The sequence below is a fragment of the Streptomyces musisoli genome (assembly GCF_016741855.1).
Lineage (GTDB): Bacteria > Actinomycetota > Actinomycetes > Streptomycetales > Streptomycetaceae > Streptomyces > Streptomyces musisoli.
In genome coordinates, this window is sequence record NZ_JAERRH010000032.1 from 1 (window position 1) to 41,295 (window position 41,295).

General features: G+C 72.6%; 29 protein-coding genes and 1 tRNA gene. 20 read left to right on the top strand and 10 right to left on the bottom strand.

Annotated elements, in window-relative coordinates; all coding sequences use genetic code 11:
- Nucleotides 1-151: 151 nt before the first annotated feature.
- From JK361_RS37720 to JK361_RS37735, 4 genes are all read right to left on the bottom strand, one after another.
- Nucleotides 152-505: a hypothetical protein gene (locus JK361_RS37720; protein WP_201827094.1), complete on the bottom strand. Its 354-nt coding sequence runs from the start codon at nucleotides 503-505 to the stop codon at nucleotides 152-154.
- Nucleotides 506-679: 174 nt separating this feature from the next.
- Nucleotides 680-2,242, bottom strand: coding sequence for an alpha/beta hydrolase (locus JK361_RS37725; protein ID WP_201827096.1), 1,563 nt, complete (start codon nucleotides 2,240-2,242; stop codon nucleotides 680-682).
- Between the two features lie 133 nt (nucleotides 2,243-2,375).
- On the bottom strand, nucleotides 2,376-3,923 hold the full coding sequence (locus JK361_RS37730) for an alpha/beta hydrolase (protein WP_201827098.1): 1,548 nt from the start codon (nucleotides 3,921-3,923) through the stop codon (nucleotides 2,376-2,378).
- A 76-nt stretch (nucleotides 3,924-3,999) separates the two neighbouring features.
- A complete protein-coding gene (locus JK361_RS37735; protein WP_307787428.1) occupies nucleotides 4,000-6,879 on the bottom strand; it encodes a lysylphosphatidylglycerol synthase domain-containing protein in 2,880 nt (959 codons plus the stop codon).
- Between the two features lie 201 nt (nucleotides 6,880-7,080).
- Here JK361_RS37735 and JK361_RS37740 point away from each other — a divergent pair, with 201 nt between their 5' ends.
- The 5 genes from JK361_RS37740 (at nucleotide 7,081) to nudC (ending at nucleotide 18,067) form a co-directional block, all read left to right on the top strand.
- A complete protein-coding gene (locus JK361_RS37740) occupies nucleotides 7,081-7,467 on the top strand; it encodes an MGMT family protein (RefSeq protein ID WP_201827100.1) in 387 nt (128 codons plus the stop codon).
- 257 nt (nucleotides 7,468-7,724) lie between these two features.
- Nucleotides 7,725-11,285 (top strand): ATP-dependent helicase, encoded by a 3,561-nt coding sequence (locus JK361_RS37745; RefSeq protein WP_201827102.1) that lies wholly within the window; start codon nucleotides 7,725-7,727, stop codon nucleotides 11,283-11,285.
- Nucleotides 11,286-11,764: 479 nt separating this feature from the next.
- Entirely contained in the window at nucleotides 11,765-15,502 is a 3,738-nt protein-coding gene (locus JK361_RS37750) for a UvrD-helicase domain-containing protein (RefSeq protein ID WP_201827104.1), read from the top strand.
- Between the two features lie 62 nt (nucleotides 15,503-15,564).
- Nucleotides 15,565-16,968: a dipeptidase gene (locus JK361_RS37755; protein ID WP_201827106.1), complete on the top strand. Its 1,404-nt coding sequence runs from the start codon at nucleotides 15,565-15,567 to the stop codon at nucleotides 16,966-16,968.
- Between the two features lie 154 nt (nucleotides 16,969-17,122).
- Nucleotides 17,123-18,067: an NAD(+) diphosphatase gene (nudC, locus tag JK361_RS37760; protein WP_201827108.1), complete on the top strand. Its 945-nt coding sequence runs from the start codon at nucleotides 17,123-17,125 to the stop codon at nucleotides 18,065-18,067.
- A gap of 94 nt (nucleotides 18,068-18,161) precedes the next feature.
- Here the strand turns inward: nudC and JK361_RS37765 are convergent, their stop codons facing one another.
- Nucleotides 18,162-18,404: a mycoredoxin gene (locus JK361_RS37765; RefSeq protein WP_201827110.1), complete on the bottom strand. Its 243-nt coding sequence runs from the start codon at nucleotides 18,402-18,404 to the stop codon at nucleotides 18,162-18,164.
- Nucleotides 18,405-18,598: 194 nt separating this feature from the next.
- Here JK361_RS37765 and JK361_RS37770 point away from each other — a divergent pair, with 194 nt between their 5' ends.
- The 5 genes from JK361_RS37770 to JK361_RS37790 all read left to right on the top strand — a co-directional run bounded on the left by JK361_RS37770 (nucleotide 18,599) and on the right by JK361_RS37790 (nucleotide 22,487).
- A complete protein-coding gene (locus JK361_RS37770) occupies nucleotides 18,599-20,794 on the top strand; it encodes an ATP-dependent DNA helicase UvrD2 (protein ID WP_201827112.1) in 2,196 nt (731 codons plus the stop codon).
- 164 nt (nucleotides 20,795-20,958) lie between these two features.
- Nucleotides 20,959-21,279 (top strand): hypothetical protein, encoded by a 321-nt coding sequence (locus JK361_RS37775; protein ID WP_201827114.1) that lies wholly within the window; start codon nucleotides 20,959-20,961, stop codon nucleotides 21,277-21,279.
- A gap of 172 nt (nucleotides 21,280-21,451) precedes the next feature.
- Entirely contained in the window at nucleotides 21,452-21,820 is a 369-nt protein-coding gene (locus tag JK361_RS37780; RefSeq protein WP_023546912.1) for a WhiB family transcriptional regulator, read from the top strand.
- Nucleotides 21,817-22,140, top strand: a complete 324-nt coding sequence (locus tag JK361_RS37785; protein ID WP_201827116.1) for a putative WhiB-interacting protein — start codon at nucleotides 21,817-21,819, stop codon at nucleotides 22,138-22,140. Before JK361_RS37780 ends, JK361_RS37785 begins: the two co-directional genes overlap by 4 nt.
- A gap of 137 nt (nucleotides 22,141-22,277) precedes the next feature.
- The gene (locus JK361_RS37790) at nucleotides 22,278-22,487 is read left to right on the top strand and encodes a hypothetical protein (RefSeq protein WP_201827147.1); all 210 of its coding nucleotides are present in this window, start codon (nucleotides 22,278-22,280) and stop codon (nucleotides 22,485-22,487) included.
- A 112-nt stretch (nucleotides 22,488-22,599) separates the two neighbouring features.
- Here the strand turns inward: JK361_RS37790 and JK361_RS37795 are convergent, their stop codons facing one another.
- Entirely contained in the window at nucleotides 22,600-23,979 is a 1,380-nt protein-coding gene (locus JK361_RS37795; protein WP_201827118.1) for an ABC1 kinase family protein, read from the bottom strand.
- Nucleotides 23,972-25,186, bottom strand: coding sequence for a TOMM precursor leader peptide-binding protein (locus tag JK361_RS37800; protein ID WP_201827120.1), 1,215 nt, complete (start codon nucleotides 25,184-25,186; stop codon nucleotides 23,972-23,974). Before JK361_RS37800 ends, JK361_RS37795 begins: the two co-directional genes overlap by 8 nt.
- A 306-nt stretch (nucleotides 25,187-25,492) precedes the next feature.
- On the opposite strand from JK361_RS37800, the gene JK361_RS37805 reads away from it, so the two are divergent.
- From JK361_RS37805 to JK361_RS37820, 4 genes are all read left to right on the top strand, one after another.
- A complete protein-coding gene (locus JK361_RS37805) occupies nucleotides 25,493-26,098 on the top strand; it encodes a M48 metallopeptidase family protein (RefSeq protein WP_201827122.1) in 606 nt (201 codons plus the stop codon).
- Between the two features lie 394 nt (nucleotides 26,099-26,492).
- The gene (locus tag JK361_RS37810; protein WP_201827124.1) at nucleotides 26,493-28,157 is read left to right on the top strand and encodes a TerD family protein; all 1,665 of its coding nucleotides are present in this window, start codon (nucleotides 26,493-26,495) and stop codon (nucleotides 28,155-28,157) included.
- A gap of 11 nt (nucleotides 28,158-28,168) precedes the next feature.
- Nucleotides 28,169-28,849 (top strand): AIM24 family protein, encoded by a 681-nt coding sequence (locus JK361_RS37815; protein ID WP_201827126.1) that lies wholly within the window; start codon nucleotides 28,169-28,171, stop codon nucleotides 28,847-28,849.
- Nucleotides 28,850-28,866: 17 nt separating this feature from the next.
- Nucleotides 28,867-29,622: an AIM24 family protein gene (locus JK361_RS37820; RefSeq protein ID WP_201827128.1), complete on the top strand. Its 756-nt coding sequence runs from the start codon at nucleotides 28,867-28,869 to the stop codon at nucleotides 29,620-29,622.
- Nucleotides 29,623-29,677: 55 nt separating this feature from the next.
- Here JK361_RS37820 and JK361_RS37825 read toward each other — a convergent pair whose 3' ends face one another.
- Together JK361_RS37825 and JK361_RS37830 are read right to left on the bottom strand one after the other, a co-directional pair.
- Nucleotides 29,678-30,199, bottom strand: a complete 522-nt coding sequence (locus tag JK361_RS37825) for an NUDIX hydrolase (protein WP_201827130.1) — start codon at nucleotides 30,197-30,199, stop codon at nucleotides 29,678-29,680.
- Nucleotides 30,196-31,638 carry a zinc-dependent metalloprotease gene (locus JK361_RS37830; protein ID WP_201827132.1) on the bottom strand — a complete coding sequence of 481 codons (1,443 nt, stop codon included), beginning with the start codon at nucleotides 31,636-31,638 and terminating at the stop codon, nucleotides 30,196-30,198. Before JK361_RS37830 ends, JK361_RS37825 begins: the two co-directional genes overlap by 4 nt.
- Before the next feature lie 192 nt (nucleotides 31,639-31,830).
- Between JK361_RS37830 and JK361_RS37835 the strand changes: the two genes are divergently transcribed.
- The 3 genes from JK361_RS37835 (at nucleotide 31,831) to JK361_RS37845 (ending at nucleotide 35,328) form a co-directional block, all read left to right on the top strand.
- Nucleotides 31,831-32,994 (top strand): SDR family oxidoreductase, encoded by a 1,164-nt coding sequence (locus JK361_RS37835; protein WP_201827134.1) that lies wholly within the window; start codon nucleotides 31,831-31,833, stop codon nucleotides 32,992-32,994.
- Between the two features lie 413 nt (nucleotides 32,995-33,407).
- Nucleotides 33,408-33,869 (top strand): molybdenum cofactor biosynthesis protein MoaE, encoded by a 462-nt coding sequence (locus tag JK361_RS37840; protein ID WP_201827136.1) that lies wholly within the window; start codon nucleotides 33,408-33,410, stop codon nucleotides 33,867-33,869.
- 361 nt (nucleotides 33,870-34,230) lie between these two features.
- On the top strand, nucleotides 34,231-35,328 hold the full coding sequence (locus tag JK361_RS37845) for a YlbL family protein (protein WP_201827138.1): 1,098 nt from the start codon (nucleotides 34,231-34,233) through the stop codon (nucleotides 35,326-35,328).
- Between the two features lie 73 nt (nucleotides 35,329-35,401).
- On the opposite strand, the gene JK361_RS37850 is transcribed toward JK361_RS37845, so the two are convergent.
- Nucleotides 35,402-35,944 (bottom strand): PPA1309 family protein, encoded by a 543-nt coding sequence (locus JK361_RS37850; protein ID WP_236054495.1) that lies wholly within the window; start codon nucleotides 35,942-35,944, stop codon nucleotides 35,402-35,404.
- Between the two features lie 164 nt (nucleotides 35,945-36,108).
- On the opposite strand from JK361_RS37850, the gene JK361_RS37855 reads away from it, so the two are divergent.
- The 3 genes from JK361_RS37855 (at nucleotide 36,109) to JK361_RS37865 (ending at nucleotide 41,120) form a co-directional block, all read left to right on the top strand.
- Entirely contained in the window at nucleotides 36,109-38,988 is a 2,880-nt protein-coding gene (locus JK361_RS37855; RefSeq protein ID WP_236054508.1) for a UPF0182 family membrane protein, read from the top strand.
- 41 nt (nucleotides 38,989-39,029) lie between these two features.
- Nucleotides 39,030-39,103: transfer RNA gene (locus JK361_RS37860), tRNA-Met, on the top strand.
- 205 nt (nucleotides 39,104-39,308) lie between these two features.
- The gene (locus JK361_RS37865) at nucleotides 39,309-41,120 is read left to right on the top strand and encodes a tetratricopeptide repeat protein (protein ID WP_201827143.1); all 1,812 of its coding nucleotides are present in this window, start codon (nucleotides 39,309-39,311) and stop codon (nucleotides 41,118-41,120) included.
- The last annotated feature ends 175 nt before the right edge of the window (nucleotides 41,121-41,295 follow it).

The following is a 41,295-nucleotide window of genomic DNA, read 5'->3' on the forward strand; positions in this document are numbered from 1 at the left end:
GCCGGTCTACTGACCACCGGTCCCGCTCACCAGCGGGCCTGACGAAGCCCACGGCTCTGACCAGCTCAGATGCCGTGGGCTTCGGTCGTTGCCGCTCGGTGCCGGGCCTCCTCGTAACAGTAGGGGCGGCCCGGAGCGCGCGCAGCCGCCGTCAGGCCGTTCGGCCGTAGGGTCCGGCACCGGCCGGTGCGCTCGCTTCGGCGGCCTCCCGCACGCCGCAGGCGAGCACCGCGCACGTGAACGCGATCGCCGGGGCCTTCCAGTCCCAGGAGGCGACGAGGATCACCGGTACGACGAGCATCGAATGGACGGCGGAGACGGCGAACGCCCCCCGCGCCCAGCCCCCGCCGGTCACCGGCCGGCGTACGGCCGCCCAGTGGCACCACCACAGTCCGGCGGCCACCGCCGCGAGGCCGGCCATCACGGCAGCGCCCAGCCGGGCCAGATCGGCAGCGGTGACGCCGTCAGGGTCGAGTGCGGTCGAGCCGGTCGTGTGCACGCTCAAGGCGACCGCAGTCCATCCGAGGGCCGCCGCACTCAGCAAGGAAGCCAGAACCGCTGCGCGCCGCCGGCCCCAACTCATCCCGGGCCGCATGGAGTTCGATTTCATGACTCATTCTAGGCACCGCCCGGAACAGGGACGCGGCGATCGCGCCTGTGACCGAACTCCACTGACTCCTCAACGGCTGCATACCTTGCCGTCCTTCGGCACCGTTCCGTTCAGCAGGTAGGCGTCCACCGTCGAGTCGACACACTCGGTGCCACTGGCGTACGCCCCATGTCCCTCGCCCTTCCAGGTGAGTTCGATCCCCACGCCCCGGCCCAGCTCGTCGGCCATCCGGCGCGCGCCCTCGTACGGCGTGGCCGGGTCGCCGGTGTTGCCGACCAGCAGGATCGGGGCCGCACCCGGTGCGCTGACCTCCGGGGTGTCGTACTGGCCCGGCACCGGCCAGTCATGGCACCAGCCCGCCGTGTCCCAGCCCAGGTACTCCCCGAACACCGGCGATATCCGCTCGAACTCCGCCAGCCGCCGCTTCGTCTCGGCGAGCGTCGGCCGCTGCCGCTCGTCCAGGCACGATATGACCCGCTGGGAGTGCGTCATCGTGCCGTAGCGACCCGAGGCGTCGCGGTCGTTGTACTCGTCGGCGAGTGCCAGCAGTTCCGAACCGTCGCCTTCCTCCGCGGACTTGAGGGCACCGGTCAGCCTCGGCCAGCCCGGCTCGCTGTACAGCGGCAGGGTGATCCCGGTGACCGCCAGCGTCTGGGTCAGCTTGCGTCCCGACGAGGTCGGCAGCGGGCGGGCGTCGAGGCGCTTCAGCAGGGCGGCTATCTTCCGTGTGCCCTGGGCGGGATCCTGGCCGGTGGACTCGAGGTAGTCGTTCAGGGCCCGCTGGAAGCCGCGGGTCTGGTTCTCCGCGTGGCCCACCGTGTCCGCGGTCGGGTCGACCACCGCGTCGAGCACCATCCGGCCCACCCGCTTGGGGAACAAGTGGGCGTACACCCCGCCGAGTTCGGTGCCGTAGGACATGCCGAAGTAGTGCAGCCGGGTGTCGCCGAGGACCTGGCGCATCAGGTCCATGTCGCGGGCCGTGTCGGTGGTGGACACATGGGCCAGCAGCGGGCCGGCGGCCTGCCGGCAGCCCTTGCCGAAGTCGGTGGCGTCCTGGAAGTACGCCCTCTCCTCGGCCGGGGTGTCCGGTGTGGCGTCCACCGCCTCGGCGGCCTCGATCTCCCGGTCGCCGCGGCAGCGCACGCCCTCGCTCCCGGCGACCCCGCGTGGGTCCCAGCTGACCAGGTCGTAGCGCTCGTGGAGCGCGGAGACGGTCTCCTCGAAGTACGGCATCGTCGACACGCCCGAGCCGCCGGGACCGCCGAAGTTGAACAGCAGCGAACCGATGCGGTCGCCGCCGGTCGCCCGCGCGCGGATGAGGGAGAGCCCGATCGTTCTGCCGCCCGGCGCGGACCAGTCCAGCGGCACCTTGAGCGTCGCGCACCGCCAGGCGTCGCCCGGGGCGGCGGAACTCCCGGTGGCCTTGCAGCGGTCCCAGTCGAGGCGCTGGGAGGTGAGGGAGGACGGAAGGGCCGTCGGCGCCTGCGCGGCTGTGGACCGCGGCGTCGGCGGGGGAGCGGAGCCGGTCCCCTTGCCCTCGTCCCCGTGCCCGTCCTCGCCCGACGAACCGCCGCAGCCGGCGAGCAGCAGCCCTGTCGCCAGCGCGGCCGTCCACCGCATGAACCGCGTCATGCCCACCCCCCTGACAGGCCCGCCGCGTCGTGCCGCGCCGGGCGTTCACGCCATGGTAGGCGCCTCCGGCCCGGTGCATGACGGCCTGTGGATAACCCTCTGACCTGCCAATTCGGCGACCGTCGGGGCAGGGTCAGGAGCAGACGCTCCCGGACTTCGGCAGCTTTCCGTCCAGCAGGTAGCCGTCCACGGCGCTCTGCACGCACTTGTTCTTGCTGTCGTAGGAACCGTGTCCCTGGCCCTTGTACGTCAGCTCCACGCCGACTCCCTTGCCGAGCGCCTCCACCATCCTCCTCGCGCCCTCGTACGGGGTGGCCGGGTCGCCGGTGTTGCCGACGACGAGGATGGGCGCCGAGCCCGGCGCGCTGACGTCGGGGTGGTAGGCGGCGCCCGGCACCGCCCAGTCCGTGCAGCTGAGCATGCCCCAGGCCATGTACGGCCCGAACAGCGCGGAGGCGGCACGGAACTCGGGCAGGTTCCGCTCGACGTCGCCCGTGGTGTACCGCGGTTTCGCGTCGGAACAGCTGATGGCGGTGTTCGCCGCGAGGAGGTTGCTGTACTCGCCGTTCTCGCTGCGGCCGTTCAACGAGTCGGACAACAGCATGAGGATCTTGCCGTCGCCGTCGTACGCCTGCTCCAGCCCCTCCGTGAGGTACTCCCAGAAGTCCTTCGAGTACAGGGACTGCGCGATGCCGTTGGTGGCGGCGGTCTGGGTCAGCCGGCGCGGGAAGATACCGGGGATCGGCTTCTTCTCCAGGTCGTCGAGGAGTTTCGCGATGCGGTCCTTGACGTCCTGCGGGGTGTCACCGACCGGGCACTCCGTCTCCTTCGAGGTGCAGTCCTTCGCGAAGTTGTCGAGGGCGAGCTGGAAGCCCTTGGCCTGGCCGAGGGCGCCCTGCTCCGGGGTCTGCGTGGGATCAACGACGGCGTCGAAGACGGCCCGGCCCACGTGCTTGGGGAACAGGTGGGCGTAGACCCCGCCGAGTTCGGTGCCGTAGGAGATGCCGAAGTAGTGCAGCTTGGCGTCGCCGAGGACCTGGCGCATCAGGTCCATGTCGCGGGCCGCGTCCGTGGTGCGCACATGCGGAAGGACCTTCTTGGAGTTCCTCTCGCAGGCCGCGTTGAACTTCTTGGTGCGCCGGAGGAGGTCGGCGCGTTCGGCCTTGTCGTCCGGGGTGGCGTCCTGCTGGAAGAACACGTCCAGCTGGGCGTTGCTCACGCATTCCACCGGTGCGCTGCGGCCGACCCCGCGCGGGTCGAAGCTGACCAGGTCGTAGCGGGTGCGCAGGGTGGTGTAGTCCGAGCCGAACGCGGGCAGCGTGGTGACGCCGCTGCCGCCCGGGCCGCCGAAGTTGAACACGAGCGAGCCGATCCGTTTGCTCGCGGGGCCACTGGTCCGGGCGCGGATCAGGGCGATGCCGATCGTGTCGCCCTTCGGCTTGCTCCAGTCCAGCGGCGCCTTCATGGTGGCGCACTGCCACTCCCCGCCGTGCGGCAGCGGCGACGGGGCGCTGCCGCCGCCCTCCGCCTCGGACGGCGCCGGGCAGTCCTTCCAGTCCAGTTTCTGCGCCGTGAGGTCCTCGTCCCCGGAGCTGCTGCCGCCGCACCCGGCCAGCACGGCGGAGAGCAGCGCAGCGGTGGTGATCAACGCGGCGGCACGCAGCCTGGAGGGGTTCACCATGCTTCCATCGTGGGGGCGTACACGCCGGCTCGCGCGGGGCGCGGGCCGTCCGGGGTACCTCACCCGACGAGGGCGATCACAGGGCTCCCTTGCGGGTGAGGTGGTTGAAGGCCAGCCAGCCCGGCAGCACGGGCAGCCACAGGGTCAGCAGCCGGAACAGCAGCACGGCCGGCGCGGCGACCTCCTTGGGCAGTCCCACGGCGATCAGCCCGACGGTGAGGGTGGCCTCGACCGCGCCCACACCGCCCGGGGTGGGCGCCGCGGAACCGAGGGCGTTGCCGGCGAGGAAGACCACGGCGACGCTGGCGATGCTCAGCGACACCGAGCCGTCGCCGAAGGCCCGGATGGAGGCGTCCAGGCACATGACGAAGCAGGCGGTCAGCAGGAGCATGCCGCCGATGCCGGTGACGAGCTTCTGGGGCCGCTGGAGCACGTCGAGCATGCGCGGCACGACACCCGCGAACAGCGACCTCACGCGCGTGACGACGAATTTCCGCAGGAACGGCACCGAGGTGACCACGAGGACCAGGACGGCCACGGTCAGCAGGCCCGCGATGACCGTGCGGGACGGCGACAGCGACGGCGTCTTCTCCGTGCCGGTCAGGTAGCCGAAGGACAGCAGCATCAGGATGTGGCAGCCGAGCCCGAACAACTGGGAGGCGCCGACGCTCGCCACCGCGAGCCCCGGGCGCACGCCGGCGCGCTGAAGGAAGCGCGTATTGAGGGCCACACCGCCGACCGCGGCCGGCGCCACGATCTTCACGAACGACCCGGCGACCTGCGCCGCCACGGTCCGCGGGAACGGCACCCGCTCCGGCACGAACCCCAGCAGGGCCATCGCCGCGGCGACGTAGCTGAGCGCCGAGAACAGCACCGCGGCGATCACCCAGCCCCACTGGGCCTGCGCGAACAGCGTGCCGAACTCGATGTGGGTGAGCTGCGTCAGCAGGTAGTACGCGCCGAACGCGCCGGCGATGAAGCTGATCAGCGTGCGCGGCCTGACCCGCTCCAGCCGGGCCGGTTCCACGGGCGCCTGGGGCCTGATCCGCAGCACCTGGTGCCGGATCTGGGTGAGCAGGTCCTCCTCGCGGGCCTCCTCCAGGGCCTCGTCGATGGCCCGCTTCTCCGCGCGCTGCTCGGCGCGGACCGTCTTCTTGTCGGGCTTCTCCAGGACGGGCGGGGCCGTCTCGGACGCCTCCTCCACACGGGCCTGCTTGGCCTGCCGGGAGGCTTCGAGGACCGCTTCGCGTTCACGCTGGGCCCGCTCCCGGGCCAGCCGGCGCAGCGTCGCGCGCGTGGAGCGCGTCAGGGCGATCGGCTGGAGCATCGGCAGACAGTCGGCGACCGCGTCCGGGCCGAGCACCCCGACCGCCGAGGCGACGGCACGTTCCGCGCCGACCCGCAGGCCGAGCGTGGTGACCAGCTGGGCGACGTCCATCCGCAGCAGCAGTTCACCGGCCGCGATCTCGCCGCCGCGCAGCTCGGTGAGGATCACCCTGCCGGAACGATCCACCAGAATGGCGTCGCCCGCGAGCCTGCGGTGCGCGATACGCCGCGACTGGAGCGCCTGCACCTGGTGCCAGGTGTTGCGCAGCAGTTCGTCGGTGATCTCGTCGTCGGCCAGGGAGTCCAGGGTGCGTCCGCCGCTGTGCTCGTAGACGAGCATGACGGCGTCGGGGCCGAGTTCGGCGGTGGCGATCAGCTTGGGCGCGTTGGCGCCCGCCGCGATCGCCGCGTAGGCCAGCAGTGCCTCCTGCTCCAGCGCCTGGCGCAGCGACTGGAGGCTGGAGCGGGTGGCGAAGCCGCGCAGGGTGAGATTCCGCCAGGCGCGGTAGAAGAAGCCCTGTGCCTGCTGTTCCCGGTCGACGACCGTGACGTCCAGCGGCGGGCCGTCCTCCAGGGTGACGAAGTAGCGCCGGCCCCGGTCGCCGGTCTCCGATTCCTGGGTTTCCTCCCGGGCGGCGCTGAGCGGGTGGAAGCCGACGTGCCTGAGGCCCGCCATCAGGGTCTGGCCGGTCGGGCGGACGTTGGGGGAGCCGACCGCGTAAAGGGTGCCGTAGGCGACGGTCCAGCCGATCAGGACCGTCAGGATGATCGAGAAGGGGGTTGTGTAGCCGGTGACCAGCATCGAGAACGCGTCGAGCAGCAGCACGATCCACAGCACCGCGCGCCATCTGGGTCTGCGGGACATGCCGACGGCCGACATGTAGGCGATCACGGGCGCCAGGTAGCCGTGCACCGGGTCGGTCAGCGCGTGGATGTCGCCCGGCGAGGGCTGGGTGAGCGCCTCCTGGATCGAGTCCGGGGCGGCCCGGGCGACCCACAGGTCGGTGGCGAGCGTCACTCCGTGGGCCAGGACGGCCGCGAGGACGCCGTCGGCGATGCGCAGACCGTCCCGTTTGATCAGCCGTTCGATCGCGAAGGCGACCGGCACCAGCAGGATCGCGATGCTGGACGCCAGTCCCGCGATCTTGATGAGCAGGTCCGGGGCCTGCCCGGTGCCCTTGTTGATGTCCTGTTCGAGGCCCGAGGTGGTGCCGTGCGCGAACGCGGCGATCGCGAGCAGCACCACGATGGCGAGCACGCCCACCAGGAGCCGCATGAGGTCCGAGGGGCGGTGCACGCGCGCGGGGAGCAGCGGTTCGTCGCCCTCCACCTGCTCGGCATGGGGATCGTCGTCGGCCTGCTCGGCGTGCGGGTCGCCGTCGGCGCCCGGAGGAGGCACGGAAAGCGCGTTCCCCGGGCCGGGCGCCGCTTCGTCGGCATCCGCGCCGCCGTGACGCGTGCGCGTGGCGGCGGTCTCGTCGGCTTCCGTGGCGTCTCCCCCCGCGCGCGGGTCGTCGTCCTTGCGCGGACCGGTGTCCTCCTGGTGCGCTCCGGCGCCGCCCTCGCCCGCGCGGGCGGTGTGCCGGCGCGCGGAGGCGTCAGGGGTGCCCGCCGTTCCTTCGGGGTGCACGCCCTGCTCCTTCGTGGTCTCTTCTTGGTCTCGTATCACCAGTCACCGCCCGCACGATGGTGGCATGCCCCACCGACACGCGAGGGCATCAGGGTGCGGATGCGCGGGCGCACAGTCTGCCGGAAGGACCGCCCGGGGGCGAGGGGACCGTTCCCCGCGCACCCCGCCGGGACGCCCGCAGGGTGCGGCAGGATGGGGTGAATGAGCGAGCAGAGCCCTCCCGAGGACGCCCCCGAGGCGTATGCGGACGCGCTGCCGGAGTACGCCGAGCGGGTCCTCGAGGTCGCCGAGCGGATTCCGGCGGGCCGGGTCATGACCTACGGCGATGTCGCCGAGTGGCTGGAGGAGGGCGGCCCACGGCAGGTGGGCCGGGTGATGGCGCTCTACGGGGGCGCCGTGCCGTGGTGGCGCGTCGTACGCGCCGACGGCGTGCTGCTGCCCGGACACGAACTGCGTGCGCTCGGTCACTACCGCGCGGAGGGCACGCCGCTGAAGCAGGCGGGCAGGAGCACGGAGGGGCATCTGCCGCGGCTCGACATGCGACGGGCCCGGTGGGACGGCGGCGTGGACGCGGAGGGTCACACCTGACAGCTTCCGCCATCGGATGCCGCCAGGGCAGACCTGTGGCCCGTTCGAGGGACATCGGGGACGTCCGTGGCATGCCGTACGTTCGTGAGGGGTGGGACATGCGAGGCCCGCGCGCCGCGAGGGAAGAATCGGAAGCTCTGCTTCCGCCCGGAGCGGCGGCGTAGCGTCGGCAGCACGTGGCCCCCTCACCCCGCGGCCACCGCCTCGCACGCGTGACCGCCCGCCCACCAGCACAACCACCAGGACCGGACGATCACGTGAGCTCCTCTTCCTCCACCAGGCGCCTGCCGCACCCCTCGGTGCGGCAGGGGAGCCGTGGCGCTTACCGACTGGTTCGTACCCCGCCGGCCGTCATGGACCCCCCTCGACTGGACGCGGCGCAGCGCGCCGTGGTTGATCATCGGACCGGACCGCTTCTCGTCCTCGCCGGTCCCGGCACCGGCAAGACCACCACCCTCGTCGAGTCGGTGGCCGCGCGGATCGCCCGGGGCGGCGACCCCGCGCGGATCCTGGTGCTGACGTTCAGCCGCAAGGCCGCCGTCGACCTGCGTGACCGCATGGCCCTGCGCATGGGCGCCGCCCGCGCGCCCAGGGCGACCACGTTCCACTCGTACTGCTACGCACTGGTCCGCGCCCACCAGGACAGCGACCGGTTCACCGAGCCGCTGCGCCTGCTCTCCGGCCCCGAGCAGGACGTCGCCGTCCGCGAGCTGCTCGCCGGCCAGCCCGAACTGGAGCGGCTCGGACTGACCCATGTGCGCTGGCCGGACGAACTGCGCGCCTGCCTGACCACGCGTGGCTTCGCCGACGAGGTCCGCGCTGTCCTCGCCCGCACCCGCGAGCTGGGCCTCGGCGCGGACGCCCTGGACGCCTTCGCGCGCCGCATCGGCCGCCCCGACTGGCGGGCCGCGGCGGCGTTCCTCGCCGAGTACCTCGACACGCTCGACCTCCAGGGCGTGATCGACTACGCGGAACTGGTGCACCGCGCGGTCCTGCTCGCCCACCGCCCGGAGACCGCGGCACGGCTCGCGGCCCAGTACGACGCCGTGTACGTCGACGAGTACCAGGACACCGACCCCGCCCAGGTCCGGCTCCTGCGGGCACTGGCCGGCCAGGGACGCACCCTGGTCGCCTTCGGCGACCCCGACCAGTCGATCTACGCCTTCCGGGGCGCCGACGTGAACGGCATCCTCGACTTCCCGGCCGCCTTCCCGCGCGCGGACGGCCGCCCCGCCCCCGTCGAGGTGCTGCGCACCTCCCGCCGTTCCGGCGCCGCCCTGCTGGCCGCGACCCGCCTGATCACCCGGCGCATGCCGCTGACCCGGCTGCCCGGCGACAAGGTCCGCGCGCACCGGGAGCCGGCCCCCGTAGGGGACGGCGGCCGGGTCGAGGTCCAGACGTACCCGACGGCCGGCGCGGAACTCGACAACATCGCGGACATCCTGCGCCGCGCTCACCTGGAGGACGGCGTCCCCTGGAGCGACATGGCCGTCCTGGTACGCGCCGGCTCCCGCACCCTGCCGACCTTCCGCCGGGCCCTCACCGCGGCCGGCGTCCCCGTGGACATCGACGGCGACGACCTGCCGCTGCGGCACGAGCCGGCCGTGGCGCCGCTGCTCGCCGCCCTGCGCGCGGTGGCCAGGGCGGAGGCGACGCGCCACGAGCAGGCGACGCGCCACGAGCAGGCGACCGGGCGCGGCGACCACGGCGGACCGTTCCCCACCGCCGGTGCCGACGACGGGGCGGCCGGTGAGGGGGACGGGCCGGCCGGTATCGAGGAAGGGTCGGTCGTAGCGGGGGCGGGGTCGGCCGACGTCGAGGAAGGGTCGGTCGTAGCCGAGGAGGAGTCGGCTGAGGCCGACGGCGGGGCGGCCGGTGACGAAGAGGTGGTGGCCGGTGCCGAGGAGGTGGTGGACGGCGTCGCGCAGCGAGTCCTGGACGGCTGCTGGCTCGACACCGAAACCGCCCTCACCCTGCTCGCCTCTCCGCTCGCCGGCATGGACGCCGCCGACCTGCGCCGCCTCGGACGCGCCCTGCGCGAGGAGGAGAGGGCCGCCGGGAACCCCGTGCCGCCGCCCTCCGACGAGCTGCTCACGCGCGCGCTCGCCGAACCCGAGCGGCTGGCCGTGCACGACCCGGCCTACGCACGCGGGGCACAGCGCCTCGGCGCACTGCTGCGCAAGGCCCGCGAGCGCCTCGCGGGCGGCGGTACGGCCGAGGAGGCGCTGTGGGACCTGTGGCAGGGCACACCGTGGCCCTCGCGCCTGGAGCGGTCCGCCCGGCGCGGCGGCGCCGCCGGCCGCAACGCCGACCGGGACCTGGACGCCGTGTGCGCGCTGTTCGCCACCGCCGCGCGCGCGGAGGAGCGCACCGGGGGCCGCGGCGCCCTGAACTTCCTGGAGGAGATCGAGGCCGAGGACATAGCCGCCGACACGCTCGCGCGCCGCGCGGTACGCCCCGACGCGGTCCGCGTGATGACCGCGCACCGCTCCAAGGGCCTGGAGTGGCGGCTGGTCGTCGTCGCCGGCGTCCAGGAGGGACTCTGGCCCGACCTGCGGCGCCGCGGCTCGCTGCTGGAGGCCGACCGCATCGGCCGCGACGGACTCGCCGAGCCGCTGACCCCGGGTGCGCTGCTCGCCGAGGAGCGCCGCCTGTTCTACGTCGCCGCCACGCGCGCGCGTGACCGGCTCGTCGTCACCGCTGTGAAGGCACCGGCCGACGACGGCGACCAGCCGTCCCGGTTCCTGACCGAGCTGGGCGTCGAGCCCAAGGACGTCGGCGGGCGCCCCCGCCGCCCGCTGGCCGTCGCCGCGCTCGTCGCCGAGCTGCGCGCCACGACGGTCGACCCGCGCGCGTCGGCCGCCCTGCGCGAGGCCGCCGCCCGCCGGCTCGCCCGGCTCGCCGCGCTCGCCGACGAGGACGGCCGGCCGCTGGTGCCGTCCGCGCACCCCTACCGCTGGTGGGGCATGTTCGAGCCGACCGAGAGCAAGGTGCCGCTGCGCCACCGGGACCAGCCCGTGGTGCTCTCCGGCAGCGCGCTCGACCAGCTCGCCAACACCTGCGCGCTCCAGTGGTTCCTGGGCCGCGAGGTGAAGGCCGACGCCCCCGCCACCACCGCGCAGGGCTTCGGCAACGTCGTGCACGTCCTCGCCGACGAGGTCGCCTCCGGCACTACCCCCGCCGACCTCGACGTCCTGATGGAACGCCTGGACTCCGTGTGGAACGCGCTCGCCTTCGACGCCCCCTGGAAGTCGGAGCAGGAGAAGGCCAACGCGCGCGTGGCGCTGGAGCGCTTCCTGAACTGGCATGTGCTGGACCGTGCCGGCCGCACCACGGTGGCCAGCGAGCAGGACTTCGACGTCACCCTCGAAGCGGGCGACTACCAGGTCCGCGTCCGCGGCCAGATGGACCGCGTGGAGACGGACGCCGAGGGCCGGGCCTACGTGGTCGACTTCAAGACCGGCAAACAGGCGCCCACGGCGCGCGAGGTGGAGCGGCATCCGCAGCTCGCCGTCTACCAGCTCGCCGTCCGCGAGGGCGCCGTCGACACGGCCTTCGACGGCGTGCACCCCGAACCGGGCGGCGCCGAACTGGTCCACCTCAGACAGGGCGCCGCCAAGCGCGACGGGGGCGACGGCGTGCCCAAGGTGCAGACCCAGGAGCCGCTGGCGGGGGAGTGGGTCGGCGAGCTGCTGGCCACGGCCGCCGGAAGGGTCCTCGACGAGCGGTTCACGCCCAGCACCGGCCAGCACTGCACGCACTGCGCCTTCCGCGCCTCGTGCAGCGCACGGCCGGAGGGCCGGCACGTGGTGGAGTGACACGTACCCAGGGCGGCGTGCGGCGAGGCGGCGCCTGAGCGGTGGGTGTCCGAGGCGGCCGGTGTCCGAGGCGGCGCCTGAGCGGTGGGTGTCCGAGGCGGCCGGTGTCCGAGGCGGCGCCTCCGCGGTGGGTGTCCGAGGCCGCCGGTGTCCGAGGCGGCGCCTCCGCGGCCGGTGTCCGTGGTCGGAGCGGGCGTACGCGGTGCGTGTGCGAGGGATACGCGTCCGCGGTGGCTGTCCGCAGTCGGCTGAGGCGTCCGCCGAGGGGTCCGCGGTGAGGGTGACGCGTCCGCCATGGATGTCCGCGGTGGGCGAGCGACGGGTCCGCGCCGGATGCCCGCTGCGGGGGCGAGGGGGCCCTCGGCGGGTGGACGTCGGGAGGGTGACGTACGGCACCACACGGGCTGACCTGCGTTTCCTTCATCCCGGACGGTCGATCCGGCCTCGGTTGTCAGTCCCCGCCGCTAGCCTCTTTCGACATGTCCGCCCGTATCAGCGACCCCGAGCAGCTCAAGGAGCTCCTCGGCATCCCGTTCACCCCGGAGCAGACGGCCTGCATCACCGCGCCGCCCGCCCCGCAGGTGATCGTGGCCGGCGCCGGATCGGGCAAGACGACCGTGATGGCGGCCCGCGTGGTCTGGCTGGTCGGCACCGGACAGGTCGCCCCCGAACAGGTCCTCGGCCTGACCTTCACCAACAAGGCCGCCGGTGAGCTGGCCGAACGCGTCCGCAAGGCGCTGATCAAGGCCGGCGTCACCGACCCCGAGGCCCTCCCGTCACCCGACCGCCTCCCCTCGGCGACGGCGCTTCCCACCGGCCCGGCCCGGCCGGGCCCCGACAACCCGCCCGGCGAGCCGGTCATCTCGACGTACCACGCCTTCGCCGGCCGTCTCCTCACCGACCACGGCCTGCGCCTCGGCCTGGAGCCCAGCTCACGCCTGCTGGCCGACGCCACCCGCTACCAGCTCGCCGCGCGGGTCCTGCGTGAGGCCCCCGGCCCGTACCCGGCGCTGACCCGCTCCTTCGCCGACCTCGTCAGCGACCTGCTCGCCCTCGACTCCGAGCTGGCCGAACACCTCGTCGACCCCGAGGAACTGCGCGCCTGGGACGCCGGACTGCTGCGCACCCTGGAGGGCGCGAAGCTCACCAACGCCGAGCTGCGCAAGGTCCCGGAGACGGCCGCGGCCCGCCGGGAGCTCGCCGACCTCGTCCGGCGCTACCGGACCGCCAAGCGCGAGCGGGACCTGCTCGACTTCGGCGACCAGATCGCCCTGTCGGCCCGCCTCGCCCGCATCCCCGAGGTGGGCCGCCTGCTGCGCGAGGAGTTCCGCGTGGTGCTCCTGGACGAGTACCAGGACACCTCGGTGGCCCAGCGCGTCCTGCTCGCGGGCCTGTTCGGCGACGGCACCGGGCACCCCGTCACCGCCGTCGGGGACCCCTGCCAGGCCATCTACGGATGGCGTGGCGCCTCCGTCGCCAACCTGGACGACTTCCCCGACCACTTCACCCGCTCCGACGGCCGGCCGGCCACCCGGCAGGCGCTCAGCGAGAACCGCCGCAGCGGCGGGCGCCTGCTCGACCTCGCCAACGGCCTCGCCGCGCCGCTGCGTGCCATGCACGCGGGCGTGGAGGCACTCCGGCCGGCCCCCGGAGCCGAGTACGACGGCACGGTCCGCTGCGCCCTGCTGTCCACCCACGCCGAGGAGATCGACTGGATCGCCGACTCCCTCGCCCACCTCGTGCGCACCGGCACGCCGCCCGGCGAGATCGCCGTCCTGTGCCGGACGGCGACCGACTTCGCCGAGATCCAGGGCGCTCTCGTGGCCCGCGACGTCCCCGTCGAGGTGGTCGGCCTGTCCGGGCTGCTGCACCTGCCCGAGATCGCCGACCTCGTCGCCGTCTGCGAGGTGTTGCAGGACCCCGGCGCCAACGCCGCCCTGGTGCGTCTGCTGACGGGACCGCGCTGGCGCATCGGGCCGCGCGACCTCGCCCTGCTGGGCCGGCGCGCCCGCCTGCTGGTCGCCCACGCGCGCGTGGACGGCACCGACGACCCTGACCGCCGGCTCGCGGCCGCCGTGGAGGGCGTCGACCCGTCCGAGGTCGTATCGCTCGCGGACGCCCTGGACACCTTCCTCGAGACGCCGATGGACGGGGGCTTCCACGAAGGTGCCGACGACGGGCTGCCGTTCTCCCCGGACGCGCGCGTGCGCTTCGCGCGGCTCGCCGCCGAACTGCGCGACCTGCGCCGCTCGCTGTCCGACCCGCTCATGGACGTCCTGCACCGCGTCCTCGCCGTCACCGGCCTCGAGGTGGAGCTGTCGGCCTCCCCGCACGCGCTCGCCGCGCGCCGCCGCGAGACCCTGTCCAACTTCCTGGACGTCGCCGCCTCCTTCGCCGCGAGCGACGCGCAGGCGACCCTGCTGGCCTTCCTCGGCTTCCTGCGCACCGCCGCCCAGTACGAGAAGGGGCTCGACAACGCCCTGCCCGGCGGCGAGAACACCGTCAAGGTGCTCACCGCGCACAAGTCCAAGGGCCTGGAATGGGACGTCGTGGCCGTTCCCGGACTCGTGACCGGCACCTTCCCCAGCGCCCAGGGCCGCGAGAAGTGGACCGCGCAGGCCAAGGTGGTGCCGCACGCCCTGCGCGGCGACACCGACACCCTGCCCGACGTCGACGGCTGGGACTCGCGCGGCATGAAGGCCTTCCACGAGGCCATGAAGGACCACCAGCACACCGAGGAACTCCGCCTCGGCTACGTCACCTTCACCCGCCCCCGCTCGCTCCTGCTCGGCTCCGGACACTGGTGGGGCCCCAGCCAGAAGAAGCCGCGCGGCCCCTCCGACTTCCTCCAGGCCCTGTATGCCCACTGCGCCGCCGGACACGGCGAGATCGAGGCATGGGCGGACGAGCCCGCCGAGGACGCGGAGAACCCGGCCCTGCACGCGGCCACCGCCGACCAGGTGTGGCCGCTCCCGCTGGACGACGCCGCCCTGGCCCGCCGGCGTGCCGCCGCCGAGACCGTCCTCGCCCACCTGGACGCCCTCGCCGTCCGGCCCGACGGCCCCGGCCCGGCCCTGCACGACCCCGCCGGCGACGAGCACCCGGACTGGCCCGCCCCACCGGAGGACGACCCCTTCGGCGAGGACCCCTACGGCGAGGAGCCCCACGAGGACTTCCCCTACGAGGAGGACTCCCACGGGCAGGACGCCCCGTACGACGACTCCCCGTACTTGGACGCTTCGTACGCGGAGGATCCGCACGAGGAGGACCCCTTCCGCGAGGTGCTCCCGGACACCGAGGTGCTCCCGGACAGCCAGGCACTCCCGGACGCCGAGGCGTTCCCGGACGACGCGGTGTCCCCGGCCGCCCGGACGCGCCCGCACGGCACGTCCGCCCCCGTCCCGGACGGCCCCGCCGACTGGGACGCCTGGAGCGCCGAGCGGCCCACGGTCCCCCACCAGGCGCCCGCCCCGCAGAGCCGCCCCCGGCCCGCCGGACGGCCGGCCGCGGCCTCCCTCACCCCCGAGGAGGCCCGCGCCATCGCCTCCTGGGACCGCGACCTGGACGCGCTCACCGGAGAGCTGCTGCGCGCCCGCCGGACCGTCACCGACGTCCCGCTGCCCGCCACCCTCACCGCCTCCCAGCTGCTGCTCCTGGCCGAGGACCCGGACGGGCTCGCGCAGGAGCTCGCGCGCCCCATGCCGCGCCCCCCGCAACCGGCCGCGCGCCGGGGCACCCGGTTCCACGCCTGGGTCGAATCCCGCTTCGAGGAGCTGACCCTGCCCCTGCTGGAACCGGACGAGCTGCCCGGCGCCGACGCCGAGATCGCCGACGAACGCGACCTGGAAGCCCTGAAAGAGGCGTTCGAACGCACCGAGTACGCCCGGCGCACCCCCTACCGGGTCGAGGCACCCTTCCAGCTCACCCTCGCCGGCCGCGTCGTCCGGGGCCGCATCGACGCCGTCTACCGGCACGGCGACGGCGACGAGGCGACGTACGAGATCGTCGACTGGAAGACCGGCCGCACCGGCACCGCCGACCCGCTCCAGCTCGCCGTCTACCGGCTGGCCTGGGCGGAGCAGCAGGGCGTGCCGCCCGAGTCGGTCACGGTCACCTTCCTCTACGTGCGCAGCGGCGAGGTCGTACGGCCGACCGGCCTGCCGGACCGGGCCGCGCTGGAGCGGCTGCTCACGGGGGAGACGGAACGGTCACCTTAGGTAACCCGAGTGTGACGAACCGCCCTCCGAGGATGACGGTGCGGGCGGATAGGCTCGGGAGCATGAGCCAGACCCCGGACAGCGCCGTCCGCACGTACATCGAGCAGCACCGCGCCGCCTTCCTCGACGACCTCGACGCATGGCTGCGCATCCCCTCCGTGTCGGCCCAGCCCGACCACGCGCCCGACGTACGGCGCAGCGCCGAGTGGCTCGCCGCCAAGCTCGAGGAAACCGGCTTCCCCACGGCCGAGGTCTGGCAGACCCCGGGAGCCCCCGCCGTCTTCGCCGAGTGGCCCTCGGGCGACCCGGAAGCGCCCACGATCCTGGTCTACGGCCACCACGACGTGCAGCCCGCCGCCCGTGAGGACGGCTGGGACAGCGACCCCTTCGAGCCGGTCGTCCGCGGGAACCGCCTCTACGCGCGCGGTGCCGCCGACGACAAGGGCCAGGTGTTCTTCCACACACTCGGTGTCCGCGCCCACCTCGCCGCGACCGGCCGCACCGCCCCGGCCGTCAACCTCAAGCTGCTGATCGAGGGCGAGGAGGAGTCCGGCTCCCCGCACTTCCGGGCCCTGGTGGAGGAGCGCGCCGGGCGGCTCACCGCCGACGCCGTGATCGTCTCCGACACCGGCATGTGGTCCGAGGACACCCCGACCGTGTGCACCGGCATGCGGGGCCTGGCCGAGTGCGAGATCCGGCTCCACGGCCCCGCCCAGGACATCCACTCCGGCTCCTTCGGCGGCGCCGTGCCCAACCCGGCCACCGCAGCCGCCCGCCTCGTCGCGGCCCTGCACGACGAGCACGCGCGCGTGGCGATCCCCGGTTTCTACGACGGCATCGTCGAGCTGACCGACCGCGAGCGGGAGCTCTTCGCCGAGCTGCCCTTCGACGAGGAGCGCTGGCTGGGCACCGCCAAGTCGCACGCCCTCCACGGCGAGGCCGGGTTCTCGACCCTGGAGCGCCTCTGGGCCCGCCCGACCGCCGAGGTCAACGGCATCGGCGGCGGCTACCAGGGCCCCGGCAGCAAGACGATCATCCCGTCCACGGCCATGGTGAAGCTCTCCTTCCGGCTGGTCGCGGGCCAGGACCCCGACCACATCGAGAAGGCCGTCCGCTCCTGGGCCGCCGAGCAGGTGCCCGCCGGGATCCGGTACGAGATCGACTTCGGCTCGGCCACGCGCCCGTGCCTGACCCCGCTCGACCACCCGGCGCTCCAGTCCGTGGTCCGCGCCATGGGCCGCGCCTTCGAGAAGCCGGTCCTCTTCACGCGCGAGGGCGGCTCCGGACCCGCCGCCGACCTCCAGGAAGTCCTCGGTGCCCCCGTGCTCTTCCTGGGCATCTCGGTCCCCTCCGACGGCTGGCACGCTCCCGACGAGAAGGTCGAGCTGGACCTCCTCCTCAAGGGTGTCGAGACCAGTGCCTACCTGTGGGGTGACCTGGCCGGGACCTGGCGTCCCGCACCCTGACCGGACGGCGCCGTACGGGAGGGCACCGCGCGCAGGGCACACTGGAAGGACCGCCCGCCCGCCCCGCCCGCGCCCCACCCGGTGCCCTCCCGCCCTACGTCCCGCCGAACCGCCCGCCGAAAGAACCGCTGTACTGGGGGAGTTGGAAGCACCCGTGACCACCTGGACCGACCACACAGCAGAACGACCCATCTCGCTTACCGCTCCGAGCGGCATCGACCGCGCCGCCCACCACCGGCTGGACGAGGCCTGGCTCGCGGCGGCGTGGAGCCACCCCACGACCCGCTGTTTCGTGGTCTCCGGCGGCCAGGTGCTCATCGACGAGACCCCTGACGGCCGGACCGAACTCGTCATGACGCCGTCCTTCGAGGCCCCCCTCACCGAGGCCCACCGCTACTTCCTCGGCATCGACGACGACGGCGTCAGCTACTTCGCGCTCCAGAAGGACGCGCTGCCCGGCCGTATCGACCAGTCCGCGCGCCCGGCGGGGCTGCGGGAGGCCGGTCTGCTGCTGTCACCGCGCGACGCCGGGCTCATGGTGCACGCGGTCGGCCTGGAGAACTGGCAGCGGACCCACCGCTTCTGCTCCCGCTGCGGTGAGCGCACGGTCATCGCAGCGGCCGGCCACATCCGCCGCTGCCCGGCCTGCGGCGGAGAGCACTACCCGCGCACCGACCCGGCCGTGATCATGGCGGTCACGGACGAGGAGGACCGCATTCTGCTCGGCCGCCAGGTCCACTGGCCCGAAGGCCGCTTCTCCACGCTCGCCGGATTCGTCGAGCCCGGCGAGTCCATCGAGCAGGCGGTGCGCCGCGAGGTGTCCGAGGAGGTCGGCGTGACCGTCGGCCCGGTCGAATACGTCGCCAGCCAGCCCTGGCCCTTCCCGTCCAGCCTGATGCTCGGCTTCATGGCCCGTGCCACCTCCACCGAGATCGACGTCGACGGGGACGAGATCCACGAGGCCCGCTGGTTCTCCCGTGAGGAGCTGCGCGCGGCCTTCGATTCCGGCGAGGTGCTGCCGCCCTACGGCATCTCCATCGCGGCCCGGCTGATCGAGATGTGGTACGGCAAGCCCCTGCCGGTCCGCAGCTTCGTCTGAGACGGGCCACAGCAGGGACCGGACACAGCAGGGCGGCCCCCCGCAGAGGGGGGGGCCGCCCCGTGGGCCGGTGGCCGAGGGAACCCGTGCGGCGTCAGGCGGCGAGCTTCTGCTTCACCTGGGCCAGCGACGGGTTCGTCAGCGTGGTGCCGTCCGCGAAGAGCACGGTCGGAACCGTCTGGTTCCCGCCGTTCGCCTTCTCCACGAAGGCGGCGGACTCGGGGTCCTGCTCGATGTTGATCTCGCTGTACGCGATGCCCTCGCGGTCCAGCTGGCTCTTCAGCCGCCGGCAGTAGCCGCACCACGTCGTGCTGTACATCGTCACAGTGCCCTGCATCTCTCTCGCTCTCCTCAGGCAGCTCGGAAAAAGTCGTGCAGGGGGAGAACATAGGCGACCGGCCCGCCATTCCCGACCGGGGTATCACCCGGCCGGCCCCTCCTGCTGTGACGCCCGCCGCATTCATATGACCGCGGGCCCCCGCCTGTGGACAACCGGCGCAGCCGTCCCGGGCGACCTGGCAGCATGGCCATGTGACAGCAGCAACGCACTCCACCCTTTTCCCGCAGGCACCGGAGACGGCCGACGCGGTGCTCGAGGGGCTCGACCCCGAGCAGCGCGAGGTGGCCACCGCCCTGCGCGGACCGGTGTGCGTGCTGGCCGGAGCGGGCACGGGCAAGACCCGGGCGATCACCCACCGCATCGCCTACGGGGTGCGCGCCGGCATCCTCCAGCCCTCCAGCGTGCTCGCCGTCACCTTCACCAACCGCGCCGCCGGAGAGATGCGCGGCCGGCTGCGCCAGCTCGGCGCCCAGGGCGTCCAGGCCCGCACCTTCCACTCCGCCGCCCTCCGTCAGCTCCAGTACTTCTGGCCGAAAGCGATCGGTGGTTCCCTGCCCCGGCTCGTCGACCGGAAGATCCAGCTCGTCGCCGACGCGGCCGCCGCCCTCGGCACCCGCCTCGACCGGAACGAGCTGCGGGACGTCACCGCCGAGATCGAATGGTCCAAGGTCACCCAGACCGTCCCCGCCGACTACCCGTACGCGGCTGCGAAGGCCGGCCGTGAGGCCCCCCGCGACCCGGCCGAGATCGCCCACCTCTACGCGGCCTACGAGGACCTCAAGCGCGACCGCGCGGTCATCGACTTCGAGGACGTCCTGCTGCTGACCGTCGCCGTCCTCCAGGACCGCCACGACATCGCCGAACAGGTCCGCGCGCAGTACCAGCACTTCGTCGTGGACGAGTACCAGGACGTCAGCCCCCTCCAGCAGCGGCTGCTGGACCTGTGGCTGGGCGACCGGGACGACCTGTGCGTCGTCGGTGACGCCAGCCAGACCATCTATTCGTTCACGGGCGCAACGCCCGACCATCTGCTCGACTTCCGTTCCCGGCACCCCGGCGCCACCGTCGTGAAGCTGGTCCGCGACTACCGCTCGACCCCCCAGGTGGTCCGCCTCGCCAACGGCCTGCTCGCCCAGGCCCGCGGTCGCGCCGCCGACCACCGGCTGGAACTCGTCTCCCAGCGCGCCCCGGGGCCCGAACCCGTCTACATCGAGTACACCGACGAGCCCGCCGAGGCCGAGGGCGCCGCCCGCCGCATCCGCGAGCTGACCGACGCGGGCGTCCCGGCCGCCGAGATCGCCGTGCTGTTCCGCACGAACTCCCAGTCCGAGACCTATGAGCAGGCGCTCGCCGACGCGGGGGTGCCCTACCAGCTGCGCGGAGCCGAGCGCTTCTTCGACCGGCCCGAGATCCGCAAGGCCGGCGTCGCCCTGCGCGGGGCGGCCCGCTTCGGCGGGAACGACTCCCTCCTGGACGACGCCGTGGACCTGCCCTCGCAGGTGCGTGCCGTCCTGTCCGGCGAGGGCTGGACCAGCGAGCCCCCCGCCGGTTCCGGCGCCGTCAGAGAGCGCTGGGAGTCCCTGGCCGCTCTCGTCGGCCTCGCCCACGACCTCGCCGCCGCCAGGCCGCGGGCCACCCTCGCCGATTTCGTGGCGGAACTGGACGAGCGGGCGAACGCCCAGCACGCCCCGACCGTCCAGGGCGTCACCCTCGCCTCCCTGCACGCCGCCAAGGGCCTGGAGTGGGACGTCGTCTTCCTGGTCGGCGTGGCCGAGGGCATGCTGCCCATCACCTACGCCCGGACCGATGAGCAGATCGAGGAGGAACGGCGGCTGCTCTACGTCGGCGTGACCCGAGCCCGGGAACGCCTCCATGTCTCCTGGGCCCTGTCCCGTTCACCCGGCGGACGCCCCAACCGCAAGCCGAGCCGCTTCCTGGACGGCCTGCGCTCCGGCACCGCCCCCACCGTCGGCCGCACCGGCCCGGGTGCCGGCGGGGGCGTCGAGCGCGGGGTCACCGCGAGCGCCACCGCCGTCCCCCGGCGGACCCAGCGCACCCCGGCCCGCTGCCGGGTCTGCGGCCGCACGCTCACCGACGCGGGCGAGATGAAGCTGATGCGCTGCGGGGACTGCCCCTCGGACATGGACGAAGGGCTCTACGAGCGGCTGCGCGAGTGGCGGGCGGTCCAGGCCGAGCGCAGCGGCCAGCCGGACTTCTGCGTCTTCACCGACCGGACCCTGATGGCCATCGCCGAGGCATGCCCGGACGGTCCCGCCGAACTCGCCCGCATCCCCGGCGTCCTCAGTCGCAAGCTGCGCAGCTACGGAGCCGATGTTCTGGCTATTTGTGCAGGTCAGGAGCCTGGCGAAGGCGGCGGGGACGACTGATGCGAACTCGTCGAAAAAATAGTTTGCGCATGCCCAGGCAATCCCCATAGGTTCTAGGCACGGAAGCAGCGGCCTTCTCGAAGACCGCGGTTCCGTGATGTACTTGCACATCCGAACGGACTGGGTAACCCCAGTCCCCAAGACGCCGAGAGGAGGCGAGTCCAGTGATCAGCATCAACACCAGCACCATCAGCACGGCCAAACTGACCGATCGCTCGACCGTCTCCACGTGCATGCTCGGCGCCTCGAACCAGGGCACCGGTCTGTCCGGCATCCGTGCCGTGCGCCCGGCGTCCTCCCCTGCCCTCGCGGGTCTTCCCATCCGTGAGCGCAGTGAGCGACCGACCAAGGCACTGGAAGCGGTAGCGGCACAGGCACATGCCTATGCCTTTGCGGCGGCCGGTGCCGGATTCCGGAAGCAGACGACGCAGCACCACCTGATGTGGGCCTTCCGTGGGCCAGAACCCTGGAGTGATCCAGCCTGATCGCCGATCAGGCCGGCGCCTTCAGGGCCGCGGAACCCCATCCGGGATCCGCGGCCCTTCTGTTTGCCCCGAACGGGGCGACGGAGCGAAGGGGCCTCGGGACAGGAAAAGAACCCGGTACCAGCCGGCACCCGGTCAACCGGCCGGAACGACCAGACGAGGAAGACACACCGTGCAACTCGAAGCGCACGCCCCGTCCGTACCGCCTTCGCAAACGATCCCCCCGCCCGGCCTCACGGAGGACTCCACCTTGACCCCCCTCACCGCGCTCACCGCGCTCGACGACGCCATCGAGAACCTCGGCGTACCCGTCCCCTGCCGCTCCTACGACCCGGAGGTCTTCTTCGCCGAGTCGCCCGCGGACGTGGAGTACGCCAAGTCCCTCTGCCGCACCTGCCCGCTGATCGAGGCCTGCCTCGCCGGCGCCAAGGAGCGGCGTGAGCCCTGGGGCGTCTGGGGTGGCGAGCTGTTCGTCCAGGGTGTCGTCGTCGCCCGGAAGCGGCCCCGTGGTCGCCCGCGGAAGAACCCGGTCACGGCATGAACACCGCAGGAACGATCGACCGCCCCCTCACGCACGACCCCAAGAAGCAGGCCCCGATGAAGCCGTCCACCAGCGAGCCCGCCGGCTCCGCGACCTCAGACTTCACCACCTCCGGCGCCACCGAAGCGCGCCAGAACAGGAACCACGAGATGCAACTCATGCAAGAAGCCCTGGCCCGTGCGCATATGCACGACCGACTCCATGACGCCAAGCGCGAACGCCAGGCCGTGCGCCTGGCGGTGGCCCACCGGATGCAGCGCCGGGCCGAGCGCGCCTCGATGCGCGCCCGCCGGGCGCTCGCCATGGCCGTCATGCAGTAACGAACACACCAGAGCAGCGGTGGCCTCCCGGACAGGGGAGGCGAAGCTTCCCCGCGGGGGCCGGTCCGGCCGAACGGACCGGCCCCCGCGGTGCGTTGCGCACGGCGATCCGTCGCCGACGGGGTTATCGTCACCGGGTGACGAGTCTTCCCGGAGGAAGTGATCAGGGCGGCTCCACCCCGGAGCGCCGCCAGGTGTGCGCCCGCTGCGGCACCCCCGCCGACGGCCCCCCGCCCGCCACCTGGACCTGCTCCGTGGAGAACGGCGTCCGAGAGTACTTCTGTGACGCCTGCTCCCGGGAGAATCTCCGGGCGATCGAGGGGCGGCTGGATTCGGCCTGGTGGTGACCGGCCCGTCCGGCCGACCGAGGTCACGCCGGCCGGCCGGCTCCTGACCGCCCGACGTGTCACACCGGCGCGAGCCCCAGGAGCCTTCCGTCCCGTTCCGGTGAGGGCCGGGTCAGGCGCCCGCCGCCGACTCCTCCTCGTCGGCGTCGTCCTCGGCCACGCCGTCCACGAAGCCCGGCAGCCATTCCTCCAGTTCGTCCCGCATCCTTACCGTGGCGCCCAACTGGCACAGGACCCCGATCGTGCTCAGGGTCACCCGGTGTATCAGCAGGTAGGCCGGCGGCAGGTTGAGCTGCTTGCCCAGCTGGTAGGCGGGGGAGCGGGGATCGGCGATGCGGGCCGCCTGGCTGCGGATCCAGGAACGGGTGAAGGTGAACTCCTCCACCCGGGCCGGCTCGATGATCGGCAGCAGGTAGTCGAGGACCGCCTCCGGGTCCAGCTCTATGGTCTCCTTCACGAACCCCTCCGCGCAGAGCAGCTCGTAGACCGTCTCCGCTTCGCCGTCCAGGGTCATCCGCAGGGAGACGCCGATCGGGGTCGGCAGGCCGCCGGGGAGCCGGTCGACCGTGCCGAAGTCCAGGACGCCGAGGCGCCAGTCGTCCTCACCGTCGGGGCCACCGGGCAGCAGACGGAAGTTGCCCGGGTGCGGGTCCGCGTGCAGCAGCCCGGTGCGGGCCGGGCCCGAGAAGAGGAAGCGGGTCAGGAGCTGGCCGGCCCGGTCGCGCTGTTCCTCGGTGCCGTCCGCGATGACCTCGGACAGCGGGATGCCGTCGATCCACTCGGTCACCAGGACCTGCTCGCACTGGTGCACCACCGCCGGGACGACCACGTCCGGGTCCTCCGCGAACTCCTCCGCGTGCGCGGCCTGGGCCTGCGCCTCGAGGCCGTAGTCCAGTTCCTCGGAGACGCGGTCCCGCAGCTCCGCGATCAGCGGCTTGATGTCCATGCCCGGGATGAGCGGACCCAACAGCCTGGCGAAGCGGCTCAGTTGGGTGAGGTCGGAGAGCAGTGCCTCGCCGGCACCCGGGTACTGCACCTTCACGGCCACCTCACGGCCGTCGTGCCACACCGCCCGGTGCACCTGGCCGATCGAGGCCGCGGCGGCCGGCTTGTCCTCGAACTCCTCGAACAGATCGCGCCAGTCCGGCCCCAGCCGCTCCTCGAGCACCGTGTGCACGGTGCGGGTCGGCATCGGCGGGGCCGCCTCCTGGAGCTTGGTCAGCGCCGCGCGGTAGGGGCCGGCGATCTCCTCCGGCAGCGCCGACTCGAAGACGGACAGGGCCTGCCCGAACTTCATCGCGCCGCCCTTCAGCTCGCCGAGCACCTTGAAAAGCTGCTCCGCCGTGCGCTGTTGCAGCTCGCGGCCGACGATCTCCGCGGACTCGCCCACGATCCTCTTGCCCAGCCCCCAGGTGGCCCGGCCGGCAATGCCGAGCGGGAGCGCGGCGAGCTTGGCGGTACGGGTGACCGCCTTCCGGGGAAGATCAGACATGCGCCCTCCAAGTCCCAGTCGGCCGTGCCGCGCCGGTTGCGCGTCGCCGCTCCGTCGACGGCCGTTGCACCGCCATTGTCTCGCGCGGTCCCCCACCCGTTGAGGAGTGCTCCCGTTTTCCTCTCTCCGTCGCCCCGCAGCCGCATTCCGGATGCGGCCGGACCGGGCGTGCGCGCCAGTTCAGGCCGGGCAGGGACGCCTCCCAGCGGGTCCCCGCACCGGACGGTGACTCCCCGTCGAGGAAGGCCAGGGCGTGTGCCGCCGCGAGACCGGCGACCGCCGTGGCCAGTGCCAGATCGCAGGCCCCGACCCGGCGTCCCCGGCCGGAACGCCACTGTGTGACCAGCCGGGGCCAGACCGGGTCCCGGTCCGCGCGGTCCCGGTCCAGGCATCCGGCGCAGCCCGACTCGCCCGGGAGCACGAGCGGCCCGACGACGCCCGTGCCCTCCACGACACCGGCGTACAGGTGTGGCGTGCCGGAGGCCATGAGCGGTTCCGCGGTGAGCGGATCCGGGGCGTGCACGGCGACGTCGTCCCGGGGCGTGAAGATCACCAGGGAAAGGCCGGGGTCCTGGCTGCCGGACCCCGGGGATCGGGTCCGGCGCGGCGGACGGTCCGGTGCCGCGCGGCGGACGGCGGCCCGCGCCGCCGCCTCCCGGCGGTCGCCGATCGACTCGGTGCTCAGCCCGCCCGGCGCCACGTCCCAGGGCTCCACGCGGCCCACGTCGTCCACGCCGACCTCGCCGACGCCGGCGCCCGACAGCACCGACGCCAGCAGGACGCCGACCCGGCCCGCTCCCCGCACCCGCACCCGCAGCGCGCGCCGGGCCGCGAGCCGGGCCGGCGCACCGCCCGGCTCGGGTGTGATCAGGGACAGCGAGGCGAGGTCGGGGCGCAGCCGGTCGAGGACGTCCCTCCTCTCCCGCAGCGCCTCCGCGGCCGGTCCGCCGCCACGGGCGTCGTCGACGAGGCCGGCGCGGGCCAGCCGCTCCACCAGCGCGTCGACGCGACCGCCCGCCGCCTTCATACGGCGGCCCTCCTCGCGCAGCAGCGGCAGTCCGCGGGTGCCGTCGAGCAGATCCAGGAAGCCGCCCGTCGCCGCGTCGACCGGGCCCAGCGTCAACGCGTGCGCCGGGGTCATCCCGAACTGCGCCGTGCCGGGATCGCGCCAACCGCGCCGCAGCGCGGGCTTCATCATCGGATGCATGACCCACCCCCGTATCCGTTGAGACATCCGTTAAACCCGATACACCCCATATGCCTGACTGCGGAACAGCGCCCGTTCCGCCGACGCCTGCCAGCATGCCCGGCCCGGGCACCTGGCGCCGGAAGTTATCCACAGGCGGGGGAGTTCGTCGTACAAATCAGGAGCGCATTGCCCGCGAGCCGAGTGGAAAATCGGTGCAAATAGGACGAGTGGATCGGTCGTACGAATCAAACACATGGTGGGGCATCGGCAGCGAACCGTCCCGGAGCCGGGACTTTGTCCGTGCGCACCGGGTAACGTCGGGGCGTGCCCGCCGACCCACTGCACAGCGCCGGTAAACCACAGCGCAGCACGACGAGCCAGCCGCCCGGCGGCTCGGGGGCGAGCGCGATCGAGGTCCGCAGGAGTGCCCGGCGCCGTCGCACGGTCTCCGCGTACCGCGAGGGCGATCGCACCGTCGTGCTGATCCCCGCCCGGATGTCGAAGGCGGAGGAGCAGCGCTGGGTGACCGTCATGCTCGACAAACTCGCCGCCCAGGAGAGCAGGCGGGTGCTCGGCGACGCCGAGCTGGCCGAGCGTGCCGAGCGGCTGTCGGCCCAGTACTTCGACGGCCGGGCCCGGCCCGCCTCCGTGCGCTGGGTCACCAACCAGAACACCCGCTGGGGTTCGTGCACCCCGGCCGAGGGCAGCATCCGGCTCTCGCACCGCTTGCAGGGGATGCCGGAGTACGTCATCGACTACGTGCTCTGCCACGAGCTGGCGCACCTGCTGGTCCCCGGCCACGGCCCCGACTTCTGGCGGCTGCTGGAGGCCTATCCGCGCACCGAGCGGGCCCGCGGTTACCTCGAAGGCGTGGTCGCGGCCGGACGGCTGCCGCACGTACCGGGCGCGCGCGAGGAACGCGACGCCTGAACAGCCCGCGGCGTGACCGGACGGCGAGCGGCTGAGCGGCTTGCCCCGCGCCTCAACGGCCCACCGGTCAGCTGGACAGCCGGACAGTGTGTGCCGGAGCGGCATGCCTGTGCCCGCACAGCCCGCACAGCCCGCCGGGAGGCCGGACAGCGTGCGGCTGAGCGGCTTGCCGTGTGGACGAACCAGCCTGCCGTGTTCCCGAGCGGGCCGCCGTGTTCCCGAGCGGCCCTCGCGCCGAGTGGTCTTCCCCCTACTGCGCGTCCACCTGTGTGAGCGGCCGGGTGCGGTTGTGTACCGGCTCTGTACCGACCCCGACCCTTGGGGTTCGTTGCCGGGCTTTGCCGTTAGCCTGGCGCGACGCACTCACATTCGGGATGGGGGACGGTCGTAACGCATGGCCAGGGAATTCCAACGCGGCCACAAGGCCAGGATCAGTGACCTCACGCTGGGCACGGACCTTTACGTAGGGGTGCAGATCTCGGGCCCCGGACTGACCTTCGACATCAGCTGCTTCGGTCTGGACGCCGACGAGCGCCTGTCGGACGACCGGTACTTCGTCTTCTTCAACCAGCCGAAGTCCCCGGAGGAGTCCATCCAGCTGCTGGGCACCCAGGCGGGCGACACGGAGTCCTTCCGGGTCACGCTCGACCGGATCCCCCCGCAGATCCGCAAGCTGTCCTTCACGGCGACCGTCGACGGCGCCGGCCAGATGTCGCAGATCGCCCCCGGCTACCTGCGCATCGTGGCAGGCGGCGAGGAGGTCGCGCGGTACTCCTTCGACGGCTCGGAGTTCTCCACCGAGCGTGCCGTGATGCTCGGCGACTTCTACTTCAAGGACGTATGGCGGTTCGCCGCGGTCGGGCAGGGCTTCGACGGCGGTCTGGAGGCGCTGCTGAAGAACTTCGGCGGCGAGGTGCTGGAGGAGGAGGCGCCCGCCGCCCCGCAGCAGCCGCAGTCCGGCGCGGCCCCCGGCTTCGCCCCGCCCGCCCAGACCTCCCCGCCACCCGCCTTCGGCGCCCCGGCCGCCCCCGCGCCCGCCCCGAGCCCGGCCCCGGCACAGCAAGGCTTCGCCCCGCCGCCCGGTCACACCCCGCCCCCGGCTCCGGCGCCCGCGCCGAACGTGCACGGCGCACCGACGGTCATCGCGCCGATGACCCCGCCCGGCGCCGCCGTCCCGCCGCCGGCCGCGCCCCCGGCCCCCGCACCCACGCCCTACGGCCAGCCGCCCCAGCAGCCGTCGTACGGCGGTCAGCCCGGCGCGCCGATGCCCCCCGGATACGGTCAGCAGCCGCCCTCCTACGGCGGCCAGCCGACCCCGCCCATGCCCCAGGGCTACGGTCAGGTTCCCGGCCAGCAGCCCACCGCCTACGGAGTGCCGCAGGGCGCGCCCCAGGGCGGTGCCGGCGTGACGGCCGCGCTCCAGGCGTTCAAGGAGACGCCGACCGGCCAGCGCTGGACGCAGCAGAACAAGAAGCTGATCCGCGTCGACCTCGGCATCGGCGGCCAGCCGGTGCTGGCCCGCCAGGGCAGCATGGTGCTCTACCAGGGCAAGGTCGACTTCAGCTACAAGGGTGCCGGGTTCGCCGGCCGGATCGTCGGCAACGCCACCGGCCAGGAGATGCAGCTGATGCGCTGCACCGGCCAGGGCCAGGTGTTCCTCGCCGAGAACTCCACCCACCTGCACCCGGTCGAGCTGCAGGGCGACGCGATCTGTGTGTCCGCGGAGAACGTCCTCGCCTTCGACGAGAGCCTCCAGTACGAGGTCCGCCGCGTCGAGGGCCACGGCATCCCGGGCGGCGCGCTGTTCACCATGCAGTTCCAGGGCACCGGCACGATCGTCGTCAAGACGCACGGCACGCCCGTGGTGCTGCCGGTCACGCCGACCACCTTCGCCGACTGCAACGCCGTCGTCGCCTGGTCGGCCGCCTCGCAGGTGATCGTCTCCAGCCAGGTCCGCATGCGCCGCAACGCCTACCCGGGCGACACCGGCGAGAGCGTCAACCTCCAGTTCCGGGGCGCGCCCGGCAACTTCATCGTCGTCCAGCCGTACGAGGTCTGAGGGAGCCCGTCATGAACCAGCCGCTCGCGGGCTACGCTCCCGCACCCGTCACCGCCCGCATGGAGAACCACGGCAGCCACATGCTGAAGGTCGCCATGCAGACCGGCAACGACCTCCTCGCGCGCGTGGGGTCGATGGTCGCCTACGAAGGCTTCGTCCAGTACGAGCCGAACCCGCCGGCCGTCCGCCAGATCGCCCGCGACTGGGTCACCGGCGAGGGCGCGCCCCTGATGAAGTGCTCCGGCGACGGCCTGCTCTACCTCGCCGACTACGGCGCCGACGTCGTCGTGATCAACCTCAACGGCGACGGCATCTCCGTCAACGCCACCAATCTCCTGGCCTTCGACGCGCACCTCAGCTGGGGGGTGGAGCGCGTGAAGGGACTCGCGAAGTTCGCCGGGCAGGGCCTGTGGAACACCAAGATCTCCGGGCAGGGCTGGGTCGCGCTGACCTCCCGGGGCAAGCCGATCGTCGTGGACTGCGGCGGCGGTGAGGACGAGACGTACGTCGACCCGGACGCGCTCGTCGCCTGGTCCCCGAACCTGAAGGTGAAGGGCAAGCGCAGCTTCAAGGCGCAGTCGCTGATCGGCCGGGGCAGCGGCGAGGCCTACCAGATGGCCTTCTCCGGACAGGGCATCGTCGTCGTCCAGCCCAGCGAGGACAGCACCGACCGTCTTCGGGTCCGGGGCTGAGGGGGAGCCAGAACACCATGCAGAGCCCGCTTTTCGCGCACAACGACCTGCAGACCCAGGAGCGCTGGAGTCTTCAGAACAAGCAGATGCTCCGCGTCTGCCTGGAGGGCCACGACGACATCCTGGCCCGCAAGGGCACCATGGTCGCCTACCAGGGCCTGGTCGAGTTCGACGCCGAGTACCGCAGCAACAACCAGGCACGCGCGCGTGCGCACACCGGCGAGGGCCTGGACCTGATGCGCTGTCACGGACAGGGCACGGTCTATCTCGCCAACCTCGGCCAGCACGTGCACGTCATGGACGTCGAGCAGGACGGGCTGACCGTCGACAGCTCCTACGTCCTCGCCATGGACTCCTCGCTGCATCACGAGGTCATCGCCGTCGACAGCCTCTACGGCATCTCCGGCTCCGGGAAGTACCAGCTCAACATCACCGGGCGCGGCAAGGTCGCCCTGATGACCTCCGGGGCGCCGCTGCTGATGCAGGTCACGCCCGACAAGTACGTCAACTGCGACGCCGACGCGATCGTCGCCTGGTCGACGGGGCTGCGCGTGCAGATGCAGGCCCAGACGCACTCCTCCGGGGTGTGGCGCCGGCGCGGCAACACCGGTGAGGGCTGGGAGCTGAGCTTCATGGGCTCCGGGTTCGCGCTCGTGCAGCCCAGCGAGCTGCTGCCGCCGCAGAACGCGCAGATCGGGCAGGGCCTCGCCGCCCAGTTCGGCATGGGGCAGCAGGGGGCGCGCGGCCAGAACCAGGGCAACGTATGGAGCTGAGCCACGACAGGTGACATGTAAGGGGTGGCCGCCTGTGCGGCCACCCCTTACCCGCTCAGAGCCTGGCGCGCGTGGCCTCCAGGAGGCGCACGACCGACTCGTCCGCCACGCCGGCCACCTCGTCGTAGGCGTACCAGCGCAGGTCCAGCGACTCGTCGCTGATCTCCTGCACCGCCCCGGGCGGGGCCAGGACCGCGTACTGGACGTCGTAGTGCCAGTGGCAGGGCGCCGGGATCGGATGGCGGTCGAGCCGCACGGGGCCGCCGGGCAGCAGCGTCAGCCCCGCGATGCCGGACTCCTCCGCCGCCTCGCGCAGGGCCGCCGCCTCGAGCGTGGCGTCGCCCGGCTCGCAGTGGCCGCCCATCTGGAGCCACATCCGCAGCTTGCGGTGCAGCGTGAGCAGCACCCGGCCGTGCTCCGGGTCGACGACCAGGGCGCTGGCCGTCAGATGCCCCGCGTCGCACGCTTTCCACATGCCGTCCGGACGGGCCGCCAGGTGATCCAGGTAGGACTGGCGCAGCTCTTCCTGGCCCTCGTACCCCTTCAGGACGAGGACCGCGTCGTCGTACAGGCTCACTCGGCGTCGTCGCCCTTGCCGTCGTCGTCCTTCTTGCGCAGGTCGGGCTTGCTCTGCGAGCCGCTCGCCGCCTCCCCGAGCATCTTGTCCAGCTCGGAGAAGTCCATGTGCTCGCGGTGGACGAAGCCGTCCGGGTCGTCCAGGTCGGACGCGGTCGGCAGCATGTCCGGGTGCGCCCACAGGCCGTCCCTGCCGTCGACCCCGCGCGCGTCCGTGAGCGAGGCCCACAGGCGGGAGGCGTCGCGCAGCCGGCGCGGGCGCAGCTCCAGACCGATCAGCGTGGCGAACGTCTGCTCCGCGGGGCCGCCGGTCGCACGGCGGCGGCGCAGCGTCTCGCGCAGGGCGTCGGCGGACGACAGACGCGGCTTCGCGGCGGCGTGGACCACCGCGTCCACCCAGCCCTCCACGAGCGCCAGAGCGGTCTCCAGACGGGCCAGGGCGGCCTTCTGCTCGGGCGTGTCCTCCGGCTGGAACATGCCCTGCTGGAGTGCGTCCTGGAGCTGCTCGGGGTTCTGCGGGTCGAACTGGCCGACCACGTCCTCCAGCTTGGCCGTGTCGACCTTGATCCCGCGCGCATAGCCGTCGACCGCGCCGAACAGATGCGAGCGCAGCCACGGCACGTGCGCGAAGAGACGCTGGTGGGCGGCCTCGCGCAGGGCCAGGTACAGCCGCACCTCCTCCTGCGGCACGCTCAGGTCCTTGCCGAAGGCCTCCACGTTGGCCGGGAGCAGGGCGGCCTTGCCGGCCGGACCCAGCGGGAGGCCGATGTCGGTCGAGCCGACGACCTCACCCGCGAGCACGCCCACGGCCTGCCCGATCTGCGTGCCGAACATGGCACCGCCCATCGAGCGCATCATCCCGATCAGCGGGCCCGCCATGGCCTGCATCTCCTCCGGCAGGACGTCGCCCATGGCCGCGCCGACCCGCTCGGCGACCGGGTCGACCAGCTCCTGCCAGGCGGGCAGGGTCGCCTCGACCCACTCCGCGCGCGACCAGGCCACCGCCGAGGCGGAGCCCGACGGCAGGGACGTCGCGTCGTCCAGCCACAGGTCGGCCAACCGGACGGCCTCCTCGACCGCCCTGCGCTCGCCGGCACCGACGCTGGCGTCCTTCGTGCCGTCCGAAGTGCCCTGGGCCACCGTCTGGCGGGCGATCTGCTTGGCCATGTCCCAGTTCACCGGGCCGCCCTCGTACGAGAGCATCTGGCCCAGCTGCTGGAACGCGGCGCCCAGATCGGTGGGGTTCAGGGAACCGAACATGGCTGCGAGCGGGTTGTCGGCGCCGGGGCCGCCAAAGCCGCCGGCTCCGGGCAGACCGCCGAAACCGAACGGATTGGCCGGTCCCTGCCCACCACCGCTCTGCTGGTCCTTCTTCTTGCCCTCGTCGCCGTCTTCCGGCTCCTCCGGCGGAAGGCCGAAACCGAATGGGGTGTCACTCACGGGATTCCTCGGCTGGTAAGGCCACCGGTCTCACTCCGGCGGCGCGGCTGCCCGACAACACCACCCAGCGTAGACACCCGGACCCGATCGGGGCTCGGTGCTTCGCCTGCGGAAGGCCTGCGGCAGGATGGATGCACCTGGTACGTACGCGTCACTCGCGCGCGTACTGAAGACAACCGCTGGAGACGCCCGGTGAGTTCCCCAGATCCGCAGGTTCGCGCAGCGCGAAACCCCTCAACCCGCCCGTCGCCCGACGACAGCCCCTCGACGACGGCGTTTCGCGTCGGCGGCAGGACACCCGCGCGCGGGCCCGTCGTCGCGGTGACCGGCGCCGCCGGCGGGGTCGGTGCCCTGCTCACCGAGCGGCTCGCCGCCTCCGAGGAGATCAAACAGGTCGTCGCCATCGACGAACGGCGCGGCGAGTGCGCCGACGCGCAGTGGCACATCCTCGACGTGCGCGACCCGGCGATCGCGGACAAGCTGCGGGGCGCCGACGTGGTCGTCCACCTCGCCCTCGATCTCGATCTGGAGACCGATCCCGCGGCGCGCACGGCTTACAACGTCCGGGGGACGCAGACCGTCCTGACCGCCGCAGCGGCGGCCGGCGTGCACCGGGTGGTGCTGTGCACCTCGGCGATGGTCTACGGCGCGCTGCCGGACAACGAGCTGCCCCTGTCGGAGGACGCCGAGCTGCGCGCCACCGCCGAGGCCACGGGCGTGGGCGACCTGCTGGAGATCGAGCGGCTGGCGCGGCGGGCCCCGCGGGCGCATCCGGGGCTGAACGTCACCGTGGTGCGGCCGGCGGTCCTGGTCGGCGGCACGGACACCGCGCTGACCAGGTACTTCGAGTCGCCGCGCCTGCTTGTCGTCGCCGGGTCGCGGCCCGCGTGGCAGTTCTGCCATGTCGAGGATCTGTGCAGCGCCCTGGAGTACGCCGTCCTGGAGCGGGTCGACGGGGAGCTGGCCGTCGGCTGCGACGGGTGGCTGGAGCAGGAGGAGGTCGAGGAGCTGAGCGGGATCCGGCGGATGGAGCTGCCGTCGGCGGTCGCGCTCGGCGCGGCGGCCCGGCTGCACCGGATCGGGCTCACCCCGTCTCCGGCGGGGGACCTCGCGTACACGATGTACCCGTGGGTGGTCAGCGGGAGCCGGCTGCACGATGCCGGGTGGCGGCCGAAGTGGACCAACGAGGACGTGCTCGCGGAGCTGCTGGGAGAGGTCTCCGGGCGGCACACGGTGGCCGGGCGGCGGCTGGGGCGGAAGGACGCGACGGCTGCCGGGGCGGCGGGGGCGACGGTGGCCCTGCTGGGCGCGGCGGCTGTCGTGCGGCGGGCGCGGAAGGCCCGGCGGCGCGTCTGAGGCACGAGGCCCCGCCCCTCGGACCCCGCCAGGGCCCCCGCCCCTCGGACCCCGCCAGGGCCCCCGCCCCTCGGACCCGCTGGGCCCCCGCCCCTCGGATCCCGCCGGGGGGCTCCGCCCCCCCGGGACCCCGGGCCTACGCCCCTGGACTCTCGGGTCGCCGCCCCTGGACTCCCGGGCCTACGCCTCCTGGCCCCCGGCCCCCCGCCCACCCACCATCCCGCTCGCTCGGCTGGAAGGAAAAGGTTCCCCCGCCGACTCGCTCGGCTGAGAGATTCCCTCGCCGACCCGCTCGTCCGAAAGGTTCCCGCTCGCCCGCCTCGGCCGGCTGTAGGAGCCTCCAACGGGGGATGAGGGTCTCACTGGTGAAACTCGTATTCCCGGCCGTCCCGCGCGTGCGGCACGATGGGCGTATGGCGCACAACAACGAGCACCCCGGTGAGCAGGCGGCTCAGGACCCCATCAAGCTGATCGCCGTCCGGGAGACCCCGCTCTCCGTGGACGAGGTGTTCCGGGCCGTCGGGGACGACGCGGCCGGGGGCATCGCGCTGTTCGTGGGGACCGTGCGCAACCACGACGGGGGCGCCGACGTGGACGCGCTCGGATATTCGTGCCACCCCAGCGCCGAGGCCGAGATGCGGCGGATCGCCGAGAAGGTCGCCGCGGACCATCCCGTGCGCGCGCTGGCCGCCGTCCACCGGGTCGGCGACCTGGAGGTCGGAGACCTCGCCGTCGTCGTCGCCGTGGCCTGCCCGCACCGCGCGGAGGCCTTCGACGCCTGCCGCAAGCTGATCGACGATCTCAAGCACGAGGTGCCCATCTGGAAGCACCAGAAGTTCTCGGACGGCACCGAGGAGTGGGTCGGCGCCTGCTGATCCGCCGTTTGCCGCCACTTCCGGCGCGCACTCCTCCCGGGTTGCGTAACCGGCACCCTCGCGTGAGCGTTGTCCGTGCGGATGGTTAATCTGCTGATCAGTCAGTTGCGGACGCTCATGGCCTGTGGGAGGTCGGCATGGGGGTGCTTGTCTGGCTGTCGATTCCGCTTGTGGCTGCGATCGGCGGTGGACTCTGGGGCAGTTGGGCCAATCGGACCCGTAAGGTGCGCAGCGACGGACCTGAGCTGGACGGATACGCACGGTTCCGGGAGGCCATGGAGAAGCCACGCTCGGGTGCGCCGGGCGCCTGACGGGGGTGCCCTGACAGTGCGCTGACAGAGGCGTCCCGTACTGTCGAGGCATGCCACGCCGCACCGCGACGATGCTCGCCTCGACTCTGATGCTGATCGCGCTCCTGTGCGCGGGAGTGCTCATCCCCGTGCCGTACTCGGAGATGTCCCCCGGCCCGACCGTGAACACGCTCGGACAGCACGACGACGAGCCGGTGCTGCAGATCTCCGGTCACAAGACCTATCCGACCGACGGCCATCTGAACATGACGACCGTCCGGGTCACCAGCGCCGAGTACCGGATGAACCTCGTCGAGGCCGTCTACGGCTGGCTGGCGCACGACAGCAAGATCGTCTCGCACGACACGCTCTACCCGGACGGCAAGACGGAGGAGCAGTCCACCCAGGAGAACGCCGAGGAGTTCAGCCAGTCCCAGGAGAGCGCCAAGGTCGCCGCCCTGAAGGAGCTGGGCATCCCGGTGAAGTCCTGGGTCATCGTCTCCACGGTGGTCAAGGGCTCCCCGGCCGAGGGCAAGCTGCACGCGGGTGACGTGATCAAGGCCGTCGACGGCGCGGCGGTCAAGCAGCCGGCCGACGTCGCCAAGCTGGTCACCAAGCACAAGCCCGGCCAGAACGTCGTCTTCACGGTCGTGCCCGCCAAGGAGCAGGAGGCCGCCGAGAAGGCCCGCAAGACGGCGACCGGCACGCGGAACATCACGATCACGACCGCGACCTCCGACGACAGCGGTGCCGAGCGGGCCATCGTCGGCATCTCCGCCGGGACCGACCACACCTTCCCGTTCACCATCGACATCAAGCTCGCCGACGTCGGCGGCCCCAGCGCGGGACTGATGTTCGCCCTCGGCATCTACGACAAGCTCACCCCGGGCAACCTCACCGGAGGCAAGTTCGTCGCCGGCACCGGCACCATCGACGACAACGGCACGGTCGGCCCGATCGGCGGCATCGAGATGAAGACCGTCGGCGCGCGCGACAAGGGTGCCCAGTACTTCCTGACGCCCGCCGACAACTGCGCGGCCGCCGCCAAGGACACTCCGAGCGGGCTGACCCTGGTCAAGGTCAAGACCATCGGCGACGCGCTCGACGCGCTCAAGGACATCGGCAGCGGGCACACCGCCGCCCTGCCGAAGTGCACCACCAAGGGCTGAGCGGACCCGGCACGGCTGGGGGCGCTCCCTGAACAGCAGGGGCGCCCCCATCGCCGTACCGCGGCGGACGAGATCAGTCCGCGAACGTCGCAGCCAGGGCCTCAGCCAGGCCCGGCACCAGGTCGGGGCCGGTCAGGACCTCCGTCGGGGTGTCCTTCTCGCGCAGCCGCAGCGCCGACTCGCGGCTGCCGTCGCGCAGCACGGCCACCGTCATGCGGACCTCCTGGCGCTCCGGGTGCCGGGCCACCCACTTCGCCAGCCCGGCCTCGTTGAGACCGGAGGGGACCTGTGCCTCGGCGGACGGCGGCAGCATCAGGCGCTCCACCGTGAGCGCGCAGCCGACGACCGCGTCGGGCCAGGCGATGGTGCCGAGGAACTCGTCCAGCGGCTTGCCGGACGGGACCTCGTCCTGCTCGATCGGGGTGAGACCGGTGGTCTCGGACTCGTCATCGAGACCCAGCTGAGCCGCGAGCGAGGGTTCCTGAGCCCGCAGCCGTGCGGTGTCTACGAGGGCGAAGAGGCGAGCGGGCTGGTCCCAGCCGAGGCCGGAGACGTACTCGTCGATCTCGAGTACGGCCCGGGTGAGCGGGCTCGCTGCCATGGGAGTGTTGGACATGGTCACAATCCTGCCTTGTTCCCGGCCCGAATCGGGAACCGAGTAAACGGTGAGTAAGTTGCATAGATGTGGGCCCACGAACACGGGGGGCCACGGCGGGCCCGCGAACCCGGGGGCCTGACGGATCGACAGCGAACTTCGAGGTGCGCACCTTGGCTTTCCAGATGCCGGACCGCGGCGGAGGCCCGACGGGGCCACGGATCAGAGCGGGCCGCCCGTCCCGGAGGATCCGGGTCCTGCTCGTGACCCTGGGCGTCCTCGCCGTCCTCGGCATGGCGTTCACGATGTTCGCGGGCTTCTGGACGGACTGGCTGTGGTACCGGTCGGTGCACTACTCGTCCGTGTTCACCACCGTCCTGTCGACCAAGATCGGGCTGTTCTTCGTCTTCGGCCTGCTGATGGCCCTCGCGGTCGGCTTCAACATCTGGCTCGCGCACCGGCTGCGGCCCCCGCTCAGCGCCATGTCCATGGAGCAGCAGAGCCTCGACCGCTACCGCATGGGCATCGCGCCGTACAAGAAGTGGCTGCTGCTCGCCGTCACCTCCCTGGTCGGGCTGATCGCGGGCGCCTCGGCGGCCGGCCAGTGGCGGACCTGGCTGCTGTGGGTCAACGGCGTGCCCTTCCACGAGAAGGACCCGCAGTTCCACCTCGACGTCGCCTTCTACGCCTTCGACCTGCCCTGGTACCGCTTCCTGCTGGGCTTCGGCTTCGCCACCGCCATCCTGTGCCTGATCGCCGCCGCGCTCACGCACTACCTGTACGGCGGGCTGCGCGTGACCAGCCCGGGGGCGCGCGCCACCGCCGCCGCGACCGGGCACCTGTCGGTGCTGCTCGGCATCTTCGTCGCCCTCAAGGCGGTCGCCTACTGGCTCGACCGGTACGGCCTTGCGGTCAAGTCCAGCGACTTCAAGGCGACCGGCAACTGGACCGGCCTGCGCTACGTCGACGCCAACGCCTATCTGCCGGCCAAGACGATCCTGTTCTGCATCGCCGTCATCTGCGCGCTGCTGTTCTTCGCCACGCTGTGGCGGCGCACCTGGCAGCTGCCCGTCATCGGCTTCGGCCTGATGGTCCTGTCCGCGATCCTGATCGGCGGCCTGTACCCGGCCATCGTGCAGAAGTTCCAGGTCCAGCCGAACGAGCAGGCCAAGGAAGCGCCGTACGTCCAGAAGAACCTGAAGGCCACGCGCGAGGCGTACGGCATCGATGACGCCGAGGTCACCGAGTACTCGGGCAAGTCCGCGACGCCGGACAAGACCCTGCTGCGCGACAAGGTCGACGACACGGCCAGCATCCGCATCATGGACCCGAACGTCGTCTCGCCGACGTTCCAGCAGCTCCAGCAGATGAAGGGCTACTACGGGTTCCCGACCAACCTCGACGTCGACCGGTACCCGAAGGACGGCAAGGAGCAGGACACCGTCATCGGGCTGCGGGAACTGAACCTGGACGGCATCCCGAAGAACAACTGGATCAACGACCACTTCCGTTACACGCACGGCTTCGGCGTGGTCGCCGCCAAGGGCACCGAGGCCGACTCCAAGGGCCGGCCGGTCTTCATCGAGAAGAACCTGCCGTCCCAGGGCGACCTCGGGTCCTACGAGCAGCGGATCTACTACGGCGAGAAGACCTCCACGTACTCGATCGTCGGTGGCCCCCAGAAGGAGGTCGACTACTCCGACAACGAGCGCGAGGAGACCACCAGCTACCGGGGCAAGAGCGGGGTCAACCTCGACAACCCGGTCAACCGGGCCGCGTACGCGGTGGCGTTCAACGAACCGCAGATCCTCTACTCGGGCGCGATCGGCAAGGGTTCGCGGATCCTGTACAACCGCACGCCCAAGGAGCGGGTGGAGGCCGTCGCCCCCTGGCTGACCATCGACGGCGACGCCTACCCGGCCGTGGTGAACCACCGGATCCAGTGGATCGTGGACGCGTACACGACCACGAACGGATACCCGTACGCCTCCCGGACGACCCTCGGTGACACCACGGCCGACTCGCTGACCGCGACCAACAACTCCCGTGCGGTCGTGGCGCAGCAGAACCAGGTCAACTACATCCGCAACTCGGTGAAGGCGACCGTCGACGCGTACACCGGCGACGTGAAGCTCTACCAGTGGGACACCAAGGACCCGGTGCTGAAGACCTGGATGAGGGCCTTCCCCGACACCGTCCAGCCCCGCTCGGACATCTCCGAGGACCTGATGGCCCACCTGCGCTACCCGCAGGACCTGTTCAAGGTCCAGCGCGAGCTGCTCACCCGCTATCACGTGCCGGACGCGCAGACCTTCCTCAGCGGCAGCGAGGTGTGGTCGGTCCCGGACGACCCGACCAACGACTCGGGCAGCGCGGTGCCGCCGTACTACCTGAGCATGAAGATGCCGGGCCAGGACACCAAGGCGTTCTCGCTGACGACCACGCTCACGCCCAACGGGCGGGACAACCTCAGCGCCTTCATGGCCGTCGACTCCGATCCGCGCACCGGCGACTACGGCAAGATAAGAGTCCTGAAGCTGCCGACGAGCACGACCGTCGACGGCCCCAAACAGGTCCAGAGCCAGTTCAACTCCGAATCGGACATCGCCGAGACCATCAGCCTGCTCAGCCGCGGGCACTCGAAGGTCGAGTACGGCAATCTGCTGACCGTGCCACTCGACGGGGGACTGCTTTACGCGGAGCCCGTCTACGTCCGCGGTGGTTCCCTCAAGTACCCGTTGCTGCGGAAGGTCCTGGTCACCTACGAGGGCAAGACCGCCTTCAAGAACACCCTGGACGAGGCCCTCAACGAGGTGTTCGGCGTGAAGAGTTCGACCAGGCCGCCGGAGACCGGCACCACCAACCCGCCCGGCACCGCCAATCCGACGGTCAAGCAGGCACTCCAGGACGCCCAGAAGGCCTTCGACGCGGGGCAGAAGGCGCTCCAGGAGGGGCCGGACTGGGACGCGTACGCCAAGGCGCAGAAGGATCTCGAGGGAGCGCTGAAGCGGGCCGAGGAGGCACAGTCCAAGGCCGACAAGACCAGCGGCAGGAACAGCAGTTGATCAAGCTCCCTCCGCGCCGTGGTACGGTTGACCTGCAACGGCGCGGGGTGGAGCAGCTCGGTAGCTCGCTGGGCTCATAACCCAGAGGTCGCAGGTTCAAATCCTGTCCCCGCTACTGAAGTCGAAGGCCCGGATCCAACAGGGATCCGGGCCTTCGTGGTGTGCGAACTCATGTACTGGGGGGAGGGACGGCCGCGCCGCCGTGGGGAGTTGGGCGCCGTGTGTTTGACTTGTCTCCCTGTGGGCATGTCGACAAAACGCTGAAGTGACCTCACGGGCTGCGGTATACCGGGTGTACCCAGGTTGCAGGTGGTGCGACGATGGACGTTATGGGGGACAAGGCAACTCTGTTCGAGACAGGGCGATTTGTGCAGCCTTTCGCTACGGAGCCGGCCCGCGACGAGATGGTGGACATGGGGGATGCCGCCGAGGAGACGCGCCTCGCGCTCGCCGCGCAGAGCGGTGACGCCGAAGCGGCGAGCGTCCTCGGAGCCATGCTGCTGCGCCGCGGCGACCTCGACGGAGCCGAACCCCACCTGCGGGCCGCCACCGCGGCCGGAGACCGGGCCGCCGCGAACAACCTGGGGGTCCTGCTGCACCAGCGCGGTTACCCCGAGGAGGCGGCCGGCTGGTGGCGGATCGCCGCCGTGGCCGGTTCCGCCGCCGCCGCACACGCGCTGGGCCGCTGCCACCGCGAGCGCGGGGACGAGCCGGCCGCCGAGTACTGGCTGCGCCAGTCCGCCGAACAGGGCCATGTCCTCGGCGCCTACGCGCTCGCGGACCTGCTGGAGCACCGCGGGGACGTCGCCGCCGAGCACTGGATGCGGGCCGCGGCCGAGCGGGGGCACCGCGAGGCGGCCTACCGGCTGGCGCGCACCCTCGACCGCACCTGCGGACCCGGGGACGAGACCGCGGCCGACAACGCTGTCGCGGAGGCCGAGCAGTGGTACCGGCAGGCCGCCGCGCGCGGTCACCGGCGGGCCGCGCTGCACCTCGGGGCGATCCTGGAGCGGCGTGGGGAGCTGAAGGAGGCCGGGCGCTGGTACCTGACCTCCGCCAAGGACGGCGAGCCGCGGGCCGCCTGCGCGCTCGGCTTCCTGCTGCGCGACGCCGGCGACACCGAGAGCGCGGCCGTGTGGTGGCTGCGCGCCGCCCAGGAGGGCGACGGCAACGCGGCGAACGCGCTGGGCGCGCTGCACGCCGAGCGCGGCGAGACCCAGACCGCCGAGCGCTGGTACCGGGCCGCGCTGGACGCCGGCGACGACAACGGCGCCTACAACCTCGGGCTGCTCTGCGCCGAGCAGGGCCGGACCGCGCAGGCCGAGCAGTGGTACCGGCGGGCCGCCTACGCCGGGCACCGGGAGGCCGCCAACGCGCTGGCCATCCTGCTGCTCCAGGGCGGCGACACGACCGGGGCCGAGCCGTGGTTCTCCAAGGCCGCCGAGGCGGGCAGCGTGGACGCCGCGTTCAACCTCGGCATCCTCTACGCCGGCCGCGGCGAGGACGAGATGGCGCTGCGCTGGTACGAGCGGGCGGCCTCCGCCGGGCACGCCGAGGCCGCGCTGCAGGTCGGGATCGCCCGGCTGCGCGACGGCGACGAGCCGCAGGCCGAACGGCATCTGCGCTGCGCTGCCGGGAGCGGCAGTGCGGAGGGCGCATACCGGCTGGCCGCCCTGCTCGACGCGCGCAGGCCGCCGGAGCCCGCGCACGAGCTGGGGGAGACCGTGCAGGAGAAGACCGAGTGCGAGGAGTGGTACGAGCGTGCCGCCTCGCAGGGGCACCGGCGGGCGCAGGTGCGGGTCGGCATGCTCGCGGCGGCCCGGGGCGACGTGGTGGAGGCGGCGAGGTGGTACCGGACGGCGGCCGAGGCCGGGTCCCGCAACGGTGCCTTCAACCTGGGGCTGCTGCTTGCCCGTGAGGGCAGTGAGCCGGAGGCGGCGGTGTGGTGGACCCGAGCGGCCGACGCCGGTCACGGCCGGGCGGCGTTGCGGCTGGCCCTCGTCTACGCGCGTCGCGGTGAGCTGGCGGAAGGACAGAGGTGGGCCGACCGGGCCGTGGCGCTGGGGCCGGCGGAGGTCACCGAGCGGGCGGGACGCCTGCGGGACGCGCTGCGGGAAGAACTGTCCGCGTAACCCCGCCCGCAAGCCGCCCCGTGCCGGTGGCCGGCCAGGGGGCCACCCAAGACGCGCACGGTGCCACCGCCCCCGCCAGGAGGCCGCCCAAGACGCGCACGGTGCCACCGCACCCACCCGCGCCGACGGCACAACCGCCCGCAGCCGCGTACCTGCACCTGCACCCGGCCACGCG

Coding starts and splice junctions, on each gene's coding strand:
- JK361_RS37855 (WP_236054508.1), top strand. CDS start 36,109: ATGCCGGACCGCGGCGGAGGCCCGACGGGGCCACGGATCAGAGCGGGC.
- JK361_RS37865 (WP_201827143.1), top strand. CDS start 39,309: ATGGACGTTATGGGGGACAAGGCAACTCTGTTCGAGACAGGGCGATTT.
- JK361_RS37840 (WP_201827136.1), top strand. CDS start 33,408: ATGGCGCACAACAACGAGCACCCCGGTGAGCAGGCGGCTCAGGACCCC.
- JK361_RS37810 (WP_201827124.1), top strand. CDS start 26,493: ATGGCCAGGGAATTCCAACGCGGCCACAAGGCCAGGATCAGTGACCTC.
- JK361_RS37730 (WP_201827098.1), bottom strand. CDS start 3,923: ATGGTGAACCCCTCCAGGCTGCGTGCCGCCGCGTTGATCACCACCGCT.
- JK361_RS37820 (WP_201827128.1), top strand. CDS start 28,867: ATGCAGAGCCCGCTTTTCGCGCACAACGACCTGCAGACCCAGGAGCGC.
- JK361_RS37800 (WP_201827120.1), bottom strand. CDS start 25,186: ATGCATCCGATGATGAAGCCCGCGCTGCGGCGCGGTTGGCGCGATCCC.
- JK361_RS37845 (WP_201827138.1), top strand. CDS start 34,231: ATGCCACGCCGCACCGCGACGATGCTCGCCTCGACTCTGATGCTGATC.
- JK361_RS37765 (WP_201827110.1), bottom strand. CDS start 18,404: ATGCAGGGCACTGTGACGATGTACAGCACGACGTGGTGCGGCTACTGC.
- JK361_RS37725 (WP_201827096.1), bottom strand. CDS start 2,242: ATGACGCGGTTCATGCGGTGGACGGCCGCGCTGGCGACAGGGCTGCTG.
- JK361_RS37740 (WP_201827100.1), top strand. CDS start 7,081: ATGAGCGAGCAGAGCCCTCCCGAGGACGCCCCCGAGGCGTATGCGGAC.
- JK361_RS37755 (WP_201827106.1), top strand. CDS start 15,565: ATGAGCCAGACCCCGGACAGCGCCGTCCGCACGTACATCGAGCAGCAC.
- JK361_RS37785 (WP_201827116.1), top strand. CDS start 21,817: ATGAACACCGCAGGAACGATCGACCGCCCCCTCACGCACGACCCCAAG.
- JK361_RS37795 (WP_201827118.1), bottom strand. CDS start 23,979: ATGTCTGATCTTCCCCGGAAGGCGGTCACCCGTACCGCCAAGCTCGCC.
- JK361_RS37750 (WP_201827104.1), top strand. CDS start 11,765: ATGTCCGCCCGTATCAGCGACCCCGAGCAGCTCAAGGAGCTCCTCGGC.
- JK361_RS37815 (WP_201827126.1), top strand. CDS start 28,169: ATGAACCAGCCGCTCGCGGGCTACGCTCCCGCACCCGTCACCGCCCGC.
- JK361_RS37850 (WP_236054495.1), bottom strand. CDS start 35,944: ATGTCCAACACTCCCATGGCAGCGAGCCCGCTCACCCGGGCCGTACTC.